Genomic DNA, 57,671 nt, shown 5'->3' on the forward strand with positions numbered 1-57,671 from the left:
TGAAGGCCTCATCTAGAGATCCGGAGGCTACCAGGTTTCCTTCACGAAGCAGTAATACTGAGGAACAAAAATCTCTTACAGTAGCCAAATCATGGTGTACTAGTAACACGGTTTTTCCTGAGTGAGCTAGGGAGCGTAGTACCTGTAGAATCGTCTTTTCTGACTTCATGTCAACCCCGGCGAAAGGCTCATCCATAACCAATAAATCGGCATTGGCCGCTAGGGCGCGTGCCACGAAGGTGCGTTGTTTTTGTCCCCCGGAAAGCTCAGATATTTGGCGGTTTGCTAAATCGAAGATATCTAGTTTCTCCATAGCGGCTTGCGCAGCTTGATGTTGTTTTTTCCCCGGGCGGCGTAGCCAGCCTAAGCGAGTGTAGGTTCCCATCAGAACCACGTCTTTTACCCGTGCTGGAAAATCCCAATCAATTGAGGCCGACTGGGGCATGTAGGCAATCCGTTTACGTACTCGGCTTAGGTTTTCCCCAAAAAATTCCGTTTCCCCGCTGACCCGGGGGATCAGTTCCAGCATCGCTTTAATCAAAGTTGATTTTCCAGCTCCATTAGGGCCAAGAATTGCCATGATTTCTCCGTTGGGCACGGTAAAACTTACCCCGGAGAGAGCGAGACGGTCACGATAAGCGGCGCTGATATTTTCCACCACACACGGGGGCGTAGGAGTGGGTGAATCTGCGTTCTGCTGGCGAGACGCTTCTAGGGAAGAAGTATTTTTGAAATTCATGGAGTTAATACCTTTAAAGAAAGTAGCTGAATGATGTCGAAAGAAAAGGATGGGCGCTAGGAAACTTGGAGACAGCGAATCCTAGCACCCATCCTGGCACTCATGTCGCGTTCTCTATGAGAGTGCTTTTACAATAGCTTCAACATTGTGCTGGAAAGCCCCTAGATAGGTGTTGGTAGGTGCTTTCTCGCCGAGGGTGTCTGCGTATAGCTCGGTGTCGGAGAGTTTAACTTCCCAACCTTTAGACTTCACCATTTCTTGTAGGTGCTTAACTACTTCCGGGCTCTTCAGGTTGTCATAGAAAATGACCGGAACTTTTTTGGTGGCAATAGTGTTTGCCAATTCTTCCAGCTGTACCGCAGAGATTTCCGATTCGGAGGAAACCATATCGGTTGCCATAATATCTAGTCCGTAGGTACGTCCCAGGTAGTTGAAGGCGTCGTGGCCGGTTACCAGAGTGCGACGCTCGGCAGGAATTTTCTCAAATGCGGCCTTAGCTTTTTCATGCATGGCCTGAATCTTGGCGTTATATGCCTTTCCGTTCTTGAGGTATTTGTCGGCGTTGGCTTTATCCAGTTTCGCAATTTTTTCAGCGGTTGCGGTTACCGCGTACTGCCAACCAATCGGGTCATTCCATACGTGAGGGTCGTGACCTTGAATCTTTCCGTCTTCTTCCCAATCCAGTAACATCTTCTTCGGAATGGCCTCCGCTGCCGGCAAGGATTTATCGCCCAGACCATCGAACTGTCCCATCATTTTGTGTTCCATGTCGTGACTGGTCCAAACTACCAGGTCAGCTTTTTGGATTTTTTCTGTGTCCTTGGTGGTGAGTTCTTGGGTATGGGGGTCACCTCCCGGAGCTACCAGGGTAGTAATCTCCGCTTCGGGGGCAATATTTTTTACCGCATCGGCAAGATAGCCGGTGGTGGCAACGATTTTTAGTTTTCCATTAGCTCCATCCGCATTGTCGGTGGCACCATTTTTGGCGCATCCTCCCAGGGAAGCTGCCAGCGCCAGCGCGCAGATACCGGAGACTACGGCTTTCAGTTTCATTTATCCTCGTCTTTCATATTATTCGGTTACCCGAAATATTGGTTTAGGTTAGGTGAACCTGATAATAAAGATAGTTATCAGTTAGAAAAAAGAAAACTGACGTTTGTCCTATAGGGGGAGTTTGCGGTGTTAACCTGCGTGAACGGCTTTAGCTATGAGGTTTTTCATAAACTAGTGGCTATCGGTGATTCTTGGTAGTCAGATGAAAGATTGGGGAACGTAAACTTAGGGGACCCTGGCTAAATAATTAATTTTACCGGACTTTCCCGTGTGAGAAAGCCCGGCAAAATCTTTGCTGAGAGATTAGCTTTTTATGAAGCCTCTAAGGTAGATCCCTAGATAGGTATCTACGCGAATGCTACGAAGCACCTAGCTGACTGCTAATCATTTGCGCGTTGCTGCAGCAGCCGCAAACGCCGATGCAGGGGGTGAGTCGCGAAAATTGAGGCGGCTGTAAATGCTAAACCAGCTAGCAGTAAAAGGCTCATTTGGGTTACGGAATTCTCTGGGGTTTGTCCGGTATGTTCCTTTAGCATTTGTACCATCGGCATGGCAGCTATTAGCCCCAATAACCCTCCTCCCAGTACGGAGACTGCAAGTGGCCCCAGGGTTTCCAGCCACATTGAACGCAGCTCAAAGCCGCGCGGGGCACCCATTTTTGCGAGAGCTCGGGACTGCTGGGCGTTTTCAATCACGGTTGCCGCTTGGGTGATCAGCATAGCGCAGGCGCAAAGCGTGAAACTGACCGCCAGGGTAATCATGGTGCCAGTGTGGAAATCCCAGCGAGTCGAAGAGATAAAATTATTGGAAAGATTATCGGAATCTTCGCTATTAACAAGCACTGGTGACATGGCCACGAAACCCGCGATAAAAGCTAAGAATCCCATGCCGCTGACACGTCGCCAGGTAGTTTTGGGGTCAGCCGCTATCCGCCGTGAAGCCAATACCATTGCGGGAGTAGGTACCTTTGCTAATAAGCGGGCATTCAGCTGCAATAGATAGGGACCGAGTAAGTTAAATCCCAAAATAACTACCAGGATTATGCCGGATAACGCCACGAGAATCCAGGTTTTCGATAGCCCCAAGGTTAGTTGACTGACTATGAAAGCGGTGACAAAAATAGCTATCGCAGCTACCAAGCGCCACACACGCAGTGCCGGTTGGCTCGCCCTGCGAGTTACTCCCAAAGGGGAAACTCTCACCTGTTGCATTCCCCACCAGGAAGAAATCTGTCCCAGGAAAATCATTACTGCCAGTACTGTTAATAGTAGCCACCAGGGTAGTAACATCTCTTTAGCCGCTATGAATTTGGCTTCGATTTTAAGAGAAGTCCAGGTGGGAAGGGTCGCTAAATAAAGAGTGGTACCGATCAGGGAACCGATAACCGCTTGGAGGAGAGCGTCTAGCATAGTAATCTTGGTTACTTCTAGAGAGGACAGCCCCAACAGGCGTAAAGCTGCCAAACGCTTTTCGCGTCCTCGTGCCCCCAATACTGCTGCCTTAGTGGCTAGTGAGCATAGAGATGGGATGATCAAGGTGCAGGCCAAAATGGCTAACAGGAAATAGAACTTTAGAATGATTTCGAAACTTGCATCTACTTTAAGTAGTTGGGCAGCAATTCCCGTAGGATGCATCCAGCGATGGTAAAACATATAGGTGCCGCCGGCAATCGTTAAAGCTAACCCGGCGCACACCGTGTAGGCCAGGATAGATGCTAAATAAAGCAGAGACTCACCCTGGCGAGAGCGGAAACGGGCTTTAGTTAGATGCCAGGTTAACCAGTTTAGGTTCTGGGTGCGCGCGGAGACAGCCGGGCTGGCTATGTTAGTGCTCGACATTATGCCCTCCTTGAATGCGGCGCTAAAGCACGATCAGAATGGATTTGGCCATCCCGAATCTCAATCAGGCGTGAACACCATTGCGCTACGTTGATATCGTGGGTTACCAGCACTAATGCTGCTCCGCAGTGTTGTACTTCCCGGGTTAAAGTTTCCATCATTTCGTATCCGGTAGCTTGATCGAGGGCACCAGAAGGTTCATCCGCAAAAACCACTTTCGGGTTGCCAATCAGAGCGCGGGCAATGGCTACCCGTTGCGCCTGACCTCCAGACATATCGCCGGGGCGGCGCTTTTTAAGCTCTGAAAGTCCCAACTGGGCGAGTAGGTGATCTGCGCGTTTTAAAGCTTTAGGCAAGAGGGTGCCGGTCAGAATAAGGGGGAGCGCCACGTTTTCACGGGCAGGCAGCTCGGGAATGAGTTGCCCATCTTGGAACACAAACCCGAATTGGCTAAGCCGCAACCGGGAGCGCTTCACGTCTTTTTGTGCCGCGATATCCTCGCCCCGGAATAAGACCTTTCCAGATTCCGGAACCAGAACGCCGGATAAACAATGCAGCAGGGTGGATTTTCCTGACCCCGATGGCCCCATGATTGCCACCGACTCGCCCTCGTGAATTTGGAGAGAAACCCCGGAGAGGGCGTGGACGTTTCCAAAACTTTTCATGATGTTATCGGTGCTGAGCACCTCTTTTTCTTCGTATTGGTTCATACCCTCTATTTCAGTTCACCTGCCAGGTACAAGGAACAGTGCTGAAACTGATTTTTGGGTATTGCTAAAAACCACCCAAGGGGAGAGCTGTCTCTACCCAAAGGGGGAGAGTGCGCCCTCCCCTTGGCGCAACTTTCGGGTCAGGAATCATGATTTACCGTGATTGCCTGGAAACGGGCACCTATAGCTATTCGGCAAAAGGTTAGCTAAAATCAAGGTAGGTAACGCGCCAGCTGCCCGTTATATTATCCAGGCGAGGAGCTAATTTCCGATGACTTTGTAATCTCTACTCAGCTCAGCTGAGACGCTGCCCTTAATCGTTGCGTCCTGGAGATTATTATGTTTGTCATCATTCTCGAAAATATTTCTTTTTCATACTCCTCTAAACCGTTGCTTGAAAACATCAGTTTGCAGGTAGGGGAGCGCGAGCGTGCCTGTTTAGTTGGACCTAATGGTTGCGGGAAAACCACCCTGCTTCGCATTGCTTCCCAGGATCTTTTGCCAGAACAAGGCAAGGTCAAAATCGAGGGAGTAAATTCTGAGTTCTTTCAGGTACCGGCGATTGAACACTTTCGTGGAAGCGCCGGAGATTACCTCGACTGCGCTTTGCGTCCTCTAGGAAATATCGCTACCCAGTTTCAGGACGCGACCACCAAAATGAGCCAAGGTATTGGTACTGCCCAGGAGGGGCAGCGCTATGACCAGCTACTTGCCTTAATGAGCTGTTTTGATATTTGGTCGCTCGAGACACGGCTCACTGGAGTTCTGGCGAGGCTGGGCTTGAGGGCGCTCACAGGATCAGGACGTGACCGCAGTTTAAGCAGTATGTCCCCGGGGGAGCGGGGGAGGCTGCAACTGGCGGTCACGCTAATCGTGAAGCCCGAGGTGTTGATTTTGGATGAACCCACCAATCATTTAGACGCTCGTGCAATCGATTTTCTAGCAGAAACCGTTAATAAGTGGAGAGGCGCGGTTTTGATTTCGAGTCACGACCGGGCGTTCATCGAGGACACCGCCACGGTTATTTACGATATGGACGTAAGGGTATGGAATGAACTCGCTAAAGCTACTGGTAGTAGTCAGGTTACTGGTCTCTATCGCTGCGCGGGCGCCTACTCGAAATATTTAGCTGAAAAAACGAGTGCCCGCCGTAAGCTCCGGGGCTTACATACAGCTCAGCAGGCCGAGAAACGGTTACTGAGAAAACATCGCCAGGAAGCTAGCAAGATAGCTCGCGGGGGCGTGCGCCTGGCGAGCGCTGAGGGTAAAGCCAAGAAGTTTTTTGCAGATCGCGCTGCTGCCACCGCGCAGCGCCGAATGCGAAATGACGATATGCGAGGCGAGCGTCTTAGCAACCAGGAAGTACGTAGACCCTGTAGCTATGACCTGGCTTTTGAGCTCAATCAACCAGCTGTAAGCACCGGAATCGCGGTGGCTGCCCGTCATGCCGCAGTTGCCGGCCGTCTGGCGCCGGTCAGTTTTGATCTTTCCTACGGAGAGCATCTGCTGGTCACCGGTGCCAATGGCTCTGGAAAATCTACCTTACTGAATTGGATCTATCGCGGGCAGCCACCCGAGGGTGCGCAAAGTAGCGGCACAATCACCGGCGAGCGGAGGGTCGGGCTGGTGCCTCAGCAGCTTCCTCAGGAAAACGATCCCGGGTTTACTAGCCCCGTTTGGAAAAATGGTATCGGTGAGGCCGGGAAAGGCATCCTCCATCCTTCCCTGTGGACCAAGCCTATCCCGGAGCTGTCAGCCGGTAACCAGCGTCGAGCCCAAATTGCGTTAGCGCTGGCTGCCTCGCCCTCCTTGCTCATAATTGATGAGCCTACCAACTACCTAGACTTGGAGGCGATGCAAGCGCTGGAAGAAGCATTGCATGGTTGGGAGGGGACGCTAATCGTAGCAAGCCATGACAGGTGGCTGATCAGCCGCTGGCAAGGTAGACAAATCAATATCCGTTAGTGCTTGCTATAGTTTTTATCTTTCATAGATATCGCGGCGGTGTCCCGAATCAGTTTTCTATGCCATAGCGAGCCATAATTTTCTGGCCTTTGCCGGCATGTGCAATTCTTGGCGGTGATTCCGTAAGGGAAGCAAAGGAAAGCTCTTGAATTTGTACTGACAGGTATTTTAAAATGTATGTGCAAACGTTAAGAGGAGGGGCTGATGGGAGCTAGCACTTTAACTGTCAGAATTGATAGCGGGTTAAAAGAAGAAACAGCAAAAGTGGTGGAGAGCTACGGTCTTGATTTATCGTCGGTGATCCGAGCATTTTTCACTGAAATAGTGAACACTGAGTCCATCCCGCTATCCTTTGATTACCGGCGACCTAATGCCGAGAGTCTGGACGCTATTCGTGAAACCGAGCAGATGATTGCGCGTGGTGAAGGTAAAACCTATGCAAGTGGTCGGGATGTTATCGAAGCAGCGTTAGCATGAATGGGAGGCTTACAGCCAAGTTCACTTCTGCTTTTAGTAGGGATCTAAAGAAAAAAGCTGCTAAAAGACAGGGGAATCTCGATGAACTGGAGGCTGTCATTGATCTGATTTTAGAAAACTCGCGTGAATCGCGCGGTATTCTGAAGCAACGCCACAGAATGCATAAGCTCTCTGGCCAATGGGCTGGGAGCAATGAGTGCCACGTGGCTAATGCGGGTGATTGGTTGGTGATTTGGAGAACCTCCAGACAGGTTGCCTATTTTCAACGAACCGGAAGTCACAATGAACTTTTCGTAGGTAAAGACGAGATAGTGGGTACTGCACAAAGCAGCGGACGTTAATGCTCATAAGCTGTCTAAACTCGGGCGAGATTTTGATGGTTCCGCCGCAGGAGAAGTTTTTTAATTTGTGCTGACGATTATTTATGTTCTGCGTACAAAAACCATTAGAGGCGGGAAGGGGCTAACTTTATCTATAAACCAGTTAGATCCGAATGCTTCCCATCTGTATTAATATCTAGATGATTCTCGAGAGCAAACTGGTAGATATCTCTGGTTAGTGGTCGTGAATGCCAGCGGAAAAACATTCCCGAAGTGTTTTGACGCATGGCTTGCAACGCAAAAGTTCTAGCACCTTGTAATATTTTCGGGTATTCTTCGCAGATTCTTTTTAAGTCACCGCTGGTAAACACTACTTGGTCAGCTGACGTTGAGTTGTAGTCCACTTGGTTAACGAAAAACCCTTGGGTATAACGCTTCCAAGGTGTCAATAGGGAGAGCAGCCTGCTATGTGAAAACGTTCCGTCGGCAGTATTGAGACAGGAAAGTCCCGAGACCTCCCTTCTCGGGAAGAAAAGAAGTTCAAGAGTCCCGGTGTTTAGTGTTGCCCAACGACCTCCTGCAGTATTCGGACAATCCGAAATCGTCCAATATCGTCCTTCTAGGTTGATAGCTTCGGGAACCAGATTTGTTAACGCAAAAACCAAATCGGAGAGAATGGGATCTCGGTATTCATCGGGAACCTGTTTTAGAAACTTCGACGATTCATTTCCCAAAGAAGGTAATTTTTCTTTGATGCCGCGCAAATCGTATGGACCATCCCCAAGTACCCAAGAATGTTGTTCCTCCACCGGTATCGCTTTATCCAGTTTTGACGGTTGATTGTGACCTAAGTTCAGAGTGCGGTTCCGCAGGGGCTTACCAGATTCCCGAAATCTACGAATTTCGCTATTTTCTATCTTCGTCAAATTTAAGTTTTCGGGTACGGACATGAACCATAACTTCTCTATGTCATCCCAGGCTTCATGATGATTGGTATGACCATGCCGGTGCTGGGCAAAACGCGTCACTACATTCTGTGCTTGACCGACATAAAACTCACCGTTGAAAAACTGGAGGACGTAGATACCTCGGCGTTGTTTTGGAATCAACGCGGAAATTGACTCCAATTGGGAGACATTAAAACGCAGATACTTGAGGTTTGCTTTAGCGGGATTTGTGCTATTAGAAGAGGTCATCGTGAGATCCGGTTCGGGTGAGTACCAGAAGCAGCTCGCTTCGCTCGACACGGTAGATCAGTAGCCAATCTCCCTCGAGGTGAATTTCGCGATATCCCTTCCACTGTCCCTGCAGTGCGTGGTCCCGATAACGGATCCGTAACTCGCCGCGATCCTGAGCCATTAGGGCTGCAACTGCACGTGCCAACTTCGACGGATCATAATGCTTTTTGAACAGTGCTTTCGCGTCGCGTTTGAACTGGGAGGTGCGAAAGACTCTAGTTAGCTTCATTAAGATCTGCCATTAACTCAGCGACACTATCAAAGGAAGCTCCGGTGCGGGATTCGGCTTCAGCACGAGCGAGTAGGTTGGCTGAATTTTCCCGGCGCGGTGTGAACGGAATGCCGTTGCTGGCAATTGACTGCCTCAAAAACATGTTGATTGCAGTGCTCATATCTAACCCCAGGTCGCGGAAGAGCTCCGCTGCCTGAGTCTTGGTCTGGTCATCAGTTCGGAACGATATGTTAGCCACCAGAAATACCTCTTTTTACGCAATTGCCACTACTATGTGCCTACAATAGCATTAATTTTGCGTGATATTAAGAGCTTTAAAAATTTCTTTACTGCCTGAATCTTCCTGGTCGAGGGCGAATAACGGGGATGACTTGCTGTTGGAATGGCATTCAAATAGAGCTGCTAGTCGTGACTGTGGTCCCTTCTCTTCTTTCTGGTTAAGTGGGCGTGGGGTGATGTAGAGGTGGCGGAATCATAACTAAGTGGGCTCGGAACCTTGGAAATGTAGATTGCTGCAATTTTTATCTTTCATAGATATCGTGGCGGTGTCCTAAATTGATCGCTAGGATCAGCATCTGTGAGTCCATGATGTCGCAGATAACCCGGTAGTCTCCCACGCGATAACGCCAGTAGCCGATTAGTTCGCCTTTCAGGGCTCTACCTTTTGAGCGGGGATTATCTAGCTGGCTAACAATATGGAGTTCTTTTAGGATTCGCTTCGCGGAGGTGGCGTCAATCTTGCTAAGAGCCTTTTCTGCGCGCCAGGTGAAATCAATTTTCCATACCATAGCGAGCCATCATTTCTTCTAGGTTAACGGTATCGAGCTGTCCTGCGCGGTAGGCTGCCGAATCTCGGTGTAAAGCGCGCGCGTAATCTGACACTGGCGCCGCTACTTCGAAGGGGATACGTCGTTCAGTCCCAACTTTTTTGGCAAAAATCGTAAAGGCGGCGGTAAGGGTCAACCCCATAGCTTTGCATGCATCTTCCATCGACTCTTTGACATCAGTATCGAGTTTAAAATTAACATTTGATGTTGTTGATTTCATTACATAGCCTCCTTTTTTATAGTTGTTATCAGTGTATTTCATTATTTTATATTTGTAATCCATTATTTTGCTGGCTACTCCAGGATCCGGGATGCGACTACGGGCTGTCTAATTTTGGGCGTGATTCCCTAAAGAGAGCAAGAGAAATCGAGTTGCGGAGTTTTTCGATATTCTGACTGAGAGATTTTTAGTTTTTGTGAGACGGGAGCAGAAAATATGCGGTGGTACGAGAATCCTGATCTGTACTGGGTTATTGGTTGCTGTTTAGCGGGGTGTAGTGGAGTTTTCGCGGTACTACTGTTTTTTGGTGCAGTCAGCGTTATTACTGGTGTAGCTAATATTCTTTCTACTTTGGCTCTCGCTATTACCTGTTATGTTTTGTGCTACCGCTTCAAATGTTCTGCATCTGACTCAGATGAAAACTAAGTAAATTGTGCTATTAGAAGAGGCCATCGTGTGATCCGGTTCGGGTGAGTACCAGAAGCAGCTCACTTCGAGCGGCTATTCGGTAGCTGCGCTCCCTGCGACCTTTCTTCGCTCGGATCGGAAATATGAAGGCGAGCTTTCGTGTTAGCTATCCGAAATATAGTGTTAGCCCAATTTTCTGCATCTATGTATTTTTGCAGATAAATAAAGTATAATCACCGGTGGGTTGGATTTTCTATATGTATGGAATCCGGATTTAATCTAGAGAGAGGAAGAATTTTGATTCTTAATAGACACCGGAATAGATTGTTTCTTGCCGGTAGCCTGAGTTTACTATTAACTTTGAGCGCTACCCCTGCTTCAGCAGCCGAAGGCGCGCAGCCGACCGCAGTTAATACTGTAGAAAGCGGCGCAGATCCGGCAGCTAACAATCTGCACAAAACCGAAAATTATGTTAATTCAGATCTCTCGGTTCTGCCGGATAATGTTAACTGGGATGGTAGCCGTAAAGGAGTACCCGATACTAATACTTTTGATGAAGCTGTTAAACTGCCCAACACGGCTACTCCATACAGCATTGTAGATATGCAGAAGGTTCCAGGAGTGGATGAGCCTCTGATTACGAACGCTAAAGAGTTTGGCTGGGATCTAAACATGGGTGCCATCAGCATTTCCAAGGAAGGGAAAGCCTTTACCAACGGCACTGGGGAATCGGGAATTATTAATCCGGAAAATAAGAAAAATATATTTTGGTTCGGAAAATACCGTAAAAATGCAGAACCGGAAAATAAGAAAGACGAGGACACGGCATCGATTGCTGAGCGTGCATGGGATCCCTGGGTTAAGGCTAACCCAGGCTATTTTGAAGGAGCTAAAAAATCCATTGCCACCGGTGAGTACTGCAAGCTAAGCAAACAGCCATTTAAAACTCAGACGATGTGGGACACATGCGATAGTTCCGCAGTTGACAAGAACACCAAACAGGTCTTTAAAGATAACAGTACCGCGGGAATCGGCATACATGAGACGTTGGCGCGTGCAGATTTGAAGAATGGTACGCACCTTATATTTTCTTTTGATCGTATAGTTTATCCTCGATTTAATTCCGGGGTTAAACAGGCAGTCGATGTTACTCCTGGTAGTGAAATAGTTATTACCCCCTCCTGGGTATCCAATGGAAACGAGGGTGGCACCGACCAGCTACGGCTGCGAATTTATGACGCTACCGGAAAGCAAATTTCTGATTACCCAGACTGGGCTACAGATCGCCCGGTAATGCTTTACGACGGCACCACTAATAGACCAGAGGTTGGAACCCAAGGTTTTGTTTGGAAGGTCCCGAAAGGGGTAACCCGAATTTTCACCACTTTCCGGCAAGCAGATGAAACAAAAGATCATACTGGTCTTGCAAAGAAGAGCGCGGTTGCGCTCACCGGTTTTACTGGTGCAACTGTCACCACCGGATCGCATCTCACTATGTCTAGTGCAGCTAGCAATGATGCCTCGAAGCAGACCGTAAATAAACCGTTTGATTTCTCCTTAGAGATTTTAAATGACGGATTTGCTGCAACCGCTAATGGAGAGTTTTCTGCAACCCTACCCAAAGGTGTTACCGCGCAGGCAGTTTCCGTACTAATGGGAGACAAAGAAGTAAGGGGAACGATTACGGATGGGAAAATAACTGTTCCCCTAGAGAAAATCGAAGTGGGACAAAAAGCAGTTATCAAACTGCGTGGCCTAGTGCTTCCCGATACGAAAAAGTGGAACCTGGAAAATCCGCAACTGGCATACAACACCTTCGCATTGAACGGGGGATATACCGATGCAGCCGATTTCCAAGATCCCTTCCATATCGTGCATCCATACATGATTTCTTTGAGTGCAAATGAAGCTGCTAGTGTTACCCCACCAACGGAGTCCGGCTCTGCTGGCAAGACAAATTCTGGTTCTGCGACTGCGGGACAAACGAATGTCGATCCTTCCGGTCATAAAGCTCAGGTTAAGGAATCTTCGGTTAAAGAAACTCCGGGTAAGGAAACCTTACCGATAACTGGGGTACTGTCAACAGAAATTGTGGCACTCGCTGGATTATTTACCCTAGCTGGGGTGGTGTTACTCATCGTTCGCCGTAGATACGAAAAATAACAGTTAAATAATTTAAGGTGAGGGCTCTGGGTAATAATCCAGAGCCCTCACTTATACCCGCAAGGTAGAGTTAAGTTAATTTGAGGCTAATGCCCCTTGGGGGATTAATCAGGTAACTGCACCTGCGGTGCCGACCCTTCCTCACTCGTCGAATAAGCAAAAAGAGCAAGCCCTTTTGCTTGCTCTCCTCACTTCGAGCGGGTAGTTGCACCTGCGGTGCCTACCCTTCTTCGCTCGGATCAGAAACGTGAAAGCAAGCTTTCACATTCACGATCCTCACTCAGAGCGGGTGACGAGAATCGAACTCGCCTCTACAGCTTGGGAAGCTGTCGTTCTACCGATGAACTACACCCGCATGGGCATCTAGCCGCCCTTAAAGTATAACCAGTAATATGCCCGCGGCTCAAAATAAATACTAAAAGGTAAGGTAGAGCTGCCTGTCTCTGTGGTGCTCTACGGGTACTAATCCCGTAGGCTAAAAGTAGAAAAGCGTATAAAAATCCCTTGAATACTCAGGAGGGCGGATTATTGACTTTCGTGGTGGCGCTCGCGGCGATCTGCGACAGAAAACTACTATGCGCGCAGCGATCCTACCCCGAAAAATTACGGGGTAAGTGGGAGCTACCGGGCGGAAAAGTACGTGAGGGAGAGGAACCGGCGGCAGCATTGGTGCGCGAAATAAAAGAGGAGCTTGATTGGGATATTTCTCCCTTGCAGCTAGATGAAATCTTGCCCGGCCCGCTCCCATCGGGGAACTGGCCGCTATTTGAAGACGCGCAGATGCGGGTGATGCTTTGTCGTCCCCCGAAACTACCAATGCTACAAGCGGGGGATTCGCATCTTTGCTTGCAGTGGAATCCAACAGAAAAAGTAACGCAGTTAGACTGGCTAAAACCTGACCTACCTATTGCCGAAGCTTTAATTCGTGTCCTGAAAAAATAACCAGCCTAGCTGCGTCCTCAAAATAGATAGCAAGTAACCGGAACCGAAAATCCTAGTTAACGTAGCTTAGCTATCTTTTAGCCCCATGGCCTCAAATAATAAATAGATTGGGTGAACAGCCGGCTTACCGCCACCCTTCTCCAACTGCCAACGGCAAGTTTCGGTGTCTGAAACCACCAGATCAGAGTTAGTGCTCTTAATCTTGTCGAAAGCGGTCTTGCCCACTGCCTGCGCAATATCGTATTTTTCCCGCTTTAAACCGTAGGTGCCAGCAATCCCGCAGCACGTAGCCCCTGATTCGTGAACTTTTAGACCCGGAATTTTATCCAAAAGCTGTTTACCGGGGGTGCCGATCCCGGTGGATTTGAGCTGACAAGGCGCGTGATAAGTAACCGTGAGGTTCAGCGGCTCCAGATTAGCCAAATCCAGTTCGCCTCGGTCATACAGATCCAGCAAGAACTCGGAAATATCCCAAATACGTCGCGATACTTGCGCGAGCTCCTCGTCCTGGACTCCCAGGATCTCGCGTGCCTCATGCTTGACCATACCCACGCAAGAACCGGAAGATCCAATGATTGTCAGGTCATCTCCGGGGAGGTTCAGATCGTGTGCCAGCTTGCGAATCAACTTCTTCGCTCCGTCATAGAGGCCGTTAGACTGCTGCGCTAATCCACAGCAACCATGGGGAGGTACCAGTACCTCATAGCCGAGGTGCTCGAGGATCTGCACTGAACGAATGGAGGTAGTAGTTTCAAAGAATTCGCCCGCGCAACCGTGGAAAAACACTACTTTGCCCTTGGTGGGAGCAGGAGCCGAGCGGGTGTGCTTCTTAAACCATTTTTCAAAACTGAACCCATCAGCTACCGGCATCGGCGCTTCATGGTGAATCCCAAAAGTTTTCTCCACGACCTGGCGGATCAGCTTTTGCCGAAGCGCCCAGTTGGCTAACGGCGCCACCGGGGTCATCGCCTTGCCCATAAACATAGTGTTAGAGATGAGCACATCCCGTAGCGGACGTCCATTCTGCTGTTTCATTGCCGCTCGCGCCACGTTATTGAGTTCTGCTACCTTTACTCCCTGTGGACAGACCAAAGTACAGGTGCCGCAGCTGGAGCAGTAATCAATAGTGTGGTCAACCGAAAGTCCCTTACGGAACCGCTCGGCTTGCGGACCCACATATTTTGGTCCGGGAAATAGGGGAGTAACCGCTGCTACCGGGCATTGGGTTTCACAAATCGTGCATTTGACACATGCATCTAAGCTGGCGCGCATCAGCGGATTAAACTCGGGTTTATTGCGTAAATCTTTACTCATTGCTTTCCCCTAAAATTGTTTCGCAAGCGCGCAAAGCGGAGGCAATCGCAATCCCATCACCAGACTTTTCTCTCCAGCGGGTGGCTCCCGCCAGCAATCCGCCCGCCGCGTAAAGATTCTGATAAAGCGGAGCCCCGGTATCAGCTAGCACTCGCATTTGGGAATCTACCTGCACTCCCACTTCAAAAAGCGGTTGGTTGGGTCCCCAATAGTCCTCGTGTACCAACGGGCCATCCGGTATCAGCAGCGGCAAATCAAAGGCTCTTTCAGTAACGTTCCAGTAAGAATCCACGCGTAAGCTACCGGACTCAAAACCCCCACCAGCGTAGATAAAGTGGTTAGCTTTGATGGTGGTGTCAGAACCTGCTGAGTTGATTGTAATCGATTCCACGCGTTGATCCCGAGCGCTAAGTCCAGTCACTTCCGAGCCGATAATGTAGCGTGCCCCGAGGTCGCGAACAGTTTGGGTTAGGGTCTCATTGATGCGCATTCCCGGAATAGAAGGAGGTAGTAGGGGGATTTCAAAAACCTCATGCACGAGACGGCGGGCGATATCCTTCCAGACGCGGTGATCTTTCAGTCCCAGTACTGCCGGGAAACCAACCACTTCCCCCTCTTTCAAATGAGGTTTAACCAGGTCACAGAATCTCGCTCGAAAATCTTCGATATCGAGGGCGCGCGCGAAATTTAACCCGGAAGTATCGGCTTCACCGTGACGTACGGGGATATCTATCCAGATGTACCGGGCGGAAACTTTACCTCCACCTGGGATCTCTGCCTTTTCCAGATTTTCGGCCACGATTTGCGGATAGAAGTCCTTTAACTGCCGCAGTCCTACGATCAGGTATTTCTTTCCGTCCGCGGGTGTTCCTGCCAGCATGGAAGGCTGGGGCAGACAGGTGGGACGCCAAGCGCCCAGGCTGGTAGGTAAGAATACATTTTTATCCGGAGAGCCTACCAGTAAATCTGCTCCCAACTGCTCCTTTAACCAGTTTGCAGAATTAGCTACTGCTTTAGAACCTAATTTTCCATAAGGGTGAGAAGCTGATAGTTTATCGATTTCCCCTAGAGGATTATTTACTCGGTTCGGATTGTATCCGTAAAGGTCAATAGTGCCTTGCCCTAGCTGAATACCTCCAATACCTTTGGTAATTAAATCAACTTCCCGCCCGGCCTGCAGCAGATAAACTGCCGCGCTAAGTCCGGAAAGACCGGCACCGATAACTACTACGTCTCTCACGCGAGTACCTTCTTCACGGATTCTCGCTCCTGTCTATCGCGCTCTTGCTCCACCGGATTGAGCGCTACCTCGCTTAATTCAGTTTTTCCCGGTACATGTTCCAGGTCGAAAATGCCCTGCATAATCCAGTTGTCAAGGGCGACTTCGCGGGCGGACTCTCCAAAAAGAATCGGTTTAATCCCAATCCAACGATTCTTCATAAATAGAGAAATCATATTGGTTGCTCGCTCGACCGAAGCGGCACCCTGCTCATTTATAATCCCGGCACAGCGCATAGAGCAAAACCCTCCCTGGCATGGCCCCATTCCAATTCGTAACTGACGTCGTAGGTCATCGAGGGAAGCATTGGGGAATTCCTGAATTTTTTCTTCCAGCATCCGTCGAGAGACCAACTCACATTCGCAAATAATCTGATCTTTGTTCCATTGTTTTTCGCGCGCCTGCAGGCGGTCAGTTAGGCGGTGTTGGCGGGCGTCCTCTTGTCCGGGAACAGCTTCCTGGGAGGTACGGCAAGGGCGTTGGTCATTCATCATTTCACACATGACGTTGACCGCACGTTCAGCCATGAGCCGGCAGGTGGTTAATTTTCCTCCTGCCACCGTGAGCATACCTTTTACTCCGTCGCGTTTTTGGTGATCCATAATCGACATTCCCCGCGACATATGGCGCGAATCGGTAGCCGCCACTCGCTTATCTTTGACCAGGGGGCGGGCTCCTACCCATACGTGCAAGGGGCGGGAGTGGCGAAAACCAGGTATCAGGGCTTCCCCGGCATCTAGCATTTGTTGTACTTCTTGATCCTTTATCTGCAAAAAGTCAGCGCTGGGTGCTACCTGGTCGGTGGTGCCGATGATGGCAACCTGATGGGCAGGAACAATTAAATCTCCATCCGAAGGGTAAACGCAGCGGTTGATTACGTGATGGCATATACGGTGATTCATAGCGATCATAATGCCCGCGCCGGGAACCACATCCACATCATGGCACCCTGCTAGTGCAGCAATTTCGCCTGCCCAAGGTCCCGCGCAGTTAATAACGAACTGGCAGTCAATGTGGACTTTTTCCCCGCCATTTTTGTGATCCTCACAGATGACCGCACTAACTGTTCCATCGTTAATCTCGATAGCGGTAACCCAGTGATAGGGAAGGATTTTTGCGCCATACTCTTTAGCTGATTCAACAAAACCCCAGACCATTTTCCAGCCATCAACAGTGCCATCTTGCACCGCGAAAGCTCGCTTGAGTTTCGGATCTAGGCGAGGTTCACGCTTTAAAGCCTCGACAGGAGAAATCTCGTAGGCGGGTACTTTGGTCTTATTAGTGCATTCCAGAAAAATCTCGGCGTGTTCTTCGCTGTCTTGAGAGGTAGTAACAAAAAGGCCGCCGGTGTCCTCAATCGCATGGGGGACAACTTTCCGTAAAATAGCGTTTTCTTCCGCGCATTCGGTTGCGGATTCAGGATCTGATTTTACGTAGCGTCCCCCAGAATGGAGTAAACCATGAAACCTAGCGGTGGTACCCTGGGCTAAATCCACTCGATCTACCAGCGCGGCTCGAAACCCGCGCATAGCAACATCGCGTGCAACGGCACTACCAGTGGAACCGCCACCAATCACCACCACATCGACTTCTAGTTTTTTCACCCTTTGCCTCCAGAATCGAACGCGGCCTCGCTGCTGCGCGCTCAGCGCTCACCACACACTCACTCGCTGTAGCTGTTTTCAGCGTATATCGCACTCTTGTTTTTCACCCCAGATAGTGACCTCTTTGCACATATTCACACGCGAATTTTTGCTAATACACGTCTTTTCATAAGCAAAAAGAAAACTTGCTGCGATTAACTACCCGGGAGCATTAAAGGGGAGGTGCCCGCTGCGCTAGACTGAAGTCATGCTTTTATCTGACCGTGATATTGCCAAGTTGTGTGCTTCTGGGGAAGTGGAGATTTCCCCCTATGACCCGCAGATGATACAGCCTGCCTCCATTGATGTGCGTTTGGATCGCTATTTTCGGCTCTTCGACAACCATAAATATTCGGTAATCGATCCCGCTTTGCCTCAAGATGACCTTACCCATCTGATAGATGTGGGGGAGAACTCTCCCTTTGTGCTGCACCCCGGAGAGTTCGTGCTGGGATCCACCCTGGAACGGGTGTGTTTAGCTGACAATATTGCTGCTCGCCTGGAAGGAAAATCATCGCTGGGTCGCCTGGGGTTGCTTACCCACTCTACCGCTGGTTTTATTGATCCCGGTTTCAACGGGCATGTCACTTTGGAATTATCGAACACGGCCACGATGCCGATCCTGCTCTACCCGGGTATGAAAATTGGGCAGCTCTGTTTCTTTCAATTATCTTCTCCGGCGGAAAAGCCTTATGGTTCCCAGGAACGGGGATCTCGTTACCAGGGACAACGGGGGCCGACTGCCTCTCGCTCCTATCTGGGGTTTAGTTGTACTGAAGTGCCGGAAATGGAAGAAGCGTAGTGAGTGACACTCCGCTTACTGATACCTCTACTTTTGCGCGGATAGAAACCGGGAAAATACCTGCAGTACGTATTACTGAACAGGGATTGCAAACCCAAAAGCAGGCGGCCGCCATTAATCCGGGGGCATCCTATATGGGCAGCCAAGGGTTGCTGAAAGTTGGTGACTTCTCCGCAGTGGGCTGTAAACAATTGGTGGTTTTCCCTGCGGAAGTCACTCCGGAAGAAGTAGAGGCGCTGGCGGTCTCTCTTTGGGAGGATGCAGGCTGGGTAGCTCCTGGCAGGTTACGTCTTAGCGGCTCTGCCGCATTGAATGGCCCTTTTTCTCTCGACCAGAAAATTCGTGAATCCTTGCAGCTGCCCGCGCAATCCCAGTTGGCTTTTTATTTGGAATGTCCGCGACAACGGGGAGGGGAGCTAGCAAAAGATTTGCGAGGAATCGACTCGCTTACCGATGCCTTTGCTGCCAGTGAGCCCATCGGCCTGGAAGATGAAATTCTGCGTGGTCTGTTGGCTATTTGCCGTCGTTTAGGGGGAAGTCTGCGGGTAGGGCCAGGTAATCGCGCCGTAGATTCCCCGGCACAGATACTTTCACCAGATCCGGACTCGGCGGTTAATCTAACTGTTTATTCGCCCTATTGGATAGAAAAAACGTCTCTAAAGAAACTACTAGAACCGGTAATGGGGGAGTTGCATACCAACCCAGGATCTCCGGAACGTCCCCGTCGTTCTCAGCGGCGTTTTGCCCAAGAGGCCGAAGCTTTGGTGACTGCTCAACTGGGGGCCGAAAAACTTGCATGGATAGCGGCAGAGGCGGCAGCTTTTGATAAAGAGGTGGGAAACCAGATAAAACACAGCAATGCGTTTGCTCTTTACGGCTCCCGGGGGGCGGGGGCAGACTTTTTTGTGGGAGTCGAAACCAGTGTGCAGGTACCACTCTCTTTGCGTTTTCATCCTAATCATGGACAACCTTTCGCAATTTATCAGTTGCAATGGCTAGGGGAATCACCGGGAAATAGACGACTTAGTCGCGTAGAGCGGGTGGCGCGGATGAAGGTAATCAACATGTTTGAGGACGCGGCGCGCCTCTTGGCTCAAGTAGCTGCGGGAACCGTGATTGACGAAGATTCCTTCCTGGTAACTTGGAATTAGTTTTTCTACTAGCGATAGTTACGGTGGAAAGCGAGGTAAAGCTGCCGTAATCGCTAATAACCAACCAATCGTCACCTAGCGAAAAAGAAAAACAGATAATTTTTCTTGGCGGCGACTACAATTTAGCGATAACCGCAAAGCGCAAGGATTTATATGATTTCAAATAGCCAGGCCAGCTCTCCTGGAGGGCATACAGAGGTCATGCAAGTGTTATCGGGATTACTGATGGTGCTGTTTGTGGCGGTAATGTCGGTAACTATTATTGGTACCGCGCTGCCCACGATGATGGCCGCACTCAGCGGTACCGAATCCCAATACACCTGGATTGTTACCGCTATGATGCTCTCTGCCACGGTAGCCACTCCAGTTTCAGGCAAGCTCGCCGACATGTATGACTCCAAGAAACTACTAATCGGAGCCATTGGGCTTTTTACCTTGGGATCTTTACTATCCGGAGCGGTAAATGCCGCTTGGCAGCTAATTTTTACCCGCATCTTGCAGGGATTAGGCATGGGTTCAATCATGTCTCTTTCTCAGGTGGTAATTGCTCTGGTGATTCCGCCACGTGAGCGCGGACGATATAACGGTTATATCGGGGCAATCATGGCGATCTCCAATATTTCGGGGCCGCTAGTTGGTGGATTCATAGTTGCTACCCCCTGGCTGGGATGGCGTTGGTGCTTGTGGATTTCCATCCCCTTCTCTCTAGCGGCTATGGCGGTTCTCTGGCGTTTTTTGCGGGTTCCGACGCCGCAAATCACTAAACCGAGAATTGATTTTTTGGGTACTGCCCTGATTACTGTCTCAGTTTCCGGTGTTCTCATTTGGCTGTCGCTGGTAGGTAAAACCTTTACTTTTTTATCCTGGCAAACCGCGGTGATACTCAGTTTATCTGCGTTATTGCTGGTGTTCTTCGTGCTATGGGAACTGTATTTCCCAGAACCTATCATCCCTATGTGGATGTTTACCCAGCGCACCACGCTGCTCTCGATTTTAGGGTCAATCTCGGTGGGAACTGCGCTAAATGCTCCGCCTCTGTTTTTCACCCAGTTTTTTCAAATCGCTAAAGATATGAATCCTGCCTTAGCGGGGATGGCATTGCTGCCAGGTATGATCGGAACGTTTATTGCCTCCACTTTTATTGGCATAATGGTTTCGCGAATAGGACGCTGGAAACGCTTCGTGGTTGGCGGTTTCGTGGTGATGTGTCTGGGGATCTTCTTTATTACCTTGATTGATAAAAATAGCCCTTACTGGTTTTGTGCCTTGGGCATGTTTTTGCTGGGAGCGGGACAAGGCGCCAGTATGCAAAACCTGGTGCTAGCGGTGCAAAACGGGGTGAAACTACGTGATATGGGTGCTGCTACCTCTACGGTTACATTTTGTCGTTCCATGGGAGGCGCAGTTGGTATTCAAATCTGCGGTTTCGTGTTCACCTGGGAAATCGCTCGCCAGGTGAGGGTCGGGATGGCAAAGTTAGGGGACAAAGGCGCTGTCTTGTCGGAAAAATCTACCCTGGAGCTGGATAAACTAACCCTCCCTCAACAGCAAGTGGTTCGCGATGCCTATGCGGGTGCCTTAGGGGATATTTTTGTGCCACTGCTGGTACTTTCGGTAATCGGATTGGTTTGCGTATGCCTAATGAGAGGTAGCGAGCTGATTTCGGAATACGCAGAGCGTGAAAGTCAAGGCCATCAGGCAACCGAACGGGAACGCGAATTGGTGCGTCGTGCCCTCGAAAAAGATCAGATAAGTCAGGATCTTTCTTACCTTGCGCAAAAGCGAGTTGCAGGGCTAGAGCCCGGCGGGGAGTTGCCCGCGAAGCGCACTCGGGTCGGTGAGAAGGATACACCTGATTTAACGGATGCTACCCACCACTGTCCACCAGAGAATCCTGATGAAGGTGAGCAGGATTTGGGGACAGAAAATCAAGACCTAGGGTAGGTTATAGATAACAGAAAAGGTGGAAAGGTAGACCATGGATATTGGTTGGAAAGTTGCAAGTGCTGCCAGCGTGGCGGGTGCCGGACTCTTAGCTAACCTGGTTATTAACACCGGCTGGAAGCTGGTGACTGGGCATAATCCTCCTCAAGATGGGGAAGAGGCAGCACAATCCTCGCTACTGGAAGTAGTACTTTTCGCCGCTATCTCAGGGGTTGCAGTTACCCTGATTCAGCGGGCAACTATGCGGCGTACCAACAGCTGGTATGGAGGACGTAATAAGGACGTCCTTGAGCTAGGTAACTAAATATTCTTAGATACGAGCGCGCTAGCGTTCACATAGCTTTTTGATGAGTGCAGAAATACCGGTGATAAGCTCAAGATGACCGTAACGACAGGGGAGCCGAATAGGCTGAGAGTGTCCAAATGGACAGACCCTCGCACCTGAACCAGGTAATGCTGGCGCAGGAAGTCGAGTCTCTTACTTGCGCCTGCAAGTCCCCTCCTAATAAATGGAGGGAAAAATGCGCAAACTAGCGCGATTTACTGCAACCCTAGCAATTGGGGCGTTAGCTCTAGGACTGAGTGGTTGTGGGAACGATAAAAATGCTGCTCCTACCAAAGGTGGTAGCAACACAGTAACTATTGTTACCAATGGTAGTTGGACGTTAGGCAAAGAAACTATAGCTAAAGCTAAAGCTGCCACTGGACAGGAAATTAAGCTGGTAAATGGGGAGGAATCGGGTACCCTCGATTCCAAACTAATCTTGCGTAAAGATTCTCCGTTAGGTGATATGGCAGTGGGTCTTACCGCCAATAACGTTGTTAAAGTAGCCAAAGCAGGAGTTATTGCGCCCTCGAAAGTTAAGGTTCCTTCCACGGCGGAAAAATATCTGATTAAGCAAGCGGATGGGGCGCTGCCTTTAGACCGCTCCGATGTGTGCGCTAACTACGATGTTGCTTACTTCAAAGAGAACAATCTGACAGTGCCAGAAAAATATGATGACCTGCTGAAACCAGAATACAAAGGTTTGATGGTAATCGAGAATCCCGCCAAATCTGATACTGGATTAGGGATGCTTTTGGCTACCTTACAACAAAAAGGCAACGATGGCTTCGTCAAGTATTGGAAAGACTTGATGGCTAATGGTGCTAAAGCTGTAAATACCTGGGATGAAGCTTATAACCAGGAATTCACCCAGGGGGAAGGGAAAGGAAAGTTCCCGATCGTAATGTCATATTCATCTTCCCCTTATTGGTCGGTTTCCGAGGATGGAAGTTCGGCTCCAACTGCAAATATCGCAGGAACTTGTTATCCGGCGGTCGAATATGGAGCGGTATTGCAGGGAGCAAAGAATGCCGCTGGCGCTGAAAAAGTTTTGAACTGGCTCTACAGTGAAGAAGGCCAGACCGCGATCATGAATGAAAACATCACCTATCCTATTGATGAGCAGGTGAAACTAGACCCGAAATTGGAGAAGTTCGCTCCCCGCCCTGAAAATGACAAGCAACTAGATCCGGTGCAGATAGAACAAAACCGCGGCGAGTGGATTCGTCAGGTACAAGCGGTATTAGGCTAGCAGTTTGGCAATCTGCATTCGCCGGCGATTTCTGCCGCCAGGACGAGTGATGTTGATCCTGGCGGCAGGAATTTCCGCCGTTTTCCTGGGCTTCTGTTTTTTCTATCCCGTCCTGGCACTTGCCTGGTTGGGAGTAGGGCAAGCTGGGGAAGTTGGTTATTTTTCTACTTTTTCGCGAGTTCTGTCCGATTCCTTCACCTGGCAGGCAATCCGTGACACACTCATCCTGGCAGTGGGTGGGACTTTCTTTTCTATCCTGGTAGGACTGCCTCTCGCCTGGGTTCTTTATTGCTTGAAGTTTCGATTTAGAACCGCCCTGCGCACAGCGATAACCATTCCCTTTGTACTTCCTACCATCGGGGTGGCTACGGCGTTCAAGGCGCTCCTTGCGGAGGGTGGTTGGCTGGCGTCTATGGGATTGGACGGTACTTTGGGGGCCGTTATTTTAGCGATGGTCTTCTATAACGTTTCCCTGGTGGTGCGTACCGTAGGGCCAGTCTGGACGCGCATTGATTACCGCTCTTACCAGGCGGCACGTACCTTGGGGGCTGCGCCTACCAGGGCATTTTTTACCGTTACGTTGCCGCAGCTGCTGGGGGCAATAGCCTCAGCAGCTTCTCTAGTTTTTCTCTACTGTTCCTCCTCCTATTCTTTGGTGATGATTCTAGGTGGAATCGGGGTAGCAACTTTAGAGAGTCAGATATACCAAACTACCTCGGTTGATTTAGATTTAGCTGCGGCAGCAGTACTGGCGCTTTTGCAGGTAGTAGTAGTTGCGGTGGCTTTAGCCGGTTCACAACATTTTCAGAATAAGGCTCGCGGTGGGGTAAAACTTAAGGTTGTTGAGAGTTCCCGGACGGCTCGTGGGAAGCAACGTTTCGCAGTCTGGGGCGCGGCCGCAGTGATTGTGATCCTGATAGCGCTACCGATGGCACAGGTAGTGGCGCGCTCATTTCGGCGGCGCGGACAGTGGACGCTGCAAAACTATATTGATCTAACCCGTTCTGATGCCTCTATCTTGGTGGATCAGCCGGTAATAAACTCCCTGGGGGTGTCACTGCGTACCGCACTGATTGGCGCGGTGGTCTCCACCCTGTTGGGAGCCTTGGTAGCGGCAGTAACTTCCCGCCAGTATCGCAACCCGCGCCTGGCACGCGCTGCAGAAATTTTTGACTCTATAAATATGCTGCCCTTAGGGGTTTCCAGCGTGGTCATCGGTTTGGGATTCCTAATCACCCTCGCTGCTCCCCCCTGGAACCTGGCAGAAAGTCCCTTCCTGCTGCCAATCGCGCAAGCCCTCGGAGCTTCCCCGCTGGTAATCCGGTTAATGCGTCCGATGCTGCAAACTATTAACCCCAAGCAAAGAGAAGTCGCCGCCACTTTAGGGGCGTGCCCGTCGCGGATTTTCTTAACTATCGACGGCCCCTATATTTGGGGAGCTGTGGTAGTAGCTTTCGGCTTCGCTTTCGCGGTTTGTTTCGGTGAGTTCGGGGCGGCATCCTTCCTAGTGATGCCAGATTCCTTAACTTTGCCGGTGATGATTTATAAACTCTCCGGCAGTGCTGGACCTGCCGAAAATGGGATGGCGATGGCAGCGGCCGTGATTCTCTGCTTAACCTGTTCGGCGGTGATGAGCGCAGTAGAAGCTCTGCGAAAAAGAAAAGTTGGTGAATACTGATGGACGGCTTAACTATTTCCCAGGCACGGGTGCAATACGGACAGGTGGAGGCAGTTAAAGATCTCAGTATCGAGGTCCCGTGGGGTACGGTTACTGCACTGTTGGGGCCGTCAGGATGCGGAAAGTCATCGTTACTACGTGCGATTGCGGGATTAGAACCATTAGCGGCAGGTAGTATTTCTTGGCGCGGACGCAATATGGAACCGGTACCGGTTCATCAGCGTAACTTCGGAATGATGTTCCAAGATGGGCAACTTTTCCCTAGCCGTAATGTGAGCGGCAATATCGCCTATGGAATCGCGCATCTTTCCAAAGATCAAAGGCAACAAAAAGTTAATGACCTACTGGATAGTGTGGGTTTAAGTGGCTATCAAAATCGCAGTATTGATACTCTCTCGGGTGGGCAAGCCCAACGAGTGGCGCTAGCGCGCTGTCTGGCTCCTCATCCGGAACTGCTGCTGCTGGATGAGCCCCTCTCTGCTCTGGATCGAGCATTGCGCGAGGAGCTGCTGATTACCTTGCGGCAGATTATTCGAGATCTAGAATTAACGGTTGTCTATGTAACCCATGATCAAGATGAAGCATTTTCCTTGGCAGACCAGATTGTGATTATGGATAAAGGAAAAATCTTGGCGGTAAATAGTGCCGAGGAAATCTGGACTCATCCCGGTTCCAAAGCAGCTGCCTCTTTCCTGGGATATCGCCCTTTCCTCAGTGCTGGCGCAGCCGCGCAGTTCGGCATGCAGATTCCGACGGATTCGCAGTTGGCAGTAGCACCGGGAGGATTAAAAATGTGTCCGCTGGGGCAGGGGATTGCGGCTACTGCTCGGGATTTACGGGTTCGGCGTGGAAAATATTTGGCGGCAGTCTCATGGCGGCAGGGAAATGAAGTGTACGTTGGGCAAGCAGAAGCTGGATTGGGGATGCACCTGTCAAAGAAGCGGACTTCGCAAGCAGTGGGTCTGCAGATTCAGCGTTCTGAAACCTGTGTGGTACCAGTTCTTTCCTAGCTGCTTCGCTTATTAGTTCCCTGTGCCGTACGCTCTGTTTTGCCGGTGCACAGACCAGAAATTTTGGGGTCGGCAATCGCGCTGGTTACCGTAATTGCGCTGGTAACTGTGGGGTCACTCAGACATTTACTCATATAGTCTTTAGCTGGTTTTCCACGCTCAACTTCTCCGGTATCGATAACCCGGATTATCTTTTCGGCACCTTTTAGTTTGCAGGAAACCCGGTCAAATTGAACTTGATAGGAGCTACCAGAACCGCTGACTTCGCTGACACGAATACAGGAATCAACCAGGAAATTAAGTCCGGGTACTGCTTTCTTTACCGGGTTAGCCATTCCTTTGGCTACTCCTTGGTTCTCCGTGTTTTGCTGCCCCCAGGCCTTAAAAGCCTGCGGTGAAAAAGTCTGTAGCTGTTTATTATCCTGGATGGGTGGGAAATCGGTGCCAGGGGATTCATCAAGGGACCACAGGGTAATCCCGTCAGCACTGGATATTGCCTTTAGCTCGCCCTCTTTAGTAGTGTAAAGCAAAATGTCTTGATGTAAACGTAAAGTATCCAGGTTTTCGTTGAATTCCCAAAGGCGCTTCCCATCCTGTCGGGAATAACATCCAAGTTTTCCGCCGCTAGCTATATAAAAGAATCGCTTAGTTGGTAGAATCCGGGTTCCATGCCCCAATTTAAACTCGGGTTCGGTAAAAACTGTGCGCAAAGATCTAGAGGTTGCCCAATCCATTTGAAAGAGCTTTCCCCCTTTTTGCACCATATTTAAAAGATGCCCAGTGTTATCAGTCGGAACTGTAGTACCTTCTGGCAGGGGAGCAATATGAGCACGTTGTGGTTGGATATAAAAAGAGCGTACGCAGCCGTTATCGGTGCTTAAGGCCCAAGCAGTGTCATCGGAATTGCGGACAAGACGTCCGGGACTGGCAGCTTGGATTTGATTAGTTTGGGGATTAATCAGATAGTTAATCCCCTTATGCCCGATTACCCAGAGGGCATCGGAAAAAAGTTCAAAACTTTCTGGAGCTTGTGCGGTAGGTAGCCCCTTAAGAGAACAGGCAGCTAAATCAGGCTGGAACTGAGAATCGGAAGCCTTTTGGGAAACCAGTCCTTCCGCTAGTTGTTCGCCGGTCTGCGATATTTTTAGTAAGGAAAGATCCTCCCCTACCAGTACAATCTGTGAGTTAGTGGTGCCGATGTTGATGTAGGGATCCTTAGATTCCCATATCCAACTGGCAGTACCCATTTTTAGGTCCACAAGCGCAACCCCAGATCCATTGCCGGAGCGATAAAGGCACGGTAGTAAGCGATTGTTTTCAGTAGTATCTCCCATACTCTGCTGAGAACAGGCAACTAGGGGGGCGCCTAGATCAACTGACCAGGCGGAGGTGCCGTCTTTAGCCAATTGCATAATAACTGCACTGCCAGAGCTAGTGACGCCGGCGGCAACGCGGTAATGGCCATAAATCACCGGCTTTATCAAATTCTGGTTGCCGAGTAGAGGGATAAACGAATTAACGTGGTAGCTGCTAGCTTGGAAATTGGCTTGTAAAACTGGTTTGTTTTTGAAATAACCACTGGCCTGCGCTTGGCGGGAACTGTAGCGGAACCACAGGAAAGTCCCTCCGCCGATTATGGCCAGCAAAGCCAGGGTGAGGATTACAATTACCAGCCGGAAGAGTCGGCGTTTTATCCCCGTCGCGCGAGTCACCCTCTTCCCCTTCCTGTTACACAACAACCTAATCAAGTCTAACCCTAGAAGTGGTTTCCCAGTGAGGGGCACGACCAAACTTTATTAAAGCGCCCCAACGGAAGGCTATAGCCTCGAAAATAGTTCAGAGTTCGTCTAAATGTGGTTAGAATAAAACCATACGTTTAGACCTTAAGCAAGAGGTAAAACTGAGGCAAAATATGCATGAGGATCCAGGTAAACAGGCTAATCCCCGGGTTGCGGTGATTATCCCTGCCAAGGACGAGGCCGAACGAATCGGCATGACGGTTCGGGCGGTAAAAGCCCTACCTTTTGTAGATCTGGAACTGATAGTGGTAGTCGATGATGGTTCGTCTGATGACACCCAAGATATTGCCCGCCAAGCGGGAGCGGTGACGGTACGTCACACGGTTAATCGTGGGAAGGCCTCCTCGATGGAAACCGGAGCAAAAGTGGTGGCTATGCGGGCAGTCAAAGGAGAAACCCCACCACTGCTATTGTTTTTAGATGCGGATCTGGGGGAATCGGCTGCCGAGGCTGCTCCACTGATAGAGCCGGTAATTAAAGGGGAAGCCGACTTTACCATCGCGGTTTTACCGCGACCAGTGGGAGCGGGAGGACATGGGTTTGTACTTGGGCTTTCGCGATGGGCGATTAGGCGCACCACTGGTTGGAATCCGCAAGCTCCACTATCGGGACAACGTTGCCTAACAACCGCTGCTTTTCAAGCTGCTCTGCCTTTAGCTACTGGCTGGGGAGTGGAAACCGATATGACTATCAGCCTGCTAAGTGCGGGATTCGCGGTTAAAGAGGTGCCAGTTGATTTCAAACACCGCGTCAGCAGGCATGATTTAGCCTCCCAAATGCATCGTCTGCACCAGTTTATTGACGTTGTGAAAGCAGTATTCAGATTGAGAGCACGTCGGGTTCATATAAAGAAACACAAGTTTTTAAAGGTGGCTTTAAAACAAAAACCGGGGGAAGTTTACCGAGTTCCCTTGGATAAAGACTCCGAAATCTGAGCGAATACTGCCGAACAATAGGCTAGAGCGGTTAGTAATAACCCAATGGCGGGCAGTTGGGTTCCGGAGTCATTTAGCAGATAGGCGAAAAACTGATTTACTGCAATAGCAACTAAGCCTAACCGTAGGCCGCTTTCCCTAGTGGTCAGAGGGAGTTCACCCAAACGGGGACGTAAATAGCTGCCTGAACTGCTGATAATAAGTACCAGTTTTTGTGCTTGGGACTTAACTCGCTGTCGCCAAGATATTGGAGAGTTCTGCTTGCTTTCTTGGTTGGTGGACTCTTCTAGGGGTAACGATAAATCCCAAGATCCCACTAAGTTATAGGGGTAGATTTGTTTTTCCAAGGCGGGGCGAAGGACTAGGGCAAAAACCAGTAGGCAGCATAGTAGAGACCAGACATAGGTGGTGAAACCCCAGCTCCCCAGATTGGCTAACAGTTTCCGGGTGAGAATCTCTAACAAATCTCCATTCAGAATAGATTGCACAAAGTTGCCTAGGTGAGTACGTTGCGCCGCTGGTCGTAACCAGTCAGCGAGGGCGATTCCTCCGGAAGCAGTCCCCGCTACCATTAGGGCGATAAGTAGTCGTTTTATATTTACTCGTTTCCCATTAATCAGGAGTAACAAAACCAGGAAACCGGGTAGGAAAGAGATGGGGCCGCCGAAATCGGCACCAAAACTTGGCATTCCGTCTATGGCCATAAATGCAAAAGCTAGTACCGAAATCAACAGATTCGATAGCCAAATTTGCCAGTGAGCTAGCGTATGTTTACCGGAAACCAAGTGGTTAGCGAGAGGAGTTAGGCAAGCACAAAGCAGCAGCGTCCAGATCGCGCATACGGAATAATAGACATTTCCGAAGCCAAAGAAACGGGCACCCAATAGTGAAAATGACCCGAAGGGTGAATCCATAGAAATATGGGATCCCCAAGCTACGTCCAGACAAATTACAAAAACGCTGAATAATCCAACAACTAGCGCTGGACCGATGGGGCGGCGCCGCCAGGGGCCAGTGCATGCAGCCAAGGATAACAATCCGGCCGCCAATAAGCTGAGATGGGTAAATGTTCGGGAAGGGGAGTCAGCCTCCCACCAAGGAAACATCGCGGCCATCAGGCAGGTAGCGGGTAGTGCTGCTATCGTCAGGCAGACAAAACGCCCAAGGTAGGCCACTTTTGAAAGCAGATAAGACCGCTGCTGGGAAAAGCAGATACGAGGTATTCTTTGCAGCAGTAACCCCAAGACCAATAGCGCATCAGCAGCAAAAAGTACATAGGAACTGGGGGGAATTCCCAGACGAGAATAACTGGCATCCGCTCTTTCTCCGTAACCAGCCAGACGCTCGATGCGTTCTCCGAGGGATTTACCGGCTTGGGCACTGACCTTCAGCGGTGCCCCCGAGGTGCTTAGCTTGTAATTAGAAGCACCTAGCCAATTCAATACGGTTGCGCTCAAATCTGCATTTTGGACAATCCCCACCTGGTGTGTAGAGGAAGAATAGGCAATCCCGGCCGGCACGCCCTCTCCGTAAATTAGGCCTGCCTGCAGTTTTTGTTTAGCTGAATCGGGGCTAGTGGAAACCACCAAGGCACGGGTACCTTCGGGGAGTGCCGTAAGTGTGTCTTGTAATGCTTTTAGCTGCGCATCTTGCTGGTCCACAGATATTCGTGCCGGCTGCATTCCTCGCAGCGCCTCAAAGGTGGAAACATTGGGAAATAGTTGGACGTTGGCACGTCGTGTTTTTGCTACATACTCTTGGTTTTTGCCCTGATCTGGTATCAATAGGGTCGATAGGGAAGATATGTGCAGGTTACCTGACTGGAATTTATTATCGGAATCCCCAAAAATACCAGGTGAGGATGCCGGAGTGGGATTTTCTTGGGGATTCATTTCTGATTGCCGCAGTTCATTGCGATCTGGGGAAGTGACAGAGCTTGCCTTCTGATCTGGAACTATTGCCCTCGCTTGTAGGGAGTTTCCTGACAGAGAACCGCCGTGTTCTAAAAGCCAAATCGGATCCCAAACTTCGCTTTGCTGGGGAGTGTCAGTTCCCGAAGAGGGATTCAGGAAAGAGAATATCTCCCCTCGTTGTGCCAGCACTTCTTGATTTTGACGGTTAGGATTGCGGTTTAAGGGGGTGGACTGCACATCAATGAGAGTAAGAGCATGGGTAGAAACCATTTTTTGTACGGCTCGAGAATAACCTTTTTGGGTGGGGGTAATATCTTTTACTTCCCCGCGGACTATCCCTTCTTTGTCCGCTAAAGCCAGCCCCGCACTGTTACCAATAGCCCCCACGCTCACCTGGTTTTCACTTAGTTGTGCCGCGAACATTCCTAACCGAGCTGAGAGGGAACTCTTCTTAGCGGCGCGCTGATAGTACTTCCATAGTTTTACTCGTTGGTTATGGCCTAAAGATTCGGGAACGATACACAAGTTCCTGCCCGCCAGAGAAAACTTGCTGGGGCTCTTACCAGCTGAGAGCGCTAACCAGGCATCCTGGGGGCAGGCCATCCCTTTAAGTGGGTAAGGAGCCAGGGAAAAAAGGGCACCAGAGTTAAGAGTGACGAAGCTTTCTCGGTTTTTCGGGGATGCCGCTAATAGATCCATCCAGGTCAATCCGGAGGTAAAAATAACGGCAACTGGAGTTTTAGTGGAAGTGGGCAGGGACTTTATTTTACTGGGTGCCGCATCCGGGCTTACCCCGATAACTCCCACACTAGCTACGCCAAACATAGCGATTACTACGGTTACCGAAGCTAGAGATATTAGACGTAAACGGGTCTTGCTGACGATCTGCTGGGGGAGAAGAACTGTGGGACGAGACAGAAAAATAAGAGCTACTATTAGGGGAATTAAGAACAATAGCGCTGTTAGTAGTGCTTGCAAGGTGGTGCAGCAGTAAATCAATGCTGACAATGCAGCCAAGTAAAGAATCAGGGAAGCCGCTTGGCTGCGACGATTTTGTAAGAAAACGCGTCGCAGTGGGGTTATCAGCGTTAGCAAACAGGCTATTGCTGTTCCCCAGCAGCTAAGGAGTAGTCCGAGTGCTTCGGCAGATAACTTTATCAGCCAAGGGCCGTGCAATATCGAATATCCAAAAGGGGTACCTATCAGGGTATATTCCGGGTTTTGGCTTGCCCACCAAAGCATTCCTCCGGTAAGGATAGAGACGCCCAGTCCGGCTGTTTGAGCCACGGCAGAACCTTTTAGGTTGAAAGTTTCCCGCGTGGCCACGATAAACAGGAATAACAAGGCAGTTAAACCCAGGGAGGTCAAAGAAATTATGGCGATTGCGGACAGAAAAGCGGATGTTAGCGTCAACTTGGCGAGGTAAAACAGACAGTAAGAAGCAGGAACCAGCAAAGCGGTAAAGAATCCCGTGAAGCTGAGCGCATTATTTACCTTGACATGGTGTTTTCGACTTTCTCTTTGGGTGAAAACAAATCCCAATACGGTTACTAGTAGGCCAAGGCTCCAGAAGAGGTAAAACCAGCAGTTAGCATCCCCGGCGGAAACGGAGCGGTAAAACTGTTGGTCTAGATAGTTCAAGCGCTGTTTTAAATTTAGTTTTGCCTGATGGGATGAGGTTCCTGAAAGGTTGATTAGAGTCTGTTCCTTGCCAGGGATATTGCTGGCTTTGAAAGCCTTCCCGGTATTCTGGGCGCGGGATGGTAGTTGCAATTGGTAAAGAATCTGAGCGTTAACATCTTCCAGAGTCACTAGCCCGGGAATGTTGGTGGTGGGAGAAGAAACTAGTCCGGTGGCGTCGATCGGAGAATAAGTGAGCAGGTGCGGGGCAGCGTTTTGTGAAGACGAAAGGCCTAGAGAAACAGATATCAAAGCTGTTTCCGGACTCAGGCTCGCAAGGGCACCCTCAAGCATGGTTAGAGCGGTAGCGGGTTTTTTAATGCCGGTCAGATCCACTACTGTCAACGAAGAATGTTTTATAGCGGATTTAACTTGGGATTGAAGTTGTAGCGGGGTAGTGGGAAGAGGGCGATAATTTTCTACTTTTCCCTGTTTGTCGGCTAACAGTAATCCCGCTTGCGGGCCGATAGCCTGAGATTTTAGTCCAAAGGCTTTTAAAATCCCCCGTAACTGTCCCCGGGAAGTCGGGTCTGCCTGTTCCCTGGGGGTATCTGACTGGATAAACCCGGGAATAGACTTTATTTTATCGCCGGCTATTTTTGTCTGAGGGCAAGGGGTAAGCCTAGGGGGAGCGGTTCCATTTTGAATGGTTAGAACCGCCTGGCTCACGCAGGGGGAATCGGCGCCGGCAACTGTTCCCACTAGCCCCGCAGTAGCGTAGCTTTTTAGATTCGCGTTTTTGGCAAACTCTGCCGAAATGTTCTGCCAAGAAATTCTGGAGGTTAATACCACCAAGAGGGGAGCACGTTTACGAGGAGGGGTGTAGGTCTCTAAATCGGGGTAAAATACCTGCTGTTCAGGGGTTAGGGTTCTGGGGGCGGGTTCGGGTTCCCAAGTAGTAGCTTCAGCAGATTCCAAAGGTGAAGTAAGTAAAATAAACAAAAAGCTAACTAGAAGGATAAAGCCCGCGCGGAGGAAGTGCCTAACCGTTCTTGCCATAGCCATATTCTACGGTCTAGATGGGGGAAAGCGTATCTTTCCTAGTATTGTGAAGACAGTTGAACAAAAGGACAAGGAAATGAATACTGCAGTTAAAAGCTATGCATTCTTAGGGCCGGTGGGTACCTTCTGTCACCAGGCGCTCCTCCAAGTAGCAGCGGCTGATGCAGAAATAATTCCTTGTGCGGGCGAACGCTTGGCTATGGATATGGTGCGGGAGGGGAAAACGGAGCGGGCAGTGGTGCCTATCGAAAACTCCATTGAAGGGGGAGTTAGCGCTACCCTAGATTCTCTGGGTTGGGATAAACGTCTGCAGATTGTAGCGGAAATGATAGTTCCAGTCGGGTTTACTCTGGCAGTACGCGAAGGCACGACACTTTCCGATGTTACCCGGATTGGCACTCACTCTCATGCATGGGCGCAATGCCGAAACTGGGTAGCAGATCACTTGCCGAGAGCTATTCATGTGGCCACTACCTCTACCGCAGAATCCGCCCGGATGTTGGCGGGAGGTGATGCCGGTTTTCAAGCAGTCCTGGCCTCGGAGGCTGCGGTTTCTACCTATGGGTTAACCACCCTTTTCAAGGATGTAGCCGACAATCCGGGAGCAGTTACTCGCTTTGTGGAAGTGGCAAACCCCGGTCAGGTTCCCGAACCATGTGGAGCCGATAAAACCACCGTTCAAGTGCGTTTACCTAATGACTATCGCTCTGGGGCATTACTAGAAATGTTGCAACAGTTCTCTGCAAGGGGAATTAACCTCAGTCGCATTGAATCGCGTCCGTTAGCTGGTCAACCTGGACGTTATGTTTTCAGCATTGACCTGGATGGGCATATTAAGGAAGAACGAGTGCAATCTGCTTTACGCGGACTTTATCGCATTAGCGAAGACTTACGTTTCTTGGGTTCCTATGCTCGTGCTGATCGGGCGCAAAATGACCATTCTCCTCGTACCGGGGATGATGATTTTCAGCTGGCGAGAGGCTGGGTGGATTCTATTTTGCATAAATAGGGTAAAGATCGCTGTTAAATGCTAGGGGACGCGTACCACGACTGCGCCGCTATCTAATGAGGCAGAAATCTCGCGGTAACTACCCACGGTATCGCCATCACCCTGAATCATCCGTGCTTCGCCGTGTCCCTTAGCGCTCGCGGTACGGGTACAAATTACATCATTTTTGAAAACCAACCCCGCCGTAAGTTTCTTGACCCCCAAGGTGTCGCTAAAGACTCCACTGATTACCTCTAGCAATCCAATCAAACCGCCTCGCACGCTCAACATTAGTACTTCTAGCCAGCCATCATGAGGGTTGGCCTCTGGGAGAAGCGGAATTCCCCCTATCAACTCGCCGCAGGAAGCAAATAGTAAAGTATTGACTTTGCGGGTGCGGGGATGCGACTGCCCTCCAAAAGATACATCCATAGTTATCGGAGGTTTATTGGAGGCTGCAATCCCAGACAGCACGTAGGCACCCCAACCGATGGATTCCTTCAGCTTGTCAGATACTCGGTTCATTACCTCTGCGTCATAACCAATCCCAGCCATTACCAGGAACGGAAACTTTTCCCCGGTCTCCGTTGTAAGCAGCCCTAAATCCACCCCAGTGTTTTTACCGGTAAAAGCAATTTCGCAGGCGCGGGGTAAAGAATCAATGGGAATATTGAGGTTGCGGGCTAAAAGATTCCCGGTTCCCAGCGGCAAAATTCCCAAGGGAATCCGACTATCAGCCAAACTAGCCGCTATAATCCGCAGAGTTCCATCCCCACCTGCTGAAATAACCAGTCCTGCCTCTTGGCGGATTGCTTCTTGGGCTTGGTTTGCCCCCAAAGATTCCTGATCGGTTTGTAAGAATATCGGTTCCTCGTAACCGGCGGCCTGGGCGCGTTGAATAACCGTGTTCCGAAAATTATCTAGGTTTGCAATCTTCATGGGGTTATAGATGACTACCACTCGCCTAGAGGATTCGTTGCTACAGGTAGCTGCGGGAGCGGAAAAACCTTGTTTAATCGCAATCTTCATTGCTCGGGTGGCAATGCGGCGGGCATTAACCGCCCAAGATAAAGCGATAATTCCTAAAACTAGCGCCGTGATCACTAAAATCCAGAGCAAAGTGGTCATAGCTTTCAGTCTAAAACAAAACCGAGATTACCGGGGATAGGCAGCGAAGAGGCACTGAATGGAATCGAAGATTACCTTTCGCCAGGATAGGTAAAGGTGCCAAAAATTGTTTCGGTCATGACAAGATGAGAAGCGGTCTCCGGTGGCGATATGATTAAAGCATGATTGATATTCGTCAGCTGCGTGAAGACCCGCAGCCAGCTAAAGATTCGCTCGTTGCGCGGGGAGAGGATCCCGCCCGGATTGATGAGGTACTTGCCGCCGATGCACTTCGGTTAAAGAAGCAGCAGGACTTTGAGGCCATGCGCGCCGAACAAAAGGCGCTTTCTAAGAGCATTGGGAAGGCTGCTCCCCAGGAGCGCGCCGCGGTACTCGCCAAAGCAAAAGAGCTTGCAGGAAAAGTTAAGCAGGCAGAGGCCGTCGCGGGAGAAGCCTCGGAAAAAGCTCAGCAGCTGCTAGCGGCATTACCCAATATTATTATTCCCGGGATTCCTTCCGGGGGCGAGGACGACTATGTGGTGCTTGCCCAGCACGGTCCGAAAATCCGTGATTTTGCTGCCGAGGGCATAAAAATTCGTGATCACTTGGAAATCGGGGAGATGCTGCAAGCAATTGATGTTAAACGGGGCGCTAAAGTCTCCGGCTCCCGCTTCTACTATCTGCGAGGAATAGGGGCTCGCCTGGAACTGGCCCTGCTCACCTGTGCCTGGGATTTGGCGGAGCAGCACGGTTTTATTCCCATGACTACTCCCACCATGGTCACTCCGGACACGATGCGCGGAACAGGATTCTTAACCGAACATTCCGAAGAAATCTACTATCTACCGGCCGATGATCTCTACCTGGTCGGTACCTCAGAGGTTGCTCTCGGTGGTTACCACGGCGGAGAAATCCTAGAGCTAGGAGAGGAACCGTTGCGCTATTCTGGCTGGTCAGCGTGTTATAGAAGGGAGGCGGGGTCGCACGGTAAAGATGTGCGCGGCATTATTCGAGTGCACCAGTTCAATAAAGTCGAGATGTTCTCCTATTGCCTTCCCCAAGTATCGCAAGAGGAACACCAGCGGCTATTGGCTCTCGAAGAAGAAATGCTGACAAAGGTTGAGTTGCCCTATCGAGTAATCGATACCGCCGCGGGTGATTTGGGAACTTCTGCGGCGCGTAAGTTTGATTGTGAAGCTTGGCTGCCCAGCCAAGAACGCTATCTCGAACTAACCTCAACTTCCAACTGCACCACCTATCAGGCGCGTCGCTTGGGGATTCGCTACCGCGATGAAAACGGAAAAACCCAGCCCGTGGCAACATTGAATGGTACTCTCGCCTGTACTCGTTGGTTGGTAGCTATGCTGGAAAACCATCAACAAGCGGATGGAAGTGTGTATGTTCCTCAGGCTTTGCGTCCTTATCTTGGGGGTAAAGAGGTATTAGAACCGGTACCGAACGCCTAAATCTGAGCGCAAAGCGTGAAAGGATTGGGTTAGGGCGCCCTCGGGCAGTAAAAGTACTCACCGACAGGACGGAGAATATCAATGGCTGATTACCTGCAGTACCCTCAGGGAGATTATGTGCCCCAGGTGGTGGAGCGTGCCCTCGCTATGTCGCGTAGTTACGGGGAAGATATCGCCACGGCGGCAGTGGTACCCGAAAATAATCGGGCTCGGGTACGTTTTGTGGTCGCTCAAGATGGTGTTATCTGCGGGATACCGGTCGCTCGCGAGGTACTAGCACAGATACTAGGGGACTATGACCTGCATATGCGGGTAGCTGATGGCACTAAGGTAACTGCAGGTACTCCGGTTTTAGAGCTAAGTGGTAACACTCGCGGACTTCTGGAAGCCGGGGATCTTTGCTGTTGGTTCTTATCGCACCTTTCCGGAATTGCCTCCAAGACTGCTCAGTGGGCGGAGGTACTTTCGCAAACTAAACTGGTCGTACGTGATACGCTCTCGGTCACCCCCGGTTTGGGAGAACTGGAGAAATATGCAGTGCGTGTGGGCGGGGGGATGACTTCCCGCTTGGGAATTGGATCATTCCCACTGATAAGGGCGACTCATCTGCGGTTAGGGAGCGGTCTTGGGGATGTGATGAACCATGTTCGTGCTGCAGCTGCTGGTAGCCCCATTCAGGTAGAGATCGACCGGGTACAAGATCTTGATCCTCTGCTAAAAATGCGGGTAGAGTTGCTAACCTTGCGAGGGTTTAGCCCCGAACAGGCAACGCTGGCCGCTGATCATCGCGACACTCTAAATCCGGGAACCTTGTTGGAAGTTGCGGGAGATCTAAATATTGAAGAGGCAGGCGCCTATGGTGAGTGCGGAGTTGACTACTTGGCACTAAATTCTTTGACCGATACCGTAACTCCCTTATCCGTGAGATTTGAATTTGTTTAACCCGCCATAGAAAAGAAAAGGAGCTGAATAATGTTCTGGTTCAACTCAATAGAACATAATCGATGGCTATCTGCATGCTTGCAGGATCTGCTGGATTACGGGCGTAAATCGGAAGTAAAAACCGGGTTTGCCTGTCTGGATCGCGATGGTGAAATCGACTTGGAGCAGCCGATTCAGCTCTACTTGACCGCGCGGATGGTACATGTGTTCTCTTTGGGAGTGCTGCTGGGGGTACCCGGTTGTCGCCGATTGGTAGAACATGGGATTCGGTGCCTAAATCAGTATTTCCGGGATCCGGTAAATGGAGGCTGGTTTGACGCGATTGAACATGAACTAGATGCGGATGGAAATGCGATTCCCTATCCTGGCCGTGACGATAAACGTTCCTATTCGCACGCCTTCGTGTTATTAGGGGCGGCTTCTGCCACCGCCGCTGACCGTATAGGGGCTCATGAGTTAATGCAAGATGCTCTCCGTGATAGCGATTTGCACTGGTGGGATTCTCAATTCGGAATGGTGCGCGAAAGCTACAATCGTGATTATTCTAGGTGCGAAGATTACCGGGGAATCAATTCTAATATGCATACCGCAGAGGCATATATGCTGGTAGCGCAAGTTACTAATGAAGGAGAATGGCTAGACCGCGCCATGCGGATTCTGGAGAGAGTCGCCGAAGTTTCCCGCGAATATAGCTGGCGACTTCCCGAGCATTTTGATGCAGATTGGAAACCTCTGCTTGGATACAACCGTGAAAATCCGCAAGAAGCCCATCGTGCCTACGGCAGCGATGTTGGGCATTCCTTCATGTTCTCGCGGTTAATCCTGGAAGCCCGGGCAATGCTCAAGCAATCAGGGAAAGAGGAGCCTGAATGGATGATTCCGGCAGCAACTGGAATGTTTGAGCGGGCTCGCGAGGATGCGTGGCGACGGGATGGGGCTCCCGGGTTTGCCTTCACCGTAGATTGGGATGGGAAACCCGTGATTCGGGATCGACAAGCCTGGGTACAGTTTGAGGCAATCGGAGCCGCGGTGACGTTGCTACGCGTGGCGGTGGCAGAAGATGCTGAGGCGGAAGAGGTAGAACATTACGAACATTGCTATCGCGCCTGGATTGATTTTGCCTATGAACATTTCTTGGTACGTGGAGGGAGAATCGTGCATCGGCTTTCTCCAGAAAATAAACCGCTAGATTTAGAAAACCAAAGACTGCGCGATAGCGTCTACCATGCTGTGCAGGCTATGCTGTTGCCTCGCTTGCCGCTAACTCCGGCTTTCTCAGTGGCGCTGGCGCATGGATTGCTAGATAAACCACTGCCCGAAGAGCCGGCTCATAAGAAGCGTTTCGGTGGATTTTAGCTCTGGCGGTCAGCAACTGTAACATGGGGTTTGTCCTAACGCTTTAGCGTAAGCCAGGAGAGTTGTCCGAGTGGCCGAAGGAGACGGTCTTGAAAACCGTTATACCCGCAAGGGTATCAAGGGTTCGAATCCCTTACTCTCCGCCAATGCTGTGTTTACCTGCGCCTCGAAGAAAAATATCTGAAGCTTGAGGTAGTCAGCGAGGAAGCATTTTTCTTCATTGCCTCCAGCTATATAGTCAGGAGGAACTGACAGCTAAATGCCATGACTGCGAACTTTTGGAATCTGATAGCAGCATTTTATTGCCGGAACAACTAATGGCAGGGATGGTTTATAACAAAACTATTGGAAAAATACCGAGTTGATTTCAAGAACAGCAGGTTCTTTTTCACTATCAAATTTTTCAAATAATTCGTGAACACTAGCTCCCGAAAAATGTCTTAAGTGTCAGCGTATATTGGGGTGGAGTGATACCCAATAATGGATACTATTATTCTACTTTTCCGGCAGGAGCCGAAGGCAACACCGATAGGAATCGGGGCTGGTTATAGCCAGCTTTGTTGAAGGCCTTCACTACGGCACGGGCAGTAGTTTCTACCCGGTCGCTGTCAACCAGGGTAATTGCACAGCCGCCGAAGCCTCCTCCGGTCATCCGAGCCCCATAGGCACCGGCTTTACGAGCAGCCGCTACCGCTGTATCTAGCTCCTCGCAAGAAACTTCGTAGTCACGCCGTAAAGATTCATGGGAAGCATCCAACAGTTTACGCCACTGATCTGGGGCAGCTCCAGCCTCTAACAGTTCGCATAGTAGTTGACAACGAGCAATCTCGGTTAGTACGTGGCGCACCCGCGAAATTTGCTCTGCATTCTCTAATTTATCGAGTTGTTGACAAACCCAGGAAGGAGGATAGTTATCCGCATTCAGGTCGGTGAGGTTATCGGCGGGTGAAATGGTCTCGGGCACCAGTTCTCCGAGCTCTGATACCCCAAGAATCCGGGCTGCCTCTTCACAGGCAGCCCGACGTGCCCCATATTGTCCATCTGCCAGGTCGTGGGAAGTGCAGGTATCTATTACCAGTAAAGATAACCCTAAAGATGGTAGATCAAAGGGGTGCGAGCGGGTTTGCCAAGTGGCGCAATCCAACTCTAGGACGCAGTCCTTTTCGCAGAGCATTGATGCAGATTGATCCAATCCTCCGGTGGGGGCTCCCACGTAGCGATTCTCGGCTAATTTACCGGCTGCGACTAGTAGTTTTCGTCCATCAAAACTTTCTGCCAATCCCAGGTCGGCTAGTTCGTCGATTCCGACGGCAATTGCACATTCTAACGCGGCAGAGGAGGAAAGCCCGGCACTCAGGGGCACGCTAGAGGCTACCGCAACTTCCAGGCCGGGAACTCTCGCTTGCAGCTGGCGTGCATTTTCTTCCAGTCCGCTGTCCCGTAGTACCTGCACCAATCCCAGAATCACGCCGCCAACGAAAGCTCCAGGCCCTTTGGCGGGATAATGTTTTTCCAAATCAGACAGTTTTAAGATGCTAAGTTCGGGGAAATCTTCGGAAATAATTTTTAGCTGATCATCTTCGCGAACTTTAAGAGCCACGTAAATGGCGTGAGGGAGGGCTAACGGGAGGGCTTTGCCACCGTTATAGTCAGTGTGTTCCCCGATTACGTTGACCCGACCGGGAGCACGCCAGACTCCCGAAGGTGCAGCGGAAAAAGTTTTTTCAAAAAGTTCTCGGGCGCGCCTTGCGCCCTCTTTAGGTTGGTAAGCGGGGATAAACTCCGGTTCCATGTTCACGTTAGTACCTCATTGTTCTTACTGGTGAAACTATTCTACTTTTTGCCTAGCCTCTAGGTAGGCGAGTTGCAAAAGATTGCAGTTCCGCTACAAGCAATCGTGAAAACGACAAATAAAGGTCTTTCCTTGCGGCCTCAGTAACAGTTAAAACAGTAGGCGGGAAAGTCGTTGGCGGGCGAGTTTCACAGCCTCAGGATTGCGGGAAAGGCGAAACAGTTCCAGCAAGCGCTGTCGGTACTCGTCGCGTTCTTCGTCAGCGGATTTGGAAATTAAAGAAAGCAATAAATCAAAAGCTTGCGGTTCGTTACCCGCTTGGAAAAAGCGATCTGCTAGCACCAAGGGATTAGAGTCGTCTTGACCTTCCTCTGCATTCAACCGTTGCGCCATGGAAACTTTATCGACCAGCGCCTGATAGCGTGATGCCTCCTCAGGGGAATTGCGCAGGAGCTTTTGTGCCTGCTCCAGCGCCTCTTGCAGATTCCCTGCCTCTACCAGTGCTTCGACAGCTTTTTCTTCTTCGGTGCGTGGATCTGCCTGGCTGCCATCAGTTTCCCCAGCCATTTTTCCGTGTAACCCTGCTTGCCCCGCGATTTGTAGCACCTGGTCGATAAGCGATTTAATCTGGGCTTTGGGTTGAGCACCTTGGAAAAGAGGAGCAGGTCGCCCTCCGATTAGCGCCACTACGGTAGGAATGGATTGTGCCTGGAAAGCCTGCGCCAATTGAGGAGATTCATCCACATTGATTTTCACTAGCTGGAAGCGTCCCTGATATTCGCGAGCCAGCTCTTCCAATATCGGACCGAGCTGTTTGCAAGGGCCGCACCAAGGCGCCCATAAATCAATAATCACCGGTACCTTAAGAGAAGTTTCTGCTACCTGGTCAAAAGTGTCGTCGGTGGCGTCGCATATGAATGATCCAGGAACCAAATTCCCGCTCGTTGCATTCGTTGACATTGCCGCGGTGACAGCATCCTGGTTATTTGCAGGATTCGGCTGTTGTCCCGTTTGAGATGTCTCAGCCTTATTATTAGCAAACTGAGAAAGATCTACTGCTCCATGCGTTTGTGCCACTTGAAACCTTCCTTACTTCGAGGCCGCTGTCAATACTTCGGAGGCTGCCACTACCCGAATTTTTCCACCTTTAGTGTTCTTAGGAGGGATCTGCAGCAATACGCAGATAACTCGGTTCCAGGTAGCTTTCTCCTTTACCTTGCCGTCATCCAGCAGATTAACCACATCCCCACTGAGAGTAATGGGTTTATCTGAAGCTACCTCGGTGAGCTGAACTTCCTGGGTGTAGGTAGTGGCTACCAAGGCGCCTTTTTTAGCGGGCAAATCAATCGCCAAAGTATTCTTTTTCATCTCTAAAGGACTAATCGAAGTGGCAACTTTTCCGGCACTACCGATTCCCTCTTTAAGGGATTTTAGTTCCTCACGTTTGCCTTCCATCAAAGGATCCACAAACACCTTGTCGGCATTTTTTGCCTTCTCATCGAATACGGTTGCTGCCCAGGTATTTATGGCTTTTTCCGGAGAAAGTAGCAGTTTGGAGGAGTCCTTTAGATCCAAAGTTTTGGATCCGCGAGCTACCACATCCGTTTCCGGAAGTGATGCTTTCGGCAACAGCTGCATCCACTGCCACAACTGGTAGGGATCGGTGGCTTTACTTTGTCGGATTACTTCCACATATTTGGCGCCATTTTTGTCCGCGCCAGTAACATTTAGCAAGCTCCGTGGCCAGCTGTTTCCAGAAGTAACGGTAGATAATTCTGAGGACGCAGGCAAAGTAGTCGGGGAGGAATTGCTGTTTTTCTGGTGCATCTTATATTGGGCGCTGCGCATTTCTAGTGCTGGCCCGGCCACTCTCCCGCCAAGATCTTTGGGATCAAAACTCTTATCTGCGGCTTCTAAAGCTGCATTTACCGCTTTCAATACCGGATCTACCTGCTCGGTTCGCAGTGCTGGATAAGATTCGGTTTTAGTGGGGGTGGGAATTTCTTTGCGTTGTGCAGTGGTGGTGCACCCAGAGAGGCTAGCTAAAGCCAGAGTGCAGGTGGTCACGGTTGCCAGCAGGATTCGCGTGCTTTTCATTGTTGTCCTCCTTGGCTCTGGTCGAAAGTAGATTCTCCTTCGAAGTCCTCGATATCAGGTCCCTCACCTAAACCATCCAGGTCAAAGTTGTCGTCTTCGAACCATTCATCGGAACTCTTTGCCACAGGGGCTGATGGCTGCGGCTGCGGTTCGGGCTGGTAGGAGTCAGCAGGATGGTAGGAGGCCTCCGGTTGATAGGACTGTGCTGGCTGCGGAGATAGCGCCGGTTGATAAGAATCAGCCGGGTTGTACGATGCCTGTGGCTCATAGGAGTGAGTGGGGTGCGACGATTGGGCTGGATTATACGAAATTTGAGGTTCGTGGGACTGTGAGGGTTGGTACGAAGTAGCCGAATCCTGGGATGTTTCCAGCGGATAAGTACCTGCGGGGTTATAAGAGGTTTCGGGTTGATTGGACGCTACTGATTGCGCAGAGTCGTCCGGATCAAACGAAACTTCCGGATCAGCCTCGGGAAGCGGGGAGTGCGCCGCTGTTTGCGGGCTTTGTGCAGTTAATGGTAGTTCCGCCGCCGGCATTGTGGGGAATGAAAGTTCATTAGTAGCTGGAACTCCAGATGCCGACGAGTCTGCTGCTTCGGGATTGATTGCTTGTCCGTCTGCGTCAGTGCGGATTACTGGTACCAGACCGGTGGGGAACTTGACTCCGTCTACCTCAATAGTCGCTTCTCCGCGTTCGCGAGCTTTCCGCAAAGCTGAGCGCGAGGGTGGGTGGGCAACTGCATCTAGCGAAGGTAACTCCACAGTTTGCGCTGTTTGTGCCCTAGCTGCTTGTTCAGCACGTTGTCTGCGTCGCTCTCGCACTTCGGCTTCCTCTTTTTCTGCCGCCTTTGTCAGACGGTTGATGACCAGTGCGACTAGTGCGCCTACCAGTACTAAGACAAGCCCGGCGATAAGTAGCGGCCAGAACCAAGGAGTGGAAACTGCTTGGGTCCAATGCAGGGTTAACTGTACGTTGCCTTCTTCGGACCAGGCAATTGCTGACCAGGCTCCTTCAGACCGATTCCAGGTTTCGCTGATTTGTCCCCCTTTTACCTCTTTATATTTCACCCACATGTCTTTGCCGGCTGCCTCGCCAGGCTGGCGAGCTTTGGCTTTACCTGAGTGAGGTTCGGTCAAGAGGGTGTTCTGATCTTTTTGTCCGGTAACCTCTACGTAATTCTGGTCAGCCGCCCAAGCGGTGACATCGGTTGCGCGCCCAATTGCCAGTGCTACTTTGCCTTGACCCGAGACGGTGATTTTGGTGGGGGAGTCATAAAGCTCAAACATTCCCGGACGAGTAATGGCCATCGTCTGTTTATTAGCGGCAGAGGGTAAAGAGACTGATACCTGCGGAGATGGTTTCCAAATAGTGACAGTACCCACTCCGCATAGCGCTACTATGGAACCTACAATCACTAGCACTAGCGGAAGCCAATACCTGCGCAATAAATTGTTCACCAGTTTCCCCCAAGCTAAATTTGAGCAACTATATTTACACTGTACTTTCTTTGCCCCGTCTGTGGTTAAACCTTGTGGCGGGTGTGACTAGGGTCAATTTTAGATGAATGTTTGGTTTCAGGCTGCAAGAAGTGAAAGACTAGGCAATGATACGGGGTTTCGCGGTATTTATTTTATGGAATAAAATGTTTCAGGTAACGCGTTATCTCAGCGGCTCATCTTTAGGGAGGACCAGGTGGAAGAACAAACTGATTTCCCGATCGTAATGCGCGGTTACGATCGCGTTCAGGTTGATTTGCAGATTCAGACTTTGAACAACCAGATTACCGAGTTGCAGCAGAAGCTCGACACGGTCGACCAGCGCAATGTGGATTTGGGTGAACAGTTGGCAGATGCTCAAAAGCAGCTGCGTTCCTCCGATCGCAGTTCTTACACGGGAATCGGCGCCCGCATTGAACAGCTGCTGCGCAGTGCGGAAGAACAGTCCACTGCGGTGATTAACAAGGCCAACGCCGAGGCCGAGCAGCTGATGGAAAAGACCCGCAAGAACGCCCAGGATATGGCGGAGCGGGCAGAGGCGGAGGCCGCCTCTCTGATTTCAGAGGCACGTCGTGAGGCCGAGGAGCGTACCACTACCGCGGCCACTGAATCCGAAACGGTACTGACCAACGCGCAGCATCGCGCTGATGAACTGGTAGCAGCGGCAGAACGGGAGGCCTCCTCCCTGCGGGCTGAAACCAATACTCAAGTTTCTGACCTGAAAGCAACCGTTGATCGGGAAACCGAACTGCAGCGCGCTCAGGCCGAGAAAGACTATGTTGAGATGCGAGTGAAGGCGGAGCAGGAGGCTTCCCAGCTACGCAATGATGCCACTGCCGAGGCGCAGGCACTGCGCGAGTCCTCGTTGGCAGAAGCGACTAAGACTCGGGAAGAAGCCAAGTCTCAGGCAGAAAAGACCCTCGCGGATGCCCACAGCCAGTCTGAAAGCATTTTGAAAGAGGCACGGGAAAGCGCGGATAGTATTCGTGCCGAGATTCAGCAGATGCGTCAAGAAGCCGAAACTGAAATCGCGGCGGCTCGTGCCGCGGCTCGTGAGGCTGATGCGCAGGCACATGAGCAATCCCGTTCCGAAACTTCCGCTATGGTGGCAGCGGCTAAGGCTCAGGTCGCCGATGCAGAGAAACACTTGGGTGAAACTTTGCAGCGGGCAGAGCGCTTGCTGACTGATACTGACGCGGTGGTTCGTCGCCGCCAGGAAGACGCGCGGCGGGCGGCAGAAGCTACCATTGCGGCTGCCGAGGGCGAAGCTGAGCAGGTGCGCGAAGCGGCACGTATCGAGGCTCAGGCTGAACGAGCTGCTGCACAACGCACGGTGGAACGGCTGGAGCGTCAACGTGAATCGATTGCCGCTTACCTTGAAGAGATGCGCGGCTTGCTAGGCACCGAGACCGCTACCGGCCTCGAGGGGCTAACTCCCATGCAACAGCTACCGGCAGCAGTAGTGCAGCCAGCTGCAGAAGCAGAGCCCGAGAAGCCGGCTCCGGTGGAACCTCCGGTGAATCCGGTTACTCCCGCTGAAGAATCAGCAGCAACCGATCTGTTCACCAGCGAAGAACAATAAGCTTAATAGGTTTGTTTATTAACTAGGTCTGGGTGCGCCTTTGGGGATTAAAGGCGCACCCAGACTTTTTAGTTGCTATGTCAGCTAGTACCCGGTGTGGATTTAAATGAATCACCGGCACGGGGCTAACAATGTTGCTGTGACTGCCGGTATAGCTACTACATTCGCGCGGTGGGAGCCTATTGGGGGGGCTCCGCGTATCTTAAATCTGCAGTAGCGTTAGTTCTTAAAGGAATGTACCGGAGCGGGGATGCGTCCGCCACGGGCGGCAAACTTTGCAGAAGAAAATGGGGATACTTCCATAATCGGCGCCCAGCCTAGCAGACCCCCAAAATTAGCTTTGTCGCCCACGCTTTTACCTGGCACTGGAATCACTCGCACCGCGGTGGTTTTCCCGTTGGAAACCCCGATCGCGGCCTCATCGGCGATCAAACCGGTGATAGTGGCGGCAGGGGTATCGCCGGGAATCGCAATCATATCTAAACCAACCGAGCAGATAGCGGTCATGGCTTCCAGTTTCGCCAGGCTCAAGGAGCCGCGCTGGACTGCCTGGATCATATTCGCGTCCTCGGAGACCGGAATAAAGGAACCGGAAAGTCCCCCTACCAAAGAGCAAGCCATTAGGCCGCCCTTTTTAACCGCATCGTTTAACAGCGCTAAAGCAGCAGTAGTACCCGGAGCGCCAACTGCTTCAACTCCTAGCTCTTCTAAAATCGCGGCCACTGAATCTCCCACCGCCGGGGTAGGAGCCAGGGACAAATCTACAATCCCAAAATTTACGCCTAGGCGCTTAGCTACGGTTTGTCCCACCAGTTGTCCCATGCGGGTGATCTTGAAAGCTGATTTCTTAATGGCTTCTGCACATTCTTCAAAAGGACGACCGCGTACTCCGGCAAGCGCTCTCTCGATGACTCCCGGACCAGAAATCCCTACGGACACCACCGCATCCGGTTGGCTGACTCCGTGGAAGGCGCCAGCCATAAAGGGATTGTCGCCCACCGCGTTGGCGAATACCACCAGTTTTGCTGCCCCGAGTCCGTCTTTATCAGCGGTTTCCTGGGCGGCGGCCAGTACCTGCTGCCCCATTTTGGTGGTCGCGCTCATATTGATACCCGTGCGGGTGGAACCAATGTTCACTGAGGAACACACAATATCGGTAGTGGCCAACGCTTCGGGAATCGAGTCGATTAGCGCTAAATCACTGTGAGTGGCGCCGGCCTGTACCAAAGCCGAGTATCCGCCTACGAAATCTACACCTACGGCTTTACCGGCGCGATCAAGTACCTGGGCAAAGGGGAGGGGATTCTCGGTGCGGCAAGCCGCTGCCACCAGTGAAATCGGGGTTACTGAGAGGCGTTTATTGATAATCGGCACCCCGAACTCCCCCGCGACTTCCTCGGCGCTGTCAACCAGACGGGAGGCGGCGCTTAAAATGCGTTCTTCAATTCGTGCACATGCCCGCTCGATATTGGTATCGGCGCAGTCCAACAGGGAAAGCCCCAAAGTTACGGTGCGTACGTCGAGGTTATCCTCGGCAATCATCTGTATGGTTTCTAGGATTTCCCCGGTGGTATCCAACCCCATGATTCTCCCTTGTGATTACGGTACTTTGAGCAGTTCAGTGGTAAGCAGTTTAAAGCTTATGCATGGCGTTGAAGAGGGCTTCCGCCTGAACTTTAATAACCAGCCCTTCGGCTTTCTCTACTGTTGCCATTGCCGCCTGTACCTGCGCTAAGCCGATCTGTTCTTCATCGAATTCCAGCTGCATAATCATCGTGAAATATTCATCCATCAGTGTTTGGGACACATTGATAATATTCACCTGGTTTTGGGCGAGCGCCTGAGAAACCGCCGCGATAATTCCCGTATGGTCGATACCGGTGACCGTCATAATTGCTTTCACGTGCTTCAGCATACGTTCTTTTCGGGCTTTTTCGCGATTTCTCTATGCTGGTTTCTTCACTTCTGCACTCTTTGGTAATAATGGCTGAGTGACCTCCACATTGATCTTTTCGACCATTGTCCAAGCGGTGGTGTTATTTGTAGCCACCAACATTGACCACTTGGCGTTACTAACTTTGTGGTTTGTACACGGCCATAATCACCCCGGAACCACTGCGCGTATCTGTGCAGGTCAATATGTAGGCTTTGGGGTAATCCTGGCGGTGGCCATAGTGTTAAGCGCAGTTTCGGGATTGGTCATCCCGCAGGAATACCTACGTTTTCTGGGGATGATACCCCTGGTGCTGGGGGTAAAAGCTGCGAGAAACGAGATCCGGGAACGTTGGTATTCAGAAGAATCCGAGGAAGAGGACGAGGTAGCGGCACAACTACAGGGGAAAAAGGTTAGCGTGGGTGCTGTTTCCCTGGTGACTATGGCTAATGGGGGTGATGAAATCGCAGCCTATCTGCCGGTTTTTGCCCTCTCTAGCTGGTGGCAAATCATCCTGTTTTGCGTAGTGTTCTTGCTGCTTGCTGGCGTGCTGCTTGCTCTTGCCCGTTTCATAACTGGGCGTATGGGGCTCGCGGAGGTACTGGAACGGTTTGAAGCGATTATTTTCCCCAGCGTGCTAATCCTGCTAGGAGTGCTAATCCTCGCCGATTTGCTCTAGATTGGTTGACTATCTAGAGGATACTAAAAGGGGTCACAACCAGGAAATATGTTATTACCAATAGCGCGGGAGTAGATTTTTCCTCCTGCCCAAGAATTTGTAAAACGTAGCGACGTTTTCCAAATTCTTATGCCCACCGTGCCTGCTCGGATAAAATCTACTCCCGCGCTAACAGACATCGATTTCTTTTAGGCACGTCTCCGCAGGCGCGTGATTAGCATCGCAACTCCCCATAACACCAGTGTGAAGACTACCTGCACCCCGATATTTACCCAGAACTGCGAGGCGGCGGCACCGCTAAAGCTGGTCATTTCCGCTAGCGCATTGTTGTTGTCAATGTAGTAGAAGGTGGGGAGCGCTCTCCCGACGGCTACTACCGCATCGGGCATTAGTTCCCGGGGAATAAAAGCTCCACACAGGAAAGCACTGGCTAATGCCACCACGTTAACGATGGCGCTGAGGGCTTCTTTGTTATTGGTAATTTTTGCCATTAAGAAACCTAAGGCTAGTACTGGCAGCCCAAATGCCATAATGTTAAGCGCATACAGTCCCTGGCGTCCGGTATCAGCAATGCCGGGCAGCAGCAATCGCGCTAAGAGCACATTGAGTGCCACCAGGAACGCTACAATCAGCGCGCATCCGGCTATTAGGCTCAGGTCTATCCGGAAGGGATGGGCCGGGGAAACCAGGGTACGTTTACGCACGTTTACTACCGAAAAGGCGGCCAGCACCATAGTAATTACATAAGTCGCGCCGGCCATGAGAGTGTAGCTGCCAAAGTTATATAGGGCGGTCACGTTGTGGAGGGTTTTTTGATCTAAATGTGAAGTGAGCGTGACTTTACTATCCAGTTTCAGGCTAGAATCTACCGCTTTGACCAGCTCGTCCTCGTCCGTTAAATACTGCCCATATCCGGTAGCCAGTCGCAGGAAACGGCTTACTAATACCTCGGCAGAGGCGCTCTCGAAGCTGGCGCGAGATTTTACGTCTACCACCGGTTTTTCACCTTTGAGGATGGTGGTGGTGAAGTCGCGGGGCAGGTAAACGACGTAGGACAAAGTTTGGTAATAGAGGGCGTCGTCGATTTCGCGTTCGCTAGTGCCGGTGTCTGCTTTCTTGGTTTGTCTGGCCAAATAGGAGTTAAAAGACCGGGTGAGGACAGTGTCATTGCCGCGGTTGATAACTAAAACTGTAGGTTTGGAAGCGGTGAAATCGCCGGAGGCGCCAGGGGTGGTCTGGAAAGCAGTCAGTCCCATGACCACCATGATGGTGGTAAAGAGAATAACGAAAGCAATATTGCGCAGTAGTACCTGCAGGAAACCTTTAAAGACTGTCATAGCGCTGCTTCCTTAGGACGAGCAGGGAGACACCTAGGAGCACTGTCGAAATAATCAGCAGTATGGTGACGTCTTGCCAAAAACCATCGAACCCGGGGTGGTAGTAAAGGTTATAAAAACCGTCGGTGATCAGAGCAGTGGGATTTAGCTTATTGACCAGGGGTGCTTTTTGGTCTACCACGTAGCGCATAGCTCCCCCCATCATCCCCGCTAGTACCGATCCCAACATAGTGACCGAAATCAAGACCCCAACTTTCATATTCTCCCCGCCGGGCACGAGCGCGGAAATCGCTACCCCGAAGGACAATCCAACCAGGGCACCGAGGGAAGTCAACAGGAAGGTTAATGCCCAATTGGGGCCAAAATCGATATTGAATAGGAAGTAACATGCTGTTACCAGCAAAATCAGCCCCAGTAATTGTAATAGGTAACTGGAAATCATCCCGGAAATAATCAGTTTGGCTTTGCTTATCGGTGCCACTGCAACTCGCCTGCCGATTACCCCTAGGGGAGGCTGGGCGTTGTTCATCACTGTCATAGAGAACAGGCCGCCATACAGAGCAGCCATAGCTAGTAGCGAGAAAAACTCTGCCATTAGCAAGTCCATGGATTTGGGGCTGCGGTCACGCAAAGTAAAACCACTTGTAGCGAGTTTGTCTTGAACCGAGGCCGCAACCTGGGCGGGATCAAAGGCAGGAGGTGTGCCGGGCGGAATATTCTGAAAATCAGGCGGAGAGTGGTCGCGAACTTTTTCCGTAATCTCTCGCTGCGTCAGCTGGCTGATCATATCGGTGCGTTGGGTGATCTCGTCAAGAATTACTTTCAAGATGGTTTGTTCCATCCCGTTGGAAGCCATCGTCAAATGTGCTTTCGCATCCAGGCTGCTACCTGCCTGCGAGGTTCCAGTAATCTCGACTACTCCCGAAACTTCCTCGTCCTCTAAAAGCTTTTTTCCTTCCTCTGCAGTCTTGACCATTCGCAGTTTCAACAGGGGTTGGTTTCCTGAGCTGACAGGGGAGGAGTCCTCCTTACTTAAATCATCGAAAGCGATTTTAAAGGTACTGTCCTGGTAGACCTGGGAGTTTACTACCGCTACCGGCACGGTGTCGAAGGCTTCTTTATTGACAACGTCGCCGAGCGCCCCTTTGAATAGCAATCCCAGCAGGATGGGGAAGGCGAGTGTCCAAAAAACCAAGGTGCGGTTGGACAGTAGTATTTTGAGGTTATATCCGATCAGGTGCCCCATAGCTAGTCTCGCAATTCCTTACCAGTTAGCTGCAAGAAAACGTCATTTAGGGTGGGACGCTCCGAGTAAATGGACTCATAAGATACCCTGGCCTCGCTCAATTGGGCAATGAGGGCAGACACGTGGTTTTGTCCATGCCGGTAAACTAGCTGGACTGAGCGATTTCTGCGGGTAATTGACTCAATTTGGGGATCGGATTCCAGCTTTTCTTTAAGTGCTGGCGGTAGCTCTACCCCTTGCAGGGTAACTTTTTCTTCGATATCGGATAGCTGTTTCAGCTCGTTGATGGTGCCTTGGGCAATGATTTCCCCCTTGTCGAGGATGATGAGGCGATCGCAAATCTGCTCGACTTCTTCCATATAGTGGGTGGTGTAAACCACCGTGGCGCCGCGGTCACGCAAAGTGACGATACCATCCAAGATGTTATTGCGGCTTTGGGGATCTACCGCCACGGTTGGCTCATCTAAGAAAATCAGCTCTGGTTGATGGGCGATACCGCAAGCCAGATTTAAGCGACGTAACAGGCCTCCCGAGAGCTGCTTAGGGCGAAACTTTAAATAGTCTTGCAGCCCCACCAACTGAACCGCCTCTGCAATCATCGCGGAGCGTTCGCGCTTGTCTGCCACATACAGGCCACAAAAATATTCCAGGTTTTGCGCCACAGTTAGCTCGTTAAAGACGGCTACATCTTGGAAAACCACTCCTAGGCGTCGTTTGATGTCGAAGGCATCGGGACGCATTTCTTTTCCAAAGATTTTCACGCTTCCGCCGTTAAAACGAAGCAAGGAGAGGATGCAGTTAATAGCAGTGGATTTACCGGAGCCATTGGGGCCAAGCAGCCCCAAGATTTCGCCCTGACGAACTTGGAAAGTTAGCTTATTCAGGGCACGTAACTGCTGGTAATCTTTGGTTAGACCCTCTACTTCGATGATGTTGGTCAAGGCGGTTCTCGCGTTCTTAGGGAGTTAGTTTTCAAGGTAATTTTAGCGAACCTAATCAGAGGATACTACCCAAGCTTGGGGCGTTAATCGAGAATTAACCGAAGGATATTGCAAATTTTGAACACCAGAAAGGTGGTCGGTAGAAAGGTTTTTGGTCCCCAAATTTTCGATTGGGCTAAACTAGCTGAGAAAACACCTACGGGAAGCTGGTGAGCTTATGGGGAAGAAACATGTAAAAACAAATGCTATGCGCATCCTCGAGAATGCGGGAATCGATGCGCAAATGACTCAGGTTTCTTCTAAAGGGGAGTTTTTGGATGCCCTTACGATTGCGCAGGAGCTGGGGGTAGATCCGAATCTAGTATTTAAAACTCTGGTCTTAGCGGGCGGACCAGGGGAACACTTCGTGGCGGTAGTGCCGGCTACGCACGAGTTGGATTTGAAAGCTGCGGCCAGGTGTTTTGGGGTGAAACAGGTCGCGATGTTGCCGCTTAAAAAGCTAACTCCGCTCACCGGTTACTTAAAAGGGGCTTGTTCGCCTTTGGGGATGAAGAAAGATTTCCCAACGGTGATCGACGAATCAGCTTTTCAGCAAGAAAAAATCTATATATCCGCAGGTAAACGTGGTTATCAGATTTTAGTCGCGGCGGTAGATTTACAAAGAGTAATCAATGCGGAACGGGGAAGGATCTCGCGCCCCTAAATCGTGGCATTCGAACAAATAAATGTTTTCCTGCATGATTTTTTATCTCCTGAAAATCGAGGTAAAGTTTCGGGTGTACGAAACTTATCTAAGGGATGCCCGAAAAGTCGCTAAGGGAAATTGCTACTCCGATTAGATGAATTAGTTTCCCCAATTTGGAAAGGTGAAGCTGCATAGATGGAAAAGGTGTCGACCCCAAATTCTCAGACCGCGCCCGATGCTAAAATAGCTGCCAAGAAGGGGCTGGTTCCGTTACTGGGGCCAGCCTTCGTGGCGGCCGTAGCCTATGTTGATCCGGGGAACGTAGCCGCCAATATCACCGCCGGAGCTCGCTACGGTTACCTGCTGGTGTGGGTATTAGTGCTGGCTAACCTGATGGCAGTGGTTATTCAATATCAAAGCGCAAAACTGGGGCTAGTTACCGGCAAATCCCTACCAGAGATCTTGGGGGACAGGCTACCCAAAACCAAACGCATCGCGTTTTGGATTCAAGCGGAAATCATTGCAGCCGCCACCGACTTGGCAGAGATCGTGGGGGGCGCTATCGCCTTAAAGCTCCTATTTGGTTTGCCCCTTTTGGCGGGTGGTTTTATTGTTGGCTGTGTGTCTTTGGCGCTGCTGGTTTTCCAGAATGAACGCCGGCAAAAACAGTTTGAAACTATCGTGGTCGGTTTGCTGGTAATCATCACCGTGGGGTTCCTGTCGGGGCTGGTGATTAGCCCGCCCGATCCTGCCGGGATGCTGGGGGGATTACTGCCACGGTTTGCAGGAACAGATACCGTATTGATTGCTGCCTCCATGCTGGGGGCAACGGTAATGCCTCACGCCATTTACCTGCATTCTTCCTTGGTGAATCATCGTTTTCCCCGGCGAGGTTCCCATGACATTCCCCATCTGTTACGCGCCTCCAAACACGATGTAGCCTATGCGCTAATCGTCGCAGGAGCAGTCAATATTGCGTTGCTATTACTGGCGGCCTCGGCACTAGCGGGGAAAAGCGGAACTGACACAATCGAGGGTGCGCACGGTGCTATAGAAAATGCCCTGGGCAGTGGAATCGGAGTAATTTTTGCGATTGGCCTGCTAGCTTCCGGACTAGCCTCCACTTCGGTAGGCGCCTATGCGGGTTCAGAAATCATGGGCGGGTTGCTGCATATTCGGGTGCCACTATTTACCCGGCGTCTGGTTACCCTGATTCCCGCGTTGTTGATTCTTTGGCTATACCCCAACCCCACCTGGGCGTTGGTTATATCTCAAGTGGCGTTGTCTTTCGGTATTCCCCTGGCAGTAGTACCGCTCGCGGCCTATACACGCAAACGGGAACTAATGGGCAAGTACCAGGATACGACCAGTATGCGTTGGATTATGGGATTGATTTCAATCTTGATTATTGCCTTGAACCTGCTGCTAGTAGTGCTGACATTTATGGGAGTGGACGTATAGATCTGCGTCAGAAAAGAGGGTAGCGGCGCGGAAAGCTAGCTGCCTCCTCGAAACTAGTTTTAAACTCCTGGAAACTTTAAATAGAAACCAAAGGTGGTGCCTTCGAGAAGAAATCTTCGTGGAAGGCACCACCTTTTAAGTTTGCCAAAAATGACCCTATTTGATTAGTTTTCTTTAGGACGTAACCACAGGCACCCCAAAGGTGGCACCCGCAGCTCCACCGAATAGGGGCGACCATTCCATTCCATGGCTTCGGCGGTGACCTGCCCCAAGTTGGTTACTCCTGATCCGCCGTACTTAGCATCGTCGGTGTTAAGAATTTCTTCCCATTCCCCGCCTCCTGGCAGACCTACCCGGTATCCTTCATGGGGATTTCCGGCAAAGTTACAGATACAAACCAGCTTGTGTTCTTCGCCGTGATCATCACGATACTTGCGTACATAAGAAATCACATTGTGCTCAGCATCGTTCGACTCGATCCACTCAAACCCGGTATGTTCGTCATCCCAAAGCGCCGGCTCGGTGGTGTAGATATGGTTCAAATCCCGTACCAATGACTGTATGCCCTGGTTACGTTCGTCATCTAGGAGGAACCAATCCAGGGAGCGATTAGCGTCCCATTCGGCTCCCTGTGCGAACTCGCCGCCCATAAACAGGAGTTGCTTGCCTGGATGAGACCATTGATAAGCATAGAGAGAACGTACCCCCGCCAATTGCCGCCAGTAGTCACCAGGCTGCTTGGCCAGAATCGATCCCTTACCGTAAACAACCTCGTCATGAGATAGTGGCAGAATATAGTGTTCCGAGAACGCATACACCAGGGAGAATGTTAGTTCTCCATGGTGCCAAGAGCGATTGACCGGGTCTTCGCGCAGATAACGCAAAGTATCGTTCATCCAACCCATATTCCACTTCAGACCGAAGCCCAAGCCCCCGGTATCGGTAGGGGCAGTTACCCCTGGCCAAGCCGTAGACTCTTCCGCGATCATGCAGATGCCGGGGTGTAGCCGGTAGCAAGTGGCATTGGCTTCCTGTAAGAAAGAAATCGCCTCTAGGTTCTCGCGGCCGCCATATTGATTAGGATGCCACTGGCCTTCCTGGCGAGAATAATCCAGGTACAGCATGGAGGCGACTGCATCCACTCGCAAACCATCAATATGGAATTCATCTAACCAGTACAGGGCGTTGGCTACCAGGAAATTGCGCACCTCATTGCGACCAAAGTTGAAAATCAAGGTGCCCCAATCAGGTTGTTCCCCGCGAGTGGGATCTGGATGCTCATAAAGTTTGGTGCCATCAAAATCGGCGAGCGCAAACTGATCTTTGGGGAAATGCCCGGGAACCCAGTCCAGAATCACCCCAATACCTGCCTGGTGTAGTTTGTCGACCAGGTAGCGGAAATCATCTGGAGTTCCATAACGGGAAGAGGGTGCGTAATATCCAGTTTGCTGGTATCCCCAGGAACCGTAGAAGGGGTGTTCAGAAACCGGCATCATTTCTACGTGGGTAAATCCCATATCTTTCACATAGGAGACCAGGTCTTCAGCCAGATCCCGGTAGTGGGTGTCATAAGACCAAGATCCGATATGCATCTCATAGACCGACATGGGGGAGTTGTGGGGATCAGTTTTTGCCCGCTTCTCCATCCATTCGCCATCTTCCCACTGATGATGCTTATCGGTAACTACCGAGGCAGTCAGTGGGGGAATCTCGCAGGCACGAGCCATGGGGTCAGCCTTTTGCCGCCAGTTGCCATCGGGACCCAGGATTTCGAACTTATAGCGAGCCCCGATTTCCACATTGGGAATAAATAGCTCCCAAACCCCGGAGGATCCCAAAGACCGCATCGAGGATGCTTCGCCATCCCAGTAGTTAAAGTCACCAACAACCCGGACGGCCTGGGCATTCGGTGCCCAAACTGCAAAGGATGCTCCCTTCGTTTGTCCCATCTCAGTGTCGTAAGAGCGCAGGTGAGCCCCTAGAACCTCCCATAGTTTTTCGTGGCGTCCCTCGGAAATCAGGTAAAGATCGAACTCACCTACTGTGGGCAGATAACGGTAGCCGTCATCTAGCTCTGTGCTTTCCTCTCCATAGGTGGTGCGTACCCGGTAATCAGGGATATCGGTACCCTCTAGGACCGTCACCCAAATGCCGTCTTGCTCATGGGTTGCCGGGAAAGTGCCTTTGGGGGTAACAATCTCTACGGCATCTGCCAAGTGGGCTATGGTGCGGATCGTTACGGAATCTTCCCCTACGTGGGTGCCCAGCACCGAATGAGGGTCAAAATAGTGCCCATGGGCAACGTTAGCAAGGATATCTGGATCAACAGCTACAGGTTTTGCACTCATGTTTATAGCGTGTCACGAATCGCCCAAAAATTCTTTGGAATGCCGTCCCGATTTCCAGAATTTTTCCACCCCCGAGTTCCAACAGTGTGCGTAGCTTGTAGGACTGCTACGCGTGCAGGGGCGAATTTTGCCACCCGCCCCGAAATCCGGAATTTTTTCGCCCCCGGATTTCCAAGAGCGTGCGCGATTTAAAGCTACGCGTGGGGAATTAGTTTTTCCTCCTGCCCAAAATTTGGAAAACATAGCGGCGTTTTCCAAATTTTGCGCCCGCCTAGCCGACTCGGATAAAACTAATCCCCCGCGCTCGGGTAAAGGGTCACCCCACTAGGGGCGCGGCCGGTAAAAGATACGAGAGGGACAGACACGCCGTCACTATCTTTTTTAATCGGAAACATACTTATTAGCCTGCTGCCATAACTCCCTATTCTCGCTGAAGCGAGAAAAGCGGGGTCCCCGGAGTGCTTTTACCGAGCCAGCCCCGGGATAGGGAAACAGATGAATCTATTCCTCGCGCGTGCCGTAAGGACTTTTCGTAAACCCGGTGGGATTTAGCCGGTGGGGTTACCAATCGAGGCTGAAGTATTGCACCTCTTGGAACTCCCGAATCCCTTCGCGGGCACCCTCGCGGCCAATTCCGGATTGCTTAACTCCGCCAAAGGGGGCGGCAGGATCAGATACCAGGCCACGGTTCACCCCGATCATCCCGGCCTCGATTTTTTCTCCTAGATGTAGCGCCCAGTTTAAATCTCCATAAATATAGGAGGCCAGCCCCATTTCAGTGCCGTTTACCATTTCTAGGAGTTCATCCTCGCAAGAATATTCCTTTAAGGGGGCAAGCGGACCGAAAATTTCGTTTTGCAGTAGGGGAGAGTCGGCGTGTGGTACCTCGATAACTGTGGGAGCTACGAAATAGCCGGCTAGATCGGCGGGTAGAGGTGCTTGAGCCAGGACTTTTGCTCCTTGGTTTAGGGCGGAGGCGAGTAATTCGTTTATTCCTCGCATCGCTTTTTCGTTAACTACTGGGCCGATTTCGGTTTGGGGATTCAGACCCGCCCCGACTTTCAAAGCCGATACCCGTTGGCACAGCTTTTGCGTAAATTCTTCTTTAATGTCTTTATGAAGGTAGATGCGGTTAGCGGCGGTGCAGGCTTGACCGCCGTTGCGGAACTTGGCAATCATTAGCCCCTCGATAGCGGCATTTACATCGGCGGTAGCGCCCACGATGAAGGCGGCGTTTCCCCCTAGTTCCATGGCGGTGTTCACGACCCGGGGAGCGGCAAGACCCAGCAGGGTGCGTCCCACCGGGGTGGAACCGGTGAAGGAGACTAGCCGTACCCGGGGGTCAGCTAACCAGGT

The 57,671-nt window shown here is 50.8% G+C and carries 47 protein-coding genes, 2 tRNA genes and 1 riboswitch (2 of these 50 running past the window's edge); of the genes, 22 read left to right on the top strand and 27 right to left on the bottom strand.

What is annotated here, in order from left to right:
• The 4 genes from EFB02_RS03215 to EFB02_RS03230 all read right to left on the bottom strand — a co-directional run.
• Positions 1-739, bottom strand: the 5' portion of a protein-coding gene (locus tag EFB02_RS03215) for a metal ABC transporter ATP-binding protein (RefSeq protein ID WP_122820151.1). Its footprint begins 50 nt before the window's first position; the window shows 739 of its 789 coding nt (coding positions 1-739); it begins with the start codon at positions 737-739; its stop codon lies off the left edge, out of view.
• A gap of 114 nt (positions 740-853) precedes the next feature.
• Entirely contained in the window at positions 854-1,792 is a 939-nt protein-coding gene (locus tag EFB02_RS03220) for a metal ABC transporter substrate-binding protein (RefSeq protein WP_122820152.1), read from the bottom strand.
• Between the two features lie 380 nt (positions 1,793-2,172).
• Positions 2,173-3,630 (bottom strand): FtsX-like permease family protein, encoded by a 1,458-nt coding sequence (locus EFB02_RS03225; protein WP_122820153.1) that lies wholly within the window; start codon positions 3,628-3,630, stop codon positions 2,173-2,175.
• On the bottom strand, positions 3,630-4,340 hold the full coding sequence (locus EFB02_RS03230) for an ABC transporter ATP-binding protein (RefSeq protein WP_122820154.1): 711 nt from the start codon (positions 4,338-4,340) through the stop codon (positions 3,630-3,632). The genes EFB02_RS03225 and EFB02_RS03230 overlap by 1 nt, the downstream gene beginning before the upstream one ends.
• A gap of 339 nt (positions 4,341-4,679) precedes the next feature.
• Between EFB02_RS03230 and EFB02_RS03235 the strand changes: the two genes are divergently transcribed.
• From EFB02_RS03235 to EFB02_RS03245, 3 genes are all read left to right on the top strand, one after another.
• A complete protein-coding gene (locus EFB02_RS03235; protein ID WP_122820155.1) occupies positions 4,680-6,305 on the top strand; it encodes an ATP-binding cassette domain-containing protein in 1,626 nt (541 codons plus the stop codon).
• A 204-nt stretch (positions 6,306-6,509) separates the two neighbouring features.
• Complete coding sequence (locus tag EFB02_RS03240) at positions 6,510-6,782, top strand: type II toxin-antitoxin system RelB/DinJ family antitoxin (RefSeq protein WP_122820156.1); 273 nt, start codon at positions 6,510-6,512, stop codon at positions 6,780-6,782.
• Positions 6,779-7,123 (top strand): type II toxin-antitoxin system YafQ family toxin, encoded by a 345-nt coding sequence (locus tag EFB02_RS03245; protein WP_122820157.1) that lies wholly within the window; start codon positions 6,779-6,781, stop codon positions 7,121-7,123. The genes EFB02_RS03240 and EFB02_RS03245 overlap by 4 nt, the downstream gene beginning before the upstream one ends.
• A 131-nt stretch (positions 7,124-7,254) precedes the next feature.
• On the opposite strand, the gene EFB02_RS03250 is transcribed toward EFB02_RS03245, so the two are convergent.
• The 5 genes from EFB02_RS03250 to EFB02_RS03270 all read right to left on the bottom strand — a co-directional run bounded on the left by EFB02_RS03250 (position 7,255) and on the right by EFB02_RS03270 (position 9,682).
• Positions 7,255-8,298 carry a GIY-YIG nuclease family protein gene (locus tag EFB02_RS03250; protein WP_122820158.1) on the bottom strand — a complete coding sequence of 348 codons (1,044 nt, stop codon included), beginning with the start codon at positions 8,296-8,298 and terminating at the stop codon, positions 7,255-7,257.
• Positions 8,285-8,569 carry a type II toxin-antitoxin system RelE/ParE family toxin gene (locus EFB02_RS03255; protein WP_122820159.1) on the bottom strand — a complete coding sequence of 95 codons (285 nt, stop codon included), beginning with the start codon at positions 8,567-8,569 and terminating at the stop codon, positions 8,285-8,287. Before EFB02_RS03255 ends, EFB02_RS03250 begins: the two co-directional genes overlap by 14 nt.
• The gene (locus tag EFB02_RS03260) at positions 8,556-8,810 is read right to left on the bottom strand and encodes a type II toxin-antitoxin system RelB/DinJ family antitoxin (RefSeq protein ID WP_024058315.1); all 255 of its coding nucleotides are present in this window, start codon (positions 8,808-8,810) and stop codon (positions 8,556-8,558) included. Before EFB02_RS03260 ends, EFB02_RS03255 begins: the two co-directional genes overlap by 14 nt.
• 283 nt (positions 8,811-9,093) lie before the next feature.
• On the bottom strand, positions 9,094-9,360 hold the full coding sequence (locus EFB02_RS03265; protein ID WP_122820160.1) for a type II toxin-antitoxin system RelE family toxin: 267 nt from the start codon (positions 9,358-9,360) through the stop codon (positions 9,094-9,096).
• Positions 9,344-9,682 (bottom strand): type II toxin-antitoxin system RelB/DinJ family antitoxin, encoded by a 339-nt coding sequence (locus EFB02_RS03270; RefSeq protein WP_234992712.1) that lies wholly within the window; start codon positions 9,680-9,682, stop codon positions 9,344-9,346. Before EFB02_RS03270 ends, EFB02_RS03265 begins: the two co-directional genes overlap by 17 nt.
• Before the next feature lie 705 nt (positions 9,683-10,387).
• On the opposite strand from EFB02_RS03270, the gene EFB02_RS03280 reads away from it, so the two are divergent.
• Positions 10,388-12,190: an LPXTG cell wall anchor domain-containing protein gene (locus tag EFB02_RS03280; RefSeq protein ID WP_147471021.1), complete on the top strand. Its 1,803-nt coding sequence runs from the start codon at positions 10,388-10,390 to the stop codon at positions 12,188-12,190.
• Between the two features lie 284 nt (positions 12,191-12,474).
• Here EFB02_RS03280 and EFB02_RS03285 read toward each other — a convergent pair.
• Positions 12,475-12,545: transfer RNA gene (locus EFB02_RS03285), tRNA-Gly, on the bottom strand.
• Between the two features lie 149 nt (positions 12,546-12,694).
• Here EFB02_RS03285 and EFB02_RS03290 point away from each other — a divergent pair.
• The gene (locus EFB02_RS03290; RefSeq protein ID WP_122820163.1) at positions 12,695-13,132 is read left to right on the top strand and encodes an NUDIX domain-containing protein; all 438 of its coding nucleotides are present in this window, start codon (positions 12,695-12,697) and stop codon (positions 13,130-13,132) included.
• Positions 13,133-13,198: 66 nt separating this feature from the next.
• Here EFB02_RS03290 and EFB02_RS03295 read toward each other — a convergent pair whose 3' ends face one another.
• The 3 genes from EFB02_RS03295 to glpA are packed head-to-tail and all read right to left on the bottom strand — an operon-like array spanning position 13,199 to position 17,329.
• On the bottom strand, positions 13,199-14,446 hold the full coding sequence (locus tag EFB02_RS03295) for an anaerobic glycerol-3-phosphate dehydrogenase subunit C (RefSeq protein ID WP_122820164.1): 1,248 nt from the start codon (positions 14,444-14,446) through the stop codon (positions 13,199-13,201).
• Positions 14,439-15,686, bottom strand: a complete 1,248-nt coding sequence (glpB, locus tag EFB02_RS03300) for a glycerol-3-phosphate dehydrogenase subunit GlpB (RefSeq protein WP_122820165.1) — start codon at positions 15,684-15,686, stop codon at positions 14,439-14,441. Before glpB ends, EFB02_RS03295 begins: the two co-directional genes overlap by 8 nt.
• Complete coding sequence (glpA, locus tag EFB02_RS03305; protein WP_122820166.1) at positions 15,683-17,329, bottom strand: anaerobic glycerol-3-phosphate dehydrogenase subunit GlpA; 1,647 nt, start codon at positions 17,327-17,329, stop codon at positions 15,683-15,685. Before glpA ends, glpB begins: the two co-directional genes overlap by 4 nt.
• Before the next feature lie 247 nt (positions 17,330-17,576).
• Here glpA and dcd point away from each other — a divergent pair, with 247 nt between their 5' ends.
• From dcd to EFB02_RS03345, 7 genes are all read left to right on the top strand, one after another.
• Positions 17,577-18,170: a dCTP deaminase gene (gene dcd / locus EFB02_RS03315; RefSeq protein WP_122820168.1), complete on the top strand. Its 594-nt coding sequence runs from the start codon at positions 17,577-17,579 to the stop codon at positions 18,168-18,170.
• Positions 18,170-19,321 (top strand): hypothetical protein, encoded by a 1,152-nt coding sequence (locus EFB02_RS03320; RefSeq protein ID WP_122820169.1) that lies wholly within the window; start codon positions 18,170-18,172, stop codon positions 19,319-19,321. Before dcd ends, EFB02_RS03320 begins: the two co-directional genes overlap by 1 nt.
• A 153-nt stretch (positions 19,322-19,474) precedes the next feature.
• The gene (locus EFB02_RS03325) at positions 19,475-21,265 is read left to right on the top strand and encodes an MDR family MFS transporter (RefSeq protein WP_122820170.1); all 1,791 of its coding nucleotides are present in this window, start codon (positions 19,475-19,477) and stop codon (positions 21,263-21,265) included.
• A gap of 34 nt (positions 21,266-21,299) precedes the next feature.
• Entirely contained in the window at positions 21,300-21,569 is a 270-nt protein-coding gene (locus tag EFB02_RS03330) for a DUF4235 domain-containing protein (protein ID WP_122820171.1), read from the top strand.
• Between the two features lie 79 nt (positions 21,570-21,648).
• Positions 21,649-21,750: riboswitch (TPP riboswitch) on the top strand.
• Positions 21,751-21,786: 36 nt separating this feature from the next.
• Positions 21,787-22,842 (top strand): thiamine ABC transporter substrate-binding protein, encoded by a 1,056-nt coding sequence (locus EFB02_RS03335; protein WP_160115364.1) that lies wholly within the window; start codon positions 21,787-21,789, stop codon positions 22,840-22,842.
• Positions 22,843-22,846: 4 nt separating this feature from the next.
• The gene (locus tag EFB02_RS03340; RefSeq protein WP_147471022.1) at positions 22,847-24,520 is read left to right on the top strand and encodes an ABC transporter permease; all 1,674 of its coding nucleotides are present in this window, start codon (positions 22,847-22,849) and stop codon (positions 24,518-24,520) included.
• Complete coding sequence (locus EFB02_RS03345) at positions 24,520-25,530, top strand: ABC transporter ATP-binding protein (protein ID WP_122820174.1); 1,011 nt, start codon at positions 24,520-24,522, stop codon at positions 25,528-25,530. The genes EFB02_RS03340 and EFB02_RS03345 overlap by 1 nt, the downstream gene beginning before the upstream one ends.
• Here EFB02_RS03345 and EFB02_RS03350 read toward each other — a convergent pair.
• Complete coding sequence (locus EFB02_RS03350; protein ID WP_122820175.1) at positions 25,527-27,242, bottom strand: outer membrane protein assembly factor BamB family protein; 1,716 nt, start codon at positions 27,240-27,242, stop codon at positions 25,527-25,529. The genes EFB02_RS03345 and EFB02_RS03350 overlap by 4 nt on opposite strands.
• Positions 27,243-27,442: 200 nt before the next feature.
• On the opposite strand from EFB02_RS03350, the gene EFB02_RS03355 reads away from it, so the two are divergent.
• Positions 27,443-28,264, top strand: coding sequence for a glycosyltransferase family 2 protein (locus EFB02_RS03355; RefSeq protein WP_122820176.1), 822 nt, complete (start codon positions 27,443-27,445; stop codon positions 28,262-28,264).
• On the opposite strand, the gene EFB02_RS03360 is transcribed toward EFB02_RS03355, so the two are convergent.
• Positions 28,228-32,799, bottom strand: coding sequence for a hypothetical protein (locus EFB02_RS03360; protein ID WP_147471023.1), 4,572 nt, complete (start codon positions 32,797-32,799; stop codon positions 28,228-28,230). The two genes, EFB02_RS03355 and EFB02_RS03360, sit on opposite strands and share 37 nt — an antisense overlap.
• Before the next feature lie 106 nt (positions 32,800-32,905).
• Here EFB02_RS03360 and pheA point away from each other — a divergent pair, with 106 nt between their 5' ends.
• The gene (gene pheA, locus EFB02_RS03365) at positions 32,906-33,868 is read left to right on the top strand and encodes a prephenate dehydratase (RefSeq protein ID WP_234992713.1); all 963 of its coding nucleotides are present in this window, start codon (positions 32,906-32,908) and stop codon (positions 33,866-33,868) included.
• Between the two features lie 21 nt (positions 33,869-33,889).
• Here the strand turns inward: pheA and EFB02_RS03370 are convergent, their stop codons facing one another.
• Positions 33,890-34,975, bottom strand: a complete 1,086-nt coding sequence (locus EFB02_RS03370) for a diacylglycerol/lipid kinase family protein (protein ID WP_122820178.1) — start codon at positions 34,973-34,975, stop codon at positions 33,890-33,892.
• A 161-nt stretch (positions 34,976-35,136) separates the two neighbouring features.
• On the opposite strand from EFB02_RS03370, the gene serS reads away from it, so the two are divergent.
• The 4 genes from serS (at position 35,137) to EFB02_RS03390 (ending at position 38,864) form a co-directional block, all read left to right on the top strand.
• Positions 35,137-36,420 carry a serine--tRNA ligase gene (serS, locus tag EFB02_RS03375; RefSeq protein WP_122820179.1) on the top strand — a complete coding sequence of 428 codons (1,284 nt, stop codon included), beginning with the start codon at positions 35,137-35,139 and terminating at the stop codon, positions 36,418-36,420.
• Positions 36,421-36,501: 81 nt separating this feature from the next.
• Positions 36,502-37,362 carry a nicotinate-nucleotide diphosphorylase gene (locus EFB02_RS03380; RefSeq protein ID WP_122820180.1) on the top strand — a complete coding sequence of 287 codons (861 nt, stop codon included), beginning with the start codon at positions 36,502-36,504 and terminating at the stop codon, positions 37,360-37,362.
• Between the two features lie 30 nt (positions 37,363-37,392).
• Positions 37,393-38,718 (top strand): AGE family epimerase/isomerase, encoded by a 1,326-nt coding sequence (locus tag EFB02_RS03385; protein WP_122820181.1) that lies wholly within the window; start codon positions 37,393-37,395, stop codon positions 38,716-38,718.
• Between the two features lie 56 nt (positions 38,719-38,774).
• Positions 38,775-38,864 (top strand) — tRNA-Ser (locus tag EFB02_RS03390).
• Between the two features lie 344 nt (positions 38,865-39,208).
• Here the strand turns inward: EFB02_RS03390 and galK are convergent.
• The 4 genes from galK to EFB02_RS03410 all read right to left on the bottom strand — a co-directional run bounded on the left by galK (position 39,209) and on the right by EFB02_RS03410 (position 44,064).
• Positions 39,209-40,510, bottom strand: coding sequence for a galactokinase (galK, locus tag EFB02_RS03395; RefSeq protein ID WP_122820182.1), 1,302 nt, complete (start codon positions 40,508-40,510; stop codon positions 39,209-39,211).
• A 150-nt stretch (positions 40,511-40,660) separates the two neighbouring features.
• Positions 40,661-41,587 carry a thioredoxin gene (gene trxA / locus EFB02_RS03400; RefSeq protein WP_122820183.1) on the bottom strand — a complete coding sequence of 309 codons (927 nt, stop codon included), beginning with the start codon at positions 41,585-41,587 and terminating at the stop codon, positions 40,661-40,663.
• Between the two features lie 12 nt (positions 41,588-41,599).
• The gene (locus EFB02_RS03405; protein ID WP_122820184.1) at positions 41,600-42,607 is read right to left on the bottom strand and encodes a DUF8094 domain-containing protein; all 1,008 of its coding nucleotides are present in this window, start codon (positions 42,605-42,607) and stop codon (positions 41,600-41,602) included.
• Positions 42,604-44,064: a hypothetical protein gene (locus EFB02_RS03410; protein WP_122820185.1), complete on the bottom strand. Its 1,461-nt coding sequence runs from the start codon at positions 44,062-44,064 to the stop codon at positions 42,604-42,606. Before EFB02_RS03410 ends, EFB02_RS03405 begins: the two co-directional genes overlap by 4 nt.
• A gap of 265 nt (positions 44,065-44,329) precedes the next feature.
• Between EFB02_RS03410 and EFB02_RS03415 the strand changes: the two genes are divergently transcribed.
• Positions 44,330-45,685, top strand: coding sequence for a coiled-coil domain-containing protein (locus EFB02_RS03415; RefSeq protein ID WP_327395326.1), 1,356 nt, complete (start codon positions 44,330-44,332; stop codon positions 45,683-45,685).
• A 219-nt stretch (positions 45,686-45,904) separates the two neighbouring features.
• Here the strand turns inward: EFB02_RS03415 and EFB02_RS03420 are convergent, their stop codons facing one another.
• Both EFB02_RS03420 and EFB02_RS03425 read right to left on the bottom strand, forming a co-directional pair.
• Complete coding sequence (locus tag EFB02_RS03420; RefSeq protein WP_122820186.1) at positions 45,905-47,269, bottom strand: PFL family protein; 1,365 nt, start codon at positions 47,267-47,269, stop codon at positions 45,905-45,907.
• A 49-nt stretch (positions 47,270-47,318) separates the two neighbouring features.
• Positions 47,319-47,600, bottom strand: coding sequence for an ACT domain-containing protein (locus EFB02_RS03425; protein WP_234992715.1), 282 nt, complete (start codon positions 47,598-47,600; stop codon positions 47,319-47,321).
• A gap of 76 nt (positions 47,601-47,676) precedes the next feature.
• Here EFB02_RS03425 and EFB02_RS03430 point away from each other — a divergent pair, with 76 nt between their 5' ends.
• Positions 47,677-48,297 (top strand): cadmium resistance transporter, encoded by a 621-nt coding sequence (locus tag EFB02_RS03430; protein WP_122820187.1) that lies wholly within the window; start codon positions 47,677-47,679, stop codon positions 48,295-48,297.
• A gap of 188 nt (positions 48,298-48,485) precedes the next feature.
• Here EFB02_RS03430 and EFB02_RS03435 read toward each other — a convergent pair whose 3' ends face one another.
• The 3 genes from EFB02_RS03435 to EFB02_RS03445 are packed head-to-tail and all read right to left on the bottom strand — an operon-like array spanning position 48,486 to position 51,821.
• Positions 48,486-49,634, bottom strand: coding sequence for an ABC transporter permease (locus EFB02_RS03435; protein ID WP_122820188.1), 1,149 nt, complete (start codon positions 49,632-49,634; stop codon positions 48,486-48,488).
• A complete protein-coding gene (locus EFB02_RS03440) occupies positions 49,621-50,880 on the bottom strand; it encodes an ABC transporter permease (protein ID WP_122820189.1) in 1,260 nt (419 codons plus the stop codon). Before EFB02_RS03440 ends, EFB02_RS03435 begins: the two co-directional genes overlap by 14 nt.
• 2 nt (positions 50,881-50,882) lie before the next feature.
• Entirely contained in the window at positions 50,883-51,821 is a 939-nt protein-coding gene (locus tag EFB02_RS03445) for an ABC transporter ATP-binding protein (protein ID WP_122820190.1), read from the bottom strand.
• Positions 51,822-52,038: 217 nt separating this feature from the next.
• Between EFB02_RS03445 and ybaK the strand changes: the two genes are divergently transcribed.
• A complete protein-coding gene (ybaK, locus tag EFB02_RS03450; RefSeq protein WP_122820191.1) occupies positions 52,039-52,524 on the top strand; it encodes a Cys-tRNA(Pro) deacylase in 486 nt (161 codons plus the stop codon).
• 177 nt (positions 52,525-52,701) lie between these two features.
• Positions 52,702-53,967 (top strand): Nramp family divalent metal transporter, encoded by a 1,266-nt coding sequence (locus tag EFB02_RS03455; RefSeq protein ID WP_122820192.1) that lies wholly within the window; start codon positions 52,702-52,704, stop codon positions 53,965-53,967.
• A gap of 164 nt (positions 53,968-54,131) precedes the next feature.
• Here EFB02_RS03455 and glgB read toward each other — a convergent pair whose 3' ends face one another.
• The gene (glgB, locus tag EFB02_RS03460) at positions 54,132-56,315 is read right to left on the bottom strand and encodes a 1,4-alpha-glucan branching protein GlgB (protein WP_122820193.1); all 2,184 of its coding nucleotides are present in this window, start codon (positions 56,313-56,315) and stop codon (positions 54,132-54,134) included.
• A 561-nt stretch (positions 56,316-56,876) separates the two neighbouring features.
• A protein-coding gene (locus EFB02_RS03470) for an NAD-dependent succinate-semialdehyde dehydrogenase (protein ID WP_122820195.1) crosses the window boundary here: on the bottom strand, positions 56,877-57,671 show its 3' portion. 675 nt of this gene lie beyond the right edge of the window; the window shows 795 of its 1,470 coding nt (coding positions 676-1,470); the start codon falls outside the window, past its right edge — the gene reads right to left on this strand; it ends in the stop codon at positions 56,877-56,879.

The organism is Varibaculum vaginae (genome assembly GCF_900604285.1).
GTDB lineage: Bacteria > Actinomycetota > Actinomycetes > Actinomycetales > Actinomycetaceae > Varibaculum > Varibaculum vaginae.

Excerpts from the sequence above, each read along its gene's own strand:
- EFB02_RS03220 (WP_122820152.1), bottom strand. The coding sequence starts at position 1,792 with ATGAAACTGAAAGCCGTAGTCTCCGGTATCTGCGCGCTGGCGCTGGCA.
- EFB02_RS03225 (WP_122820153.1), bottom strand. The coding sequence starts at position 3,630 with ATGTCGAGCACTAACATAGCCAGCCCGGCTGTCTCCGCGCGCACCCAG.
- EFB02_RS03230 (WP_122820154.1), bottom strand. The coding sequence starts at position 4,340 with ATGAACCAATACGAAGAAAAAGAGGTGCTCAGCACCGATAACATCATG.
- EFB02_RS03235 (WP_122820155.1), top strand. The coding sequence starts at position 4,680 with ATGTTTGTCATCATTCTCGAAAATATTTCTTTTTCATACTCCTCTAAA.
- EFB02_RS03240 (WP_122820156.1), top strand. The coding sequence starts at position 6,510 with ATGGGAGCTAGCACTTTAACTGTCAGAATTGATAGCGGGTTAAAAGAA.
- EFB02_RS03245 (WP_122820157.1), top strand. The coding sequence starts at position 6,779 with ATGAATGGGAGGCTTACAGCCAAGTTCACTTCTGCTTTTAGTAGGGAT.
- EFB02_RS03250 (WP_122820158.1), bottom strand. The coding sequence starts at position 8,298 with ATGACCTCTTCTAATAGCACAAATCCCGCTAAAGCAAACCTCAAGTAT.
- EFB02_RS03255 (WP_122820159.1), bottom strand. The coding sequence starts at position 8,569 with ATGAAGCTAACTAGAGTCTTTCGCACCTCCCAGTTCAAACGCGACGCG.
- EFB02_RS03265 (WP_122820160.1), bottom strand. The coding sequence starts at position 9,360 with ATGGTATGGAAAATTGATTTCACCTGGCGCGCAGAAAAGGCTCTTAGC.
- EFB02_RS03270 (WP_234992712.1), bottom strand. The coding sequence starts at position 9,682 with ATGGATTACAAATATAAAATAATGAAATACACTGATAACAACTATAAA.
- EFB02_RS03295 (WP_122820164.1), bottom strand. The coding sequence starts at position 14,446 with ATGAGTAAAGATTTACGCAATAAACCCGAGTTTAATCCGCTGATGCGC.
- dcd (WP_122820168.1), top strand. The coding sequence starts at position 17,577 with ATGCTTTTATCTGACCGTGATATTGCCAAGTTGTGTGCTTCTGGGGAA.
- EFB02_RS03325 (WP_122820170.1), top strand. The coding sequence starts at position 19,475 with ATGATTTCAAATAGCCAGGCCAGCTCTCCTGGAGGGCATACAGAGGTC.
- EFB02_RS03330 (WP_122820171.1), top strand. The coding sequence starts at position 21,300 with ATGGATATTGGTTGGAAAGTTGCAAGTGCTGCCAGCGTGGCGGGTGCC.
- EFB02_RS03335 (WP_160115364.1), top strand. The coding sequence starts at position 21,787 with ATGCGCAAACTAGCGCGATTTACTGCAACCCTAGCAATTGGGGCGTTA.
- EFB02_RS03345 (WP_122820174.1), top strand. The coding sequence starts at position 24,520 with ATGGACGGCTTAACTATTTCCCAGGCACGGGTGCAATACGGACAGGTG.
- EFB02_RS03355 (WP_122820176.1), top strand. The coding sequence starts at position 27,443 with ATGCATGAGGATCCAGGTAAACAGGCTAATCCCCGGGTTGCGGTGATT.
- EFB02_RS03370 (WP_122820178.1), bottom strand. The coding sequence starts at position 34,975 with ATGACCACTTTGCTCTGGATTTTAGTGATCACGGCGCTAGTTTTAGGA.
- serS (WP_122820179.1), top strand. The coding sequence starts at position 35,137 with ATGATTGATATTCGTCAGCTGCGTGAAGACCCGCAGCCAGCTAAAGAT.
- EFB02_RS03380 (WP_122820180.1), top strand. The coding sequence starts at position 36,502 with ATGGCTGATTACCTGCAGTACCCTCAGGGAGATTATGTGCCCCAGGTG.
- EFB02_RS03385 (WP_122820181.1), top strand. The coding sequence starts at position 37,393 with ATGTTCTGGTTCAACTCAATAGAACATAATCGATGGCTATCTGCATGC.
- galK (WP_122820182.1), bottom strand. The coding sequence starts at position 40,510 with ATGGAACCGGAGTTTATCCCCGCTTACCAACCTAAAGAGGGCGCAAGG.
- EFB02_RS03405 (WP_122820184.1), bottom strand. The coding sequence starts at position 42,607 with ATGAAAAGCACGCGAATCCTGCTGGCAACCGTGACCACCTGCACTCTG.
- EFB02_RS03415 (WP_327395326.1), top strand. The coding sequence starts at position 44,330 with ATGCGCGGTTACGATCGCGTTCAGGTTGATTTGCAGATTCAGACTTTG.
- EFB02_RS03420 (WP_122820186.1), bottom strand. The coding sequence starts at position 47,269 with ATGGGGTTGGATACCACCGGGGAAATCCTAGAAACCATACAGATGATT.
- EFB02_RS03425 (WP_234992715.1), bottom strand. The coding sequence starts at position 47,600 with ATGCTGAAGCACGTGAAAGCAATTATGACGGTCACCGGTATCGACCAT.
- EFB02_RS03435 (WP_122820188.1), bottom strand. The coding sequence starts at position 49,634 with ATGACAGTCTTTAAAGGTTTCCTGCAGGTACTACTGCGCAATATTGCT.
- EFB02_RS03440 (WP_122820189.1), bottom strand. The coding sequence starts at position 50,880 with ATGGGGCACCTGATCGGATATAACCTCAAAATACTACTGTCCAACCGC.
- ybaK (WP_122820191.1), top strand. The coding sequence starts at position 52,039 with ATGGGGAAGAAACATGTAAAAACAAATGCTATGCGCATCCTCGAGAAT.
- EFB02_RS03455 (WP_122820192.1), top strand. The coding sequence starts at position 52,702 with ATGGAAAAGGTGTCGACCCCAAATTCTCAGACCGCGCCCGATGCTAAA.
- glgB (WP_122820193.1), bottom strand. The coding sequence starts at position 56,315 with ATGAGTGCAAAACCTGTAGCTGTTGATCCAGATATCCTTGCTAACGTT.